Below are 56,677 nucleotides of genomic sequence, written 5' to 3'. Positions count from 1 at the left end.
TCACCAGGGCTCGCCGAGGGCACGACCCGGCCCCTCGCGACGTCCCGCGAGGCTCAGGCGTCGGGGTGGGCGTCGAACGCGGCCACGAGCAACGGCGCGACGATGTCCGCCTGCCAGCGCCTCACCCCCAGCGCGGCGAGCGCCGCGGTGAAGCCCTCGACGTCGCGCTGGGCCGGCGGGCTCCAGACGACGCGTCGCAGCGGGTCGGGCGAGCAGACGTTCTCGACCGGGATGCTGCGCTCCTGCGAGAAGCCGGTGAGCGCGGCCCGGGTGGCGGCCAAGCGCTCGGCGGCCACCGGGTCCTTGTCGGCCCACGAGCGCGGCGGCGGCGGACCGTCGGACGGCAGGCTGCGCGGGGGCAGCTCGGTCTCGGGCAGGGCCATGGCGCGCTGCACCGCCTCGACCCACTGGCGGCCGTAGCGCGCGATGGCGCGGTGCCCGGAGGGCAGGTCGGCCGGGGTGCGCGGGGTCGCCTTGGCGATGTCGACCAGCGCCGCGTCGGGCAGGACCCGGCCCACGCTGGTGTCCCGCTCACGGGCGATGGCGTCGCGGGCGTACCAGAGCTCGCGCACGATGCCCACGGCCTGGCGCGAACGCAGGGTGTTGATGCCGGAGGTGCGCCGCCACGGGTCGACCCGCTCGGCCGGTGACCAGGTCAGCAGGGCCGCGAACTCCTGGCGGGCCCACTCGTCCTTGCCCTGGGTGGCGAGGTCGACGCCCATCAGGTTGCGCAGCTCGCCGAGGACCTCGACGTCGAGGGCCGCGTAGCGCAGCCACGGGTCGGGCAGCGGCCGGGTGGACCAGTCGACGGCCGAGTGCTCCTTGGCCAGCCGCAGCCCCAGGTAGTGCTCGACCACGGCGGCCAGGCCGACGCGGGGCAGGCCCAGGATGCGGGCGGCGAGCTCGGTGTCGAACAGCTGGCGCGGGCGCAGCCCGACCTCGGCCAGGCAGACGAGGTCCTGGGTGGCGGCGTGCAGGATCCACTCGGCGCCGCCGATGGCCTCGGCCACCGGGGTCAGGTCGGGGACGCCGATGGGGTCGATGAGGAAGGTGCCGGAGCCCTCGCGGCGCAGCTGCACCAGGTAGGCGCGCTGCCCGTAGCGGTAGCCCGAGGCCCGCTCGGCGTCGATCGCGACGGGGCCCTGGCCGGCAGCCACCGCGCGGGCCACCTCGTCGAGCTCGCGCTCGGACTCGACGACGTCGGGGACGCCCTCGGCCGGCTCCTGGAGCAGCACCGGCTCCGGCGCCTCCGGCTCCTGCTGGTCCCCGGGGGCGGTCTCGGACGTCGTGCTCATCGGCGCGGGCCGGGGAGCGCGACGACGCCCTCGGGCAGGGGCGGCAGCCCGGCGATCGTGCAGAGGAGGTCGGACCACGCCAGCAGGTGGTCGCCGACCTCGGGCCCAAGGGGGGTCCACGAGGCGCGCAGCTCCATCTCGATGCTCGCGGGCCGGTCGGCCAGGCCACCGAAGCTCTCGGACACCACGCGCGTGACCGTGCCGGCCCCGGCGGCGAACTCGACGCCGCGGTTGACCAGGGCGTCGGTGAGCCAGCTCCAGCCGACCTCGCCCAGCAGGGGCTCAGTGGCGAACTCGGGCTCGAGCTCGGCCCGCGCGAAGGTGACGGCGCGCCACTGGCCGCCCCACGGCTCGGGGGCCGACGGGTCGTGCAGCAGCACGAAGCGGCCACTGGCCAGCTCGTCGTCGGGGTCGCGCGGGTCCATGACGTCGGCGGTGAGCGCGACGGCGTGGGGGGCGATCCGCTGGGGGGCCGGGACCTCGGTCAGGCGGACCTCGGGCCGCAGCCGGGCGCGGTGCAGCTCGTCGAGGGCCTGGGTGAACTCGGGGGACTCGCGTCCCGTGAGCGTCGTGCGTGCCACGAGGGGAAATGTAAGCCGCACCGCCCGCGTCGTGGGTGAGGCCACGCCGAACGGGGCCGAGCGGACTACGCTCCGCGCGTGCTCAGCATCCTGGCCTTCGGGTCCTCCCTGGCGTGGGGGACCTCCGACTTCTTCGCCGGCCTGGCCTCGCGCCGGCGGCACCCGGTGGCCGTCGTGGGGTGGACCCAGGGCCTGGCCCTGGCGGTCCTCACCGTGCTCGTCCTGGTGCGCCACGACCCGGTCGGCTGGACGGGCTGGGCGCCCTGGGCGGTGGCCGCGGGCGCGTCGGGCCTGGTCGGCCTGGTCTGCTTCTACACCGCCCTCTCCAGCGGCACCATGGGCGTCGTCGCCCCCATCGCGGGGCTGGGGGTCGTCGTTCCGGTGGCACTGGGCGTCATCGCGGGGGAGCGCCCGTCGGCCCTGGCCTGGGCCGGGATGACGGTGGCCGTCCTCGGGGTGGTGCTCGCCTCGGGCCCCGAGATCGCGGGGGGCCTGTCGGCACGCCCGGTGCTGCTGGCCGTCGTCGCGGCCGTCGGGTTCGGGCTCACCCTGTACCTGCTGGACCGGGGGGCCCGGGTCTCGACGCTGATGACGCTGTGGGGGATGCGCGTCACGTCGGTCACGGTGCTGCTCGTCGTGGCGCTGGCCGTGCGGTCGGTCGGCGGGGTCCGCGCCCGCGAGACCCCGGCGCTACTGGCCATCGGCTGCGGCGACCTCGGGGCCAACGCGCTGTTCGCGCTCGCGTCGTCGCGGGGCGCCGTGAGCATCGCCTCGGTCCTGGCCTCGCTCTACCCGGTGGTCACGGCGGTGCTGGCCAGGGTCGTCCTCGACGAACGGCTGCGCCGCATCCAGCAGCTAGGGGTGGTGCTGGCGGTGGGCGGCGCGGTCCTCATCGCCGTCTGACGGCGGGCCGGTGCGGGACGGGGTGCCCGCGGCCGGATGGAAGGATGGGCGCGTGACGACCTCGCCGACCCCGGCCGCCCCTATTACGCCGGCCGCCGACTCCCCGCTGGTGCGCGCCACCCGCGGACTTCCCGTGCCGCACACGCCGGTGTGGTTCATGCGCCAGGCCGGGCGCTCGCTGCCCGAGTACCGGAAGGTCCGCGAGGGCGTGGGGATGCTCGAGTCCTGCCGCCGCCCCGACCTCGTCACCGAGATCACCCTCCAGCCGGTACGCCGTCATGGCGTCGACGCCGCGATCTTCTTCTCCGACATCGTGGTCCCGCTGGCCGCGGTCGGCGTCGACCTCGACATCGTGCCGGGCGTCGGCCCCGTCGTGGCCCACCCCGTGCGCACCCGGGCCGACGTCGAGCGCCTCCGCGCCCTCGACCCCTCCGACGTCCCTGACATCACCGAGTCGGTGCGGATGCTGGTGGCCGAACTGGGCCCGACCCCGCTCATCGGCTTCGCCGGCGCGCCCTTCACGCTCGCGTCCTACCTCGTCGAGGGCGGTCCGTCGAAGAACCACGAGCACACCAAGGCCCTCCTGCACGGCGACCCCGAGCTGTGGCACGAGCTGTGCCGACGTCTCGCGCAGATCTCGGGGGCGTTCCTGCGGGTGCAGGCGGAGGCCGGCGCGTCGGTGGTGCAGCTGTTCGACTCCTGGGCCGGGGTCCTCAGCCGCCGCGACTACGTGCGGTTCGTGCAGGAGCACTCGGCGACCGCCCTCGGCGCGGTCGCCGACCTCGCCGTGCCCCGCATCCACTTCGGGGTCGGCACCGGCGAGCTGCTGACCCTGATGGGCGAGGCCGGCGCCGACGTCGTCGGCGTCGACTACCGGGTCTCGCTGACCGACGCCCTCGAGCGCACCGGCGGCCGCTGGCCGCTGCAGGGCAACCTCGACCCGGCGCTGCTGTTCGCGCCGTGGCCGGCGCTGGAGCGCCGCGTCCGCGAGATCGTCGAGGAGGGCCGGGCGGCGCCCGGGCACGTCTTCAACCTCGGCCACGGCGTCCTGCCCGACACCGACCCCGACGTCGTCACGCGGGTCGTCGAGCTCGTCCACGAGGTCTCCCAGCGGTGACCGACACGCGCGCCCGCGCGGCGCGCCGTCATCCCGCGGGGGTCGTGGGGGGAACGGCCACGGGGACGACGGCCGGCCGCCGGCGGCGCCACCAGTAGCCGACGGGCACCAGGACCAGGGCGGCGGCCACCGCGAACGGGAGCAGGGCGCCGAGCAGGGTCAGCAGCACGCGCACCGAGGTCGTGAAGGCCGACCAGCCGGCGGCCAGTCCCGCGAGGAAGCCGGTGGTGTCCTCGGTCGTCACCGGCGTGGTGGCGGTGCTGAGCGACACCGAGATCGGGGCGAGGGCGACCTGGTCGTCGAGCGCCGCCAGCTGCTGCTCCATCGCCTCGAGGTCGGCCTGGCGGCGCGAGAGCTCGGCCTCGAGGGTCACGACGTCCGCCAGCTTGTCGGCGCGGCTCATCAGCGCCCGGACCCGCTCGACGCTGGCCTTCATCGACGCGACGCGGCTGGTGGTGTCGACGTAGCGGGCGGTGACGTCGTCGGTGCTGGTGCGGCGCGAGAGCACGGTGCCCACGCGGGCCACCTCGTCGAGGGTCGCGTCGAGCCGCTCTGCCGGGACGGAGATCGTGACGGTGCCGTTGCCCCCGGCCGGCGCAGCGGTGGCGCTGCCCTTCGGGAGGTCGGTGGGGGCCGGGTCGACGGGCACCGGTGGCTCGGTGGGACCCTGCGGGTCGCTCGAGACCTGCTCGGCGACCACGAGCCCGCCGGCCGCCACGGCCACGGCGCGCAGTCGGGCGGCCGCGGCGGAGACGTCGGTGACGCGCAGGGCGATCTCGGCGCGCCGGGCCAGCTTGCGGTCGGCGACGGCGGGGACGACGGTCGTGCCGGCGGTGGTGGTGCCGTTCGCGGTGCCGGCGGCCTTGGCGGCATCCGGCGCGGGCGCGGTCCCGGCCTCGGCCAGGTCGGCGCGGGACTGTGCCGGCGGCGCCACCTCGCTCGCGCCCGAGCTGGCCCCGGAGTCACCGCCGGCACCGCAGCCGGTGGCGGTCACGAGGGCCAGCGAACCGGCGAGCGCGACGCCCAGGAGCCGGGAGGGGCGGGACGGGTGGCGGGTGAGCGGTCGCACGGTGACTCCTTCGTCGGTGGCTGGACGCCGATGTGAGGCCGCCCGTACGCGAAAGGTTCCCGGTCGGCGGTCTCGATCGGGTCACGGGTCGGCGCCGTGGCGGTCACGGTGCGGCACCGATCCGGTCACGCTCGGCGGCGGCCGTCCCGGCGTCGGGCGCGCGGGGGGCGCGTGAGACGCTGGAGGCATGTCCGATGCCCCCGTCGCGACGCGACCGCACGTCGTCGTCGTCGGTGGCGGCCTGGCCGGCCTGGTGGCCGCACTCGAGGTGCTCGACACCCGGCCCGACACCCACGTGACCGTCCTCGAGGCGGGTGACCGCTTCGGTGGCAAGCTCCGTCTGGAGCCCGTGGCGGGGCTGCGGATCGACGTCGGGGCCGAGTCGATGCTGGCCACCCGGCCCGAGGCCGTCGACCTGGTGCACCGCCTCGGCCTGGGCGAGGACCTGGTCACCCCCGCGACGACGTCCGCCCGGGTGTGGACCCGCGGTGCCCTCCACCCTCTGCCGACCGCGACCCTGATGGGCGTGCCGTCCGACCCCGAGCGGGCCCGCGGCGTCCTCACCGACGACGAGGTGGCCCGCGCGGCCGACGAGCAGCCCTGGCCCGGTGGGCCGCTGACCGCCGACGTGTCCGTGGGCGATTACGTGGCGGCCCGGCTCGGGCCGGCCGTGGTCGACCGGCTCGTCGAGCCGCTGCTCGGCGGGGTCTACGCCGGGCACGCCCACCGCCTGTCGCTGCGGGCGACGATGCCGGCGCTCTGGCAGCGGGCCGTCGACGGCACCTCGCTCCTGGCCGCGCCCCCAGCACGTGCGACCGGCCCCGACGGCGCCCCCCGGCCACCGTTCGCCGGTGTGCGGGGCGGCCTGGGGCGCATCCCCGAGGCTGCGGTCGAGGCGCTGCGGGCGCGGGGCGCCCTGCTGCGCACCGGCGCCGTGGTGCGGGGCGTAGAGCCGGTCGACGGCCGGTGGCGGGTCGTCGTCGGCTCCGCGGCCGACCCCGTGACCGTCGACGCCGACGCGGTCGTCGTGGCCGTCCCCCCGGCGCCCGCGGCCCGCCTGCTGGCCGGGGTCGCACCCGTGGCCGCGGCCGCGCTGGCCGGCGTCGAGACGGCCTCGATGGCCGTCGTGACGCTGGCCGTCCGGCGTGACGGGGCCGATGCCCTCGACGGACCCGCGGCGCCCGAGGCGGCGCGGGGCTCGGGCTTCCTCGTGCCGCCGGTCGACGGCCGCGCGGTCAAGGCCGCCACCTTCAGCTTCAGCAAGTGGGCCTGGGTGGGCGGCCTCTCGGGGGATGTCGTCCACCTGCGCGCCTCGCTCGGCCGGGCGGGAGAGGAGTCGGTGCTGCAGCGCGACGACGCCGACCTCGTGGCCCTGGCCGTCGCCGAGGTGGGCGAGGCCCTCGGGCGGCCGCTGCCGCCGGTGGCCGACCACCACGTGCAGCGCTGGGGCGGTGCGCTGCCGCAGTACGCCGTCGGGCACGTCGAGCGCGTGACCGGCATCCGCGACGACCTCGCCGGCGTGCCCGGCCTCGAGGTCGCCGGCGCCACCTACGACGGCGTCGGCATCCCGGCCGTCGTCGCCTCCGCCGCCCGCGCCGCCCGCTCCGTCACCGACCACCTGAGCCGTTCCACCGCACTCCGAGGAGAGAACCGATGACCACCCCCACCGAGCGCCCCGCCCCCACCAAGCCCGGAGCGGCCCGCATCCGCGAGATCAACGACACGATCCGCTACGCGATGTGGTCGGTGTTCGCGCTGGCCGAGCCGCTGGCCGACGGCGACCGCGAGGCGATGGCCGCCGAGGTCGAGGAGCTGTTCACGTCGCTGGGCGCTCAGGAGGTGGTGGTGCGCGGCACCTACGACGTCGCGGGGCTGCGGGCCGACGCCGACCTGATGGTGTGGTGGCACGCACCCACCATCGAGGCCCTGCAGGCGGGGTACCACGCCCTGCTGCGCACCGAGTTCGGCCAGCACCTCGACCCGGTCTGGTCGGTGGCCGCGCTGCACCGCCCGGCCGAGTTCAACAAGAGCCACATCCCGGCCTTCATGGCCTCCGAGGAGCCCGGCGCGTACGTGTGCGTCTACCCGTTCGTGCGCTCCTACGACTGGTACCTGCTCGACGACAAGGAGCGCCGCGACATGCTCGTCGAGCACGGGATGCAGGCGCGCGAGTACCCCGACGTGCGGGCCAACACGATCGCCTCGTTCGCGCTCGGCGACTACGAGTGGATCCTCGCCTTCGAGGCCGAGGAGCTGTACCGCATCGTCGACCTCATGCGCGAGCTGCGCGCCTCGCAGGCGCGCCGGCACGTGCGCGAGGAGGTGCCGTTCTACACCGGCCCGCGGGTGGCCGTCGCCGACCTGGTGGCGCGCCTGCGCTGAACGGCCCCGGCCCGCGCAGGTGTCAGGCGGTCAGGCGGTCGGGCCGCTCGCGGGCTCCAGGCGCAGGCTGATCGAGTTGATGCAGTAGCGCTGGTCGGTGGGCGTGTCGTAGCCCTCGCCCTCGAAGACGTGACCGAGGTGGCTGCCGCAGCTCGAGCACCGCACCTCGATGCGCTTCATGAACATCGAGCGGTCCTCGATGAGCTCGACGGCGTCACCGGCCAGCGGGCTGAAGAACGACGGCCACCCGCAGTGGCTCTCGAACTTGGTGTCGGAGCGGAACAGCTCGGCGCCGCACGCGCGGCACGAGTAGACGCCCTCGGTGGTCGTGTCGGTGTACTCGCCGACGAAGGGGCGCTCCGTGCCGGCCTGGCGCAGCACGTCGTACTCGGCGGGCGAGAGGGCCTCGCGCCACTCGGTCTCGGACTTGGTGACGGGGTACTCGCGGCTGGTCGGCTTCATCGTCATACCGGTGCCAACACCGTGGATGCGCGGATGGTTCCCGCCCTGGACCGGATGTCGCGCCCCCTCCGCCGGCGGTGTGCGGGACCGGGCCGAGGCCGCCTCGGGCCCGCCCGTCGGCGCGTCTGGCTACGCTCGGCGCCATGGCCGATGCGCAGATCGTCGAGGTCGAGGGTCCGGGCGGGGTCCGGGAGGTCCGCCTCAGCAGCCCCGACCGGCTGATGTGGCCCGACGCCGGCATCACCAAGGGCGACCTCGCGGGGTACGTGATGGCGGTCGGCGACGTGCTGGTGCGCCACATCGGCGACCGCCCGGTCACCCTGCAGCGCTTCCCCGACGGCATCGACGGTGAGGAGTTCTACCAGAAGAACCCGCCCCAGGGGATGCCCGACTGGGTCCGCACCACCCGCTGCCGGTACCCCAGTGGGCGCCGCCACGACCAGATCGTCGTCGACGAGGTCGCGACCGCCGTCTGGGCGGTGCAGATGAACACCGTCACCTTCCACCCCTGGCCGGTCCGCACGGGGGACAACGACAACCCCGACGAGCTGCGTATCGACCTCGACCCGCAGCCGGGCCGCACGTTCGCCGACGCCGTCGAGGCGGCGCAGGCGCTGCGCGAGCTGATGGCCGAGCTGGGCCTCACCGCCTGGGCCAAGACCAGCGGCAACCGCGGCGTGCACGTCTTCACCCGCATCGCGCCGACGCACGAGTTCCTCGACGTGCGGCACGGCGTCATCGGCATCGCCCGCGAGCTCGAGCGCCGCCTGCCCGACCTCGTCACCTCGTCGTGGTGGAAGGAGGAGCGCGGCGAACGGGTCTTCGTCGACTTCAACCAGGCCTGCCGCGACCGCACCATCGCGTCCGCCTACAGCCCGCGCCCGCTGCCCGGCGCCCCGGTGTCGATGCCCGTCACCTGGGCCGAGCTCGCCACCGTGGCGCCCGGCGACTTCACCGTCCTGACGGTCCCCGACGTGCTCGAGGACCGCGAGGACGCGTGGGCCGGCATCGACGACGCCGTGGGCGATGTGGCGACCGCCCTCGCGCTGTGGGACCGCGACGTGCAGGAGCGCGGGCTGGGCGAGCTGAGCTTCCCGCCCGACTACCCCAAGATGCCCGGCGAGCCGCCGCGCGTGCAGCCCTCGAAGCGCCGCCAGGACAAGGGCGACGACGAGTACATGGCGCCCAAGGCGGAGCGTGACGCCGCCGCGCGTGACGAGTGGGGGATGCCGGTGGTGCCGCCCGTGGCCCCGATGCTGGCGAAGCCGGTCAAGGGCCTCGACGCCAAGGCCCTCACCGACGTCGAGGTCGTCTACGAGCCGAAGTGGGACGGGTTCCGCTCCATCGTGTTCCGCTCGGGCGAGCGGGTCGAGATCGGCAGCCGCAACGAGAAGCCGATGACGCGCTACTTCCCCGAGGTCGTCGAGGCGGCCCTGGCGAGCCTGCCCGAGCGCTGCGTGGTGGACGGCGAGATCATCGTCGTGCGCCCCGGCGAGGACCGGCTCGACTTCGACCTGCTCAGCCAGCGCATCCATCCCGCGGCCAGCCGGGTCGCGAAGCTCTCGGCCGAGACCCCGGCCCGGTTCGTGGCGTTCGACCTGCTGGCCCTGGGCGACGACGACCTGATGGGCCGCCCGTTCGCCGAGCGACGCCGGCTGCTCGAGGAGGCGCTGGCCGACGCGCGGGCTCCGATCCACCTGACCCCCGCCACCGCCGACCCGGCGGTCGCCGCGGAGTGGTTCACCGAGTTCGAGGGCGCCGGGCTCGACGGGCTGGTGGCCAAGCCGGTCGACGGCACCTACGAGCCCGACAAGCGCACGATGCTGAAGATCAAGCACGAGCGCACCGCCGACTGCGTGGTCGCGGGCTACCGCACCCACAAGAGCGGCCCCGACGCCATCGGCAGCCTGCTGCTCGGCATCCACGACCGCGACGGGACGCTGGTGTCGGTCGGGGTCATCGGCGCCTTCCCGATGGCGCGGCGCCGCGAGCTCTTCGAGGAGCTGCAGCCGCTGGTCGCCGAGTTCGACCACCACCCGTGGGCCTGGGCGAAGCAGGAGGAGGGCAACCGCACCCCCCAGAACGCCGCGGGCAGCCGGTGGGCGGCCGGCAAGGACCTGTCGTTCACGCCGCTGCGGCCCGAGCGGGTGGTCGAGGTGCGCTACGACCACCTCGAGGGCGTGCGGTTCCGGCACACCGCGCAGTTCGTGCGGTGGCGCCCCGACAAGGACCCCGCCGACTGCACCTACGAGCAGCTCGACGAGCCGGTGGGGTACGACCTGTCGGCCGTGCTCGACGACCGCCGTGGCTGACGGGCGCGGCGGCGTGAGCGACGGGAGGGCGCGCAGCCGGGCGCGGGTGGCCGCGGTGGCGGGTGCCTCGGTCGGCGCCACCACCCTGGTCGGCACGGCCGCGGGCTCGCTCGCCGGGGCTGCGTACTTCGCGCGCAAGGTGCTCACCCCCGACCGCCGCCGCCCCGACGACGTCGTCATCCGGGCCGCCGACGGGCGCTCGGTCACGCTCGAGACCAACGCCGAGACGGTCGTGCCCGGGCGCTACGGGCTCTGGACCGACGAGGGCCACGGCCACTGCCGAATCGGCGAGGTGCTCGAGCTCGACGCCGCGGCCGGGCTGGTGCGCCGGGAGCTGCTCGGCGTCGACGCCGGCTCGCTCGGCCCCGGGCCGGCCCGCTGGAACGGCTACTACTACGGCGCGGCGCCCGATGTCAGCCTCGGGCTGCCGATGAAGTACGTGACGTACGAGGGCGAGCTGGGCGCGATGCCGGCCTGGGTTGTCGCGCCCGAGGGTGGCCCTGGCGAGCGCTGGGCGGTGCTGGTGCACGGCCGCGGGGCCCGGCGCGAGGAGGCGGTGCGCGCGCTGCCACCCCTGCTGGCCCAGGGTTGGACCTGCCTGGTGCCCAGCTACCGCAACGACGAGGGCGTGCCCGGCGGCGACGACGGCCGCTACGCCCTGGGGCTCTCGGAGTGGCGCGACATCGACGCCGCCATCGCCTACGCGGTCGGGCGCGGAGCCCGTGACGTGCTGCTGGGAGGGTGGTCGATGGGTGGGGCGATCGCCCTGCAGCTCCTCGACCGATCGGAGCGGGCCGGTCTGGTGAGCCGGGTGGTGCTCGACGGCCCGGTGGTCGACTGGGGCGACGTGCTGGCCCACCACGCCCGTCAGCACCACGTGCCGCGGCCGGTCGGCTCGCTGGCCCGCACCATGATGCGTCAGCGGTGGGGGCACCGGCTGGTGGGGGTGCACGAGGGGGTCGACCTCGCGCTCACCGACTGGGTGCGCCGGGCCGACGAGCTGAGGCACCGGGTGCTGCTCATCCACAGTGCCGACGACGAGTTCGTGCCGTTCGGCCCCTCCCTCGCGCTCGCCCATGCGCGGCCTGACCTCGTGACCTTCGAGGAGTGGCGGGTGGCCCGGCACTGCAAGGAGTGGAACACCGACCCGCAGCGCTGGGAGCGCCTGGTCGGCGACTTCGCCGCCGGCTGAGGGGGTCGCGCCCGCACGTCCGGATGCTCCGGGATCCGGGCCGCGGGCGCGCCTCTCGGATGCTCCCGGATGTGGAGCGGTCGCGGCAGGCGGGTGTCGGCCGCGGCTCTCGGTTGCTCCCGGATGTGGAGCGGTCGCGGCAGGCGGGTGTCGGCCGCGGCTCTCGGTTGCTCCCGGATGTGGAGCGGTCGCGGCAGGCGGGTGTCGGCCGCGGCTCTCGGTTGCTCCCGGATGTGGAGCAGGCCCGTCCCGTCGGCCCAGCTCACGATCTCGGAGCACCCGTCCAGGTGCTCCGAGATCGGGTTGGGGAGGGAGCGGCAGGTCCGGTGTGCGGGAGCGGGAGCGCCCGTTCAGGTGCACCGAGATCAGGGCTGGGAGGAGCACCTCGTCGTGTGCTCGGGATCGGGAGCATCTGGACGTCCGGCGTAAGGGGGGGTGACCCGGCGCTCGGCCCGAGCCTGGCCTCAGTGCTCGATGCGCCAGAGGCCGAGCAGCGTCCCCGCCTCGGTGAGGAGCAGCCGTGGGGTGGCCGTCACCCCCTCGGGCGCCGCCAGCGGGGCGCCCCCGACGATGCGCGGGCCGTCGCCGCCGACGACGAGGGGCGCGATCGTCACGGCCATCTCGTCGACGACCCCGGCCGCCAGGGCGCTGCCCAGCAGGGAGGGGCCGCCTTCGACCAGCACGTGCCGCAGCCCGCGCTCGGCGAGCCGGTCGACCGCCGCCGCCAGGTCGACCTCGTCGTCACCGCAGACCAGCACCGACTCCTCGCCCAGCACCGACCGCGCCCGCGCGAGCGCCTGCTCGCCGGCGGCGGCGCACGTGACGAGCACCCCGGGCCCGCGCCCCTCCGCAGGGGTGCGCAGCCCCTCGGGCACCCGCCCACTCCGGGTGACGGCCACCAGCGTGGCCGGCACCGGGGAGCGCCGCGTGGGTGCCACCCGGCGGTAGCCCTCGTTGCGCATGGTGCCCGCCCCGGCCAGGACGGCGTCGGCGTGGTCGCGCAGGATCCCGAAGACCCGGTGGTCGGCGCGCGTGTTGACCGACCCGCTGCGGCCGTCGGCCCCCGTCGCCGAGCCGTCGACCGTGCTCACCATGTTGGCGCGCACCCAGCGCCCCCGCGGCGGGGGCGCGTAGAGGTCGACCAGCTCGGTGGCCGAGACGGTGGCGCCGGGGGAGGCCGGGCGGCGGGGGTCGAGGAGGATGCGCACCCGGGCATCCTCGCAGTGCGTCTCTGACAGGATGCCGACATGGGCAAGGGTGCGAAGAAGACGACGAAGTCCGGCGACACCAAGGGCAAGGGCGGGGGCAAGGACGCGCCCACCGCCCGGGGCAAGGGCACCGTGAAGGCGGCGCCCCTCCGGGGCAAGGCCGCCGACAAGGCCCGCGCCGCCAAGGCCGAGGCCCGCAAGGCCCGACACGACGACGCCGTCGAGGTGGCCTCGTGGTCGGGGCTGCTGCGCGTCCACCCCGGGTTCAGCCTGGCCGAGATCGACACCGCGTCGACGCCCGGCTTCGACGGCAAGAAGGCCGAGGCCGCCGAGGTGATGGGCGAGCTCCAGCAGCGGCTCGGCGACCTCCAGGAGCGGCTGTTCGCCGAGTCCAAGGGCGGCGGGCGCCGCTCGGTCCTGCTCGTCATCCAGGGCATGGACACCTCCGGCAAGGGCGGCATCATGCGCCACGTCGTCGGAGCCGTCGACCCCCAGGGGGTGCACATCACCTCGTTCAAGGCCCCCAGCCCCGAGGAGCGCCGGCACCCGTTCCTGTGGCGCATCCGCAACGCGCTGCCGGCGGCGGGGCAGATCGGCGTGTTCGACCGCTCGCACTACGAGGACGTGCTCATCGTGCGGGTCCACGACCTCGTGCCGCCCGCGACGTGGGGGCGGCGCTACAGCCAGATCAACCGCTTCGAGCAGGGCGTCGTCGACGCCGGCACCACGGTGGTGAAGGTGATGCTGCACGTGTCGAGCGACGAGCAGAAGTCGCGCCTCACCGAGCGGCTCGAGCGCGGCGACAAGTACTGGAAGTACAACCCCAGCGACGTCGACGAGCGCAGCCACTGGGCCGACTACATGGAGGCCTACCAGGTGGCGCTGGAGCGGTGCTCGACCGACGCCGCGCCGTGGCACGTCGTGCCCGCGGACCGCAAGTGGTACGCCCGGCTGGCCGTCACCAACCTGCTGCTCGAGGCCCTCGAGCGGATGGACCCGCAGTGGCCCGCGGCCGACTTCGACGTGGAGGCCGAGCGCGAGCGCCTCGCCCTGACCCCGTGACCCCATGACCCCCTGACCCGCCGGGACGACCGGGCTCAGGCGGGCACGACCTGCGCGAGCACCGGCACCGCCGCTGCGGGGGCCAGGGAGCCCCCGAGCGTGCCGAAGGTGACGCCGTGGTCGCCGCCGAGCCGGGAGGCCACGAAGGCGTCGGCCACCGGGCCGGGGGAGTGGCGCACCAGCAGTGCCGCCTGGAACGTGACCGCGAGCTGCTCGACCATCCGGCGCGCTGCCCACGGGGCATCGTCGGAGCGGGCGGCCACCCCCACCGCGGCGCACGCCTCGACGGCCGCGTCGAAGGCGGCGGAGTGCCCACGCGCCGGCTCGAGCTCGGCCAGCAGGGCATCGAGGGAGGCGGGCTCCCGGGCGACGGCGCGCAGGACGTCGAGGGCGGCGACGTTGCCCGAGCCCTCCCACACCGAGTTCAGCGGCGCCTCGCGGTAGAGCCGCGCCAGCCCGTTCTCCTCGACGTAGCCGTTGCCGCCCAGGCACTCCAGCGCCTCGGCCACCATCGGTGCCGTGCGCTTGCAGACCCAGAACTTGCCGACCGCCACCCCGAGCCGCACGAGGTCGCGCTCGCCCGCGTCGACGGCGTGGGCGAGCCGCATCCCGAGCAGCGTGGCCGCCTCGGACTCCAGCGCCAGGTCGGTGAGGACGTTGCGCATCAGCGGCTGGTCGACCAGGAGCGCCCCGAAGGCGTGCCGGTGCCGCGCGTGGTGCACGGCCCGCACGAGGGCCGCGCGCATCGTGGCCGCCGAGCCCAGGACGCAGTCGAGCCGGGTGGCGGTGACCATGTCGAGGATGGTGCGCACGCCGCGCCCCTCGTCGCCCACGCGCACGGCCCAGGCGCCGTCGAGCTCGATCTCGGACGAGGCGTTCGCGCGGTTGCCGAGCTTGTCCTTGAGCCGCTGCAGCCGGATGTCGTTGCGCGCGCCGTCGTCGAGGACCCGGGGGAGCAGGAAGCAGGTGAGGCCGCCCTCCGCCCGGGCCAGGACGAGGAAGCCGTCGCTCATCGGCGCCGAGCAGAACCACTTGTGGCCGGTCAGCCGGTGGGTGTCACCGGCGAGCGGGCCGCCGGGCACCCGCACGGCCCGGGTGGTGTTGGCGCGCACGTCGGAGCCGCCCTGCTTCTCGGTCATCCCCATCCCGAGCGTCAGGCCGGCCTTGCGGGCGGCCGGCCGCAGGCCGGGCTCGTAGGTGCGCGACGCCAGCCCGGGCACCCAGCGGGCCGCCACCTCGGGCTCGGCGGCCAGCGCCGGAGCGGCCGCGTAGGTCATCGACACCGGGCACAGGTGCCCCGCCTCCACCTGCGACCACAGCACGAAGCCGGCGGCCCGGCGCGCGTGGGCCCCGGTGCCCGCTGGGCGGGTCCAGGGCTCGGCGGTGAGACCGGCGCCCACGGCCACCTCCATCAGCCGGTGGTAGGCGGGGTGGTACTCGACCTCGTCGAGCCGCTCGCCGGTGGGGGCGTGGGTGCGGAGCACGGGGGGCGCGCCGTCGACCTGGTCGGCCCACTGCCGGCTCTCGGCGCGCCCGGCCCGGGTGCCGAGGCCGGCCAGGGCGGCGGCCTCGGTGGCGTCCTGCGGCGTGACCCAGCGCTCGACGGCCGCGACCAGGCCCGGGTCGGACGCGAGGAGGTCGCGCTCACCCAGCGGCGGAACCTGGTTCGTCACGTCGTGGGTGCGCATCGGCCCAGGCTACGGCGGATACCGTGGGGCGCATGACGGACGCGAAACGGCGGGTGCGCCGGGTCGTCGCGAAGGTTCCGGGGGCGATCACCGTCGCCCGCCTGACCGTCGTGACCACCCGGATCTGCCTGCGCTACCGCGTCACCGGGCTCGCGTCCGAGGCGGGGTTCTTCGCGCTGCTCTCGCTGCCCCCGCTGGTCCTGGGGCTGTTCGGCGGCCTCGGCTATCTCGGCAACATGGTCGGGCGCGAGAACGTCGTCGACGTGCGCGACGCCATCCTCGAGTACGCCTCGCGGTTCCTGACCTCGCAGGTCATCGAGACCGTCCTCGGCCCCACCGTCGACGACGTCTTCCGGGGCGGGCGCGCCGACCTGCTCTCGATCGGCTTCCTGCTCTCGCTGTGGTCGGGCTCGCGGGCGCTGAACGTCGTGGTCGACACCATCTCGATCATGTACGGCCAGTCGGGGGTGCGCGGCATCGTGCAGACCCGTGCCCTGTCGTTCTCGCTCTACGTGCTGGCGCTGCTGCTCGGGATCGTCACCATCCCCCTGGTGCTGCTCGGGCCCACCCTCATCCGCGGCTTCCTCCCCGGTCCGTGGGAGTGGCTGGTCGCGCTGTACTGGCCGCTGGTCACCCTGCTGAGCGTCGGCGGCCTCACCAGCCTCTACCACGTGTCGACGCCACGCCGCTCGCCCTGGACCCGCGACGTCCCGGGCGCGGTCCTGACCCTGGTCATCTGGGCGCTGGCCTCGTTCTTCGTCCGTGGCAGCATCGCGGCCTCGCTCGGCGGGACGTCGATCTACGGCCCGCTGTCGGCGCCCATCGTGCTGATGATCTGGCTGTACGCCCTGGCCATCGCCGTGCTCATCGGGGCCGCTCTCAACGCCGCCGTGCGCGAGATGTGGCCGCACGAGGAGCGCCGGGCGCTGCACACCCGCTTCGCCGCCTGGGCCCGTGACGTACGCGAGCGGCGCGCCGGCGTGGTGCCGGAACCCGGCTGGCAGGACCCGTTCGAGGGCTACGCCCAGTCCGAGACCCTGCGCGACGAGCTCGACCTGCGCTCCCTGCGCGATGCCGCCAGCCGCCCGCTGACCCCCTTGGCGAACGCCGGAGCGACCCGCCGGCCGGGCCCGGAGCGCGAGGCCGTCGGGAGCGGCGAGTCCGACCGCTGAGCGGTGGCCCCGGCGAGGGTGTGCCGGTTTGGAGTTCCCCGCGCGGATCGGATACTGTCTCGGAGCACGCGAAGCGGGGTTCTCGGATGGGAAATCCCCGCTCCACGCGCGCGGATGTAGCTCAGTTGGTAGAGCGCAACCTTGCCAAGGTTGAGGTCGCCGGTTCGAACCCGGTCATCCGCTCGGAGGGTTAGCCGCCCCCCAACGGTGGAGTGGCCGAGAGGCGAGGCAGCGGCCTGCAAAGCCGCGTACACGGGTTCAAATCCCGTCTCCACCTCGAGTAGTACCCCTCACGGGCGATTGGCGCAGCGGTAGCGCGCTTCCCTGACACGGAAGAGGTCACTGGTTCGATCCCAGTATCGCCCACCAGCACGACTCGGCCCCCGGCCCGCACCTGCGGCAGGGGGCCGTTCGCATGCCGCGCCTCGGCCGTGCGCACAGGTCCGGCACAGGTCCGTGTCACAGAGTGGTGCGTCACCCCCCACGGACGGAGCCGCCCCACCATGCCCACCCCCGCCCCCGACGAGAGCGCCTACCGCGCCGTCCAGGAGCTCGCCCGTGCCACCCCGTGGCTGCACGGCGCGGGCGTCGCCGTCGCCGTGTACGGCGTCGTCGTGTTCGCGGCCCTGGCCCTGTGGGCGCTGGTCGCCGCCCGGCGGGGCTCGGACCGGGCCCTGGCGGCCGCGGGATGGGCGGCGCTCGGCACCGTCGTCGCGGTCGCGGTGAACCAGCCGCTGGGGGCGCTGGCGGGTGAGCCGCGGCCGTACCTGACCCACCCCGGCGCCCTGCTCCTCGTGCCGCGCACCAGCGACGTGTCGTTCCCCTCGGACCACGCCACCATGGCCGGCGCGATGGCGGTCGGCCTCCTGCTCGCGGCGCCGCGGATCGGCCGCTGGGCGGTCGGGGCCGCGCTGGTGCTCGCCTTCGCCCGCGTCTACGTCGGGGCGCACTACCCGCAGGACGTCGTCGCGGGCCTCGTCCTCGGCGCGGCGGTGTCGGGTGTCGGCTGGCTGCTGCTGCGCGAGCCCCTGACCGCGCTCGCCGGCTGGCTGCGTGACCGGCCCGGCGTCCGGCGGGTGTTCACCGGCGGCCTCGAGGGCCGCACGCCGGTGGCCGGCTGAGGGAGGGACGCGGAGGGACGCACCGAGCGAACCGGGGCCTCAGCGGGACGTGGGACCCTCCTGGGCCGGCGGATGGGTGGCGGCGAACACCGCCGCCTGGGTGCGGCTCTCCATCCCGAGCTTGCCCAGCACCGCCGTGACGTAGTTCTTGACCGTCTTCTCGGCCAGCGACAGGGCCAGGCCGATCTCGCGGTTGGTCATGCCCCGGGCGATGTGGTCCAGGACGCGACGCTCCTGCGGCGAGAGGCGTTCCAGGCGCGGGTCGGTGCGGGTCTCGCGAGCCCAGCTGCGGCGCGCGCGCTCGACGTCGGCCGGGCTGAGCAGCTGCCGACCCGCCGCGACGGCCCGGATCGCCTCGATGAGGCCGTTGCCCTTGATGTCCTTGAGCAGGTAGCCGGCCGCCCCTGCGAGGACTGCGCTCGAGAGGGCGCGCTCGTCGTCGAAGGACGTGAGGATGAGGGCCTTCGTGGACGGAAACCGTGACCGGATCTCGCGGCACACGTCGATCCCCGACCCGTCGGGCAGGCGGGCGTCGAAGATCGCGACGTCCGGGCGGGTCGCGGGGATGCGGGCCAGGGCCTCCGCCGCGGTACCGGCCTCCCCGACCACCTCGAGCTCCGGCACGGTCTCGAGCAGCTCGCGCAGTCCCCGCCGGACGATCTCGTGGTCGTCGACCAGGAACACGCGGATCGTGGCGCTGTCGTCGGGCTGCATGGGCTCGCTTCCTCGGTGGCGTGGGCTTCCAGGATGATGTGGACGGCGGCCGCCCACCAGTGTCGTTGGTCCTGGTCGGCGGCGGGCAGGCCGGCCTCAGCCCGCCCCGGGGGGAGGGAGCCCGGCCGTCCAGGTGAGCACGGTCCCGTGCGGCGAGCGCGCACCCAGCGCCAGCGTGCCGCCGTGCCGTTCGGCGCGGGCGCGCAGGTTCGCCAACCCGCTGACCGGGGCCTGCGGGTCCACGCCGACCCCGTCATCGGCGACCGTGACGGTGACCGTGTCCCCGGTGGTGACCGACACCTGCACCGCGGTGGCCTGCGCGTGCCGGGAGACGTTCGCGAGCGCCTCGCGCACGACCGCGACCAGGTCGGCCTCGAGCTCCACCGGGAGGGAGGACAGCCCGTCGTCGACGGTGAGACCGGGGGAGAAGCCCAGGCTGTCCTGGGCGGCGTGGACGAGGTCCTCGACCTCGCGGCGCAGGTCGGAGGGGGCGTTCTGGCGGTGCAGCTCGAAGATGGTGTGCCGGATGTCCTTGATCGCCTCGTCCAGCGCCTCGACCGCGTCGTCGAGGCGGGTCCGTACGGTGGCCGAGCCCGCCACCCGCGAGGTGGCCTGCAGCGACAGCCCGGTGGCGAACAGCCGCTGGATGACGTGGTCGTGCATGTCGCGGGCGATCCGCTCGCGCTCCTCGAGGAGGGCCAGCTGGCCCCGCGCGTGCTGGTTGCGAGCGGCGACCAGGGCCAGGGCCACCTGGTGGGCCAGGGGAGACAGGAGCTCGACCAGGTGACCGACGACCGGCTCGGCGTCGGGGGGCCATGCGACGCCCAGCACCCCGATGACGTCCGGGCCCAGGTGGACGGGCACCAGCGCGGTGGGCCCGTGGTCGCCCACCGGGCCGAGTGCGCGCACGCCGGCTGCCAGCGTGGCGTCGGCGGGGTCCCCGACCCGGGTGAGGAGCAGCAGCGGCGCGCCGGCGTCGAGCAGGTGTGGCCAGCGCGGGTCGTCGAGCGTCGGCCCCGTCCCGCGGGGCAGGCCGTCGACGGCGCTCCCGGCCGACGCCTCGGTGTCGATGGCCTGCACCACCAGGCGACCGTCGCCGTCCTGGAGGGCGACCACCACGAGGTCGGCCCGTGACAGCACCCGGGTCCGGCCCGCCAGGTAGCCCATGGCGGCCGCCTCGTCGTGGCCCTCCAGCAGCATCTGGCTGACCTCGCCCGTGGCCTCCATCCACTGCCGCTGGCGGATGGTGCGCTCGTACAGCCGGGCGTTGTCGATGGCGATGCCGGCGGCGGCCGCGAGCGCCTCCAGGATCGACTCGTCCTCGTCGGTGAAGGGCGCCCCGCCGACCTTCTCGGTCAGGTAGAGGTTGCCGAAGACCTGCTCGCGGATGCGGACCGGCGTGCCCATGAAGCTGGCCATCGGCGGGTGGTTCGCCGGGAACCCGTACGACGCGGGGTGGTCGGCCAGGGTGTCCAGGCGCAGGGGATGCGGCTCGCGGATCAGCAGGCCGAGGATGCCGTGCCCGCGGGGCAGGTCGCCGATGGCGTCGCGCTGGGCCGCGGTCAACCCATGGGTCACGAACTCCACGAGGTGCTCGCCGTCGGGGCCGAGCACCCCGAGCGCTCCGTAGGTGGCGTCGACCAGGTCGCACGCGCAGGCGACGATCCGGGTGAGCACGTCGGACAGGTCCAGGCCGGCCGTGATGGCCATGACGGCGTCGAGAAGGGCGCCGAGCCGCTGCTGGGACCGGCTCGACGCCTGCGCGCGGCTCCGGAGCTCGTCCAGGAGGTCGTCCAGGTCGAGCGCGGTGGTGCTGAGCCAGCCCGGATGGGGCGGGGTCGGCTCGTCCGGGCCTGTCACCCCCTGAGCCTAGGCCCTCACGGCGACCTGCGAACGGCCCGACCCGGCGTCGGTCACGACCAGGACCTCGCAGACGCAGTGGGCCCGGCAGTGGTCGGCGACCCGTACCGCGGCCTCGGGGTCGTCGGCTCCGAGGACGAGGAGGTCGGCGCGCCGGGTCTCCTCGACCAGGGTCTCGGCGGGGGTGCCCACGACGGACTCGAAGGTGCAGGCCAGGTGGGGCGCGGCGCGCAGGGCGTCGACGGCGATCCGGAACAGGGCGGTCTCGACGTTGGCGTGCGCCTCCTCGCTGAGGCCGCGGGGCAGCACCTGGAGGAAGCGGACCCGGCTGCCGCGGCGAGCCGCCTCGCGCACGGCGGCCTCGGCGACCGCCGTCGTGTGGCCGTCGTGCACGAGACCGGCCACGACGTCGGAGCCGCGGTCCGGCGCCGACTGGCCCGGGGAGCGCGGTACGGGATGGATGGGCATGGCGGGGTCAGCGGAGGAACGCGTGGCGGCGGACGAGGGGGAGACGCTCCCAGGCGCGGCCCAGACCGAGCGGGTGTCCCGCCCCGAGGAGGGCCAGCGCGACGAGGGTGACCGCGTAGATCAGGTGGTCGTCCAGGAACGGGTTGTTGGCCGGGGGCAGGACCGCGCTCCACATCAGGACCAGCAGGAGGCTGCCCGAGGCGGCCGCGAGCCGCATGGCCACCCCGGCCATGAGGGCGACTCCGATGCCCGCCAGCCCGACCATGAACAGCGAGTCGGCCCAGGGCGCCCCGGCGATGCTGCGGTAGGTGTCGGCGAAGGGGCCCTCCGTGGCGTTCTTCAGGAACCCCAGGGTCGGGTGGCCGCCCGAGACCCACGCCCCCTTCGACGGGGTGTCGTGGCCGAGGCCGAGCAGCTTGTCGAGGAAGGCCCACAGGAAGATCCAGCCGAGCCCGAGGCGCAGCACGCCGAGCACCCAGCGGTGGGCCGTGCCGTACTCGTCGGTCTCGTCGGGGATGCGGGTGGCGTGGCCGGCGGCGGCGGCGGCCGGGGGGCGGGTGAGGGTCATGGTGTTCTCCTGGTCTCGAAGGGTCGTCGGGGTCGCGGGCGCGGGTGCGGCCCGCGCGGTGGGTGGCTCAGGCGGAGTCGTGCGCCGGGCTGGCAGGCACGGCGGGCTCGATGCTGCCGGGCGGGTCGCCACCGACGTGGTCGTCCTCGTCGGGCGCGGGATGCACGACGGCGACCGGGCAGGGCGCGGCGCGCAGCACCGCCTGGGAGACCGAGCCCCGCAGCCATCCGGAGACCGTGCCCCGCCCGTGGGTGCCCACCACCAGGAGGCAGGCGTCGCGGCTCAGGCGCTCGAGCGCGTCGGCGGTGTAGTCGCTCACGACCTCGCGGTGGACCACGACGTCCGGGAACTGCTCGCCGAGCCCGGCGACGGCCTCGGCCAGGACGGCCTCCTCCTCCTCCGGGAGGCGGCCCCAGCCGGTGGACCAGCCGAGGCTCGACCCGTCGCCCTCGGTCCCGTCGACCCTCCAGGTGTGCACCACGGTGAGGCCGACGCGACGCGAGGACGCCTGCGCCGCGGCGAAGGCCAGCGCGGCCCGCGAGGTCCCGGAGCCGTCGACGCCGACGACCACCGGCGCGTCGGGGGCGGCGTGGGGGCTGTAGCGCACGACCACGACGGGGGCGACCGACCGGGCGCACACCGGCGTCGACACCGAGCCGAGGACGATGCCGGCCACGGTGCTGAGCCCGCGGGACCCGAGCACGACGGTCTCGGCGTGCCGGGAGGCCTCGAGGAGGGTCGCGGCCGCCGGGCCGCAGTGCGTGAAGGTCTGCACCTCCAGGTCGGGGTGGGCGACGCGGACCCGGACGGCGCAGTCGGCGACCTCGGCCACGGCAGCTTTCCGCAGCTCCTCGCCCAGGGTGACCACGGTCCCGCCGGGGAGGAGCCCCGCACCGGTGGAGGGGTACGTGGGCGGCGGGTAGGCGTGCAGGATGCGCAGGGGTCGGCCGCGCCGCGCGGCCTCGGCGGCGGCCCACTCCAGGGCCGGCTCGCTGGAACCGGCGAGGTCGACGCCGACGACGATGGGTCGGAGGGTGCTGTTCATGGCGGACTCCTGGGGTGGGCTTCGCCTCGAGCCTGCGCCCGGACCGGCCGGTGACACAGGGCCATTGGTCCCGCCCGCGGTGGGGCCGCCGCGCCCGGCCCGGCGCGAGCCCGCCGCCCCGCCCCGAGGCCGCGAGGCCGCACGCGGATATCGGCCGCCCCTCGGGGTAGTGGAGGGATGGCCCCGCCGGACGGGAGGGTGACCGTCGGAGACCGAGGGGGACGCGCCGTGGCAGACCTCGACGACGTGAGGACGCGGATGAGGCGCAGCGCGGCCCACGGGGCGGACCGTGGGGTGCCGCTCCCGATCCGGCTCTGCCGGGCCGCGACCCAGGTCCTGCACGGCGACGGAGGGGCCGTGACCCTGGCCTACACCGAGCCCGAGCGGGTCACCCTGTGTACGACCGACGCGGCCGCCCTGGCCATCGAGCAGGTGCAGGACGTCGTCGGCCAGGGGCCGGGAGCGGAGGCCTTCCGCAGCGGGCACTACACCCGGCTCGACCTGCCGGGACCCGGCACCGGGCTCGACCCGCGGTGGCCCATGCTCGACGGGGAGGGCCTGACCGACCTGGCCCCGGTGACGGTCCATGCCGTCCCGCTCGTGCACGGTGACGTCGTGCTGGGCGTCCTGACCGTGTACCGCCGGGGCGCCGAGACCGAGATCGACCTCGGGGAGGCCGAGGCCGTGGCCCGCCTGCTGATCGCGGCCCTGGTCGCCGAGGGCCCCGCCGAGCCCGACCCGCGCAACGGACCGTGGTCCGAGCGTGCCGAGGTCCACCGCGCCACCGGCATGGTGGTCTTCCAGCTGCACGTCCCCGAGGACGAGGCCCTCGCCCTCATCCGGGCCCACGCCTACGCGCACGAGCAGAGCGTCGAGCGCACCGCCCGTCAGGTGCTCTCGCGAGGTCTCACCTTCACGTCGTCCCGTGACCGCGGCATCGAGAGCACCTGAGGTTGCTGCGCGGCCCGGAGGGGTAGCAGAGGGTATGGACGCCTTCGACCCCGACACCGCCAGCGCACCGGTCGCCATCGTCGCGGGTGCCTCCCGGGGGCTGGGCCTCGAGATCGCGCGTCAGCTGGTGGGTCGGGGCTGGCGGGTGCACGTCCTCGCGCGTGACGCCGACACCCTGCGGCGCGCCGCGTTCGGCTCCGGCCCGGGCCGGGCGCTCACCCATGTGGCCGACGTCTCCGACGCCGACGCCGTGTCCCGGGTGGTCGACCTGGTGCTGGCCGACGAGGGCCGGCTGGACGCCGCCTTCCACGTGGCCGGGACCATCCAGGTCGGCGCCCTCGACGGTGTCACCCTGGGCCACCTGCACGAGGCGGTCGACACCATGCTCTGGGGGCCGGTCCACCTGAGCCTGGCGGTGCTGCCCGCCATGCGGGCCCAGGGGCACGGCCGCATCGGGGTGGTCTCCTCCGTCGGTGGCCTCGTGGCCGTGCCGCGCCTGCTGCCCTACTCGGTGGCGAAGTTCGCCGCCGTCGGGCTCGCGGAGGGGCTGGCCGCCGAGCTCTCGGGCACGGGCGTCACCGTGACGGCCGTGACCCCGTGGCTGATGCGGACGGGAGGCCACCGGGCGGCGCGGTTCAGCGGGGCCGAGCAGGCCGACCACGCGTGGTTCTCGCTGGCCGCCTCGCTCCCGGTGCTGACCGTGCCCGTGGAGCGCGCCGCCCGCCGCATCATCGACGGGGTGCTCGCCGGGCGGGTCACCGTGACGGCCTCGCCGGTGGTGGGCGTCGTGCGCCGCGTCCACGGCCTGGCGCCGGCCACCACGGTGCGGGCCCTGGGGCTGGGTGCGCGGCTCCTCCCGGGCACGAGCCCCCGGCGGGACTGGTGGCGCCGCGACGCCCCGGCCACCGACGGCGCCGCTCTCGAGCGCACCGCCCCGAGGGCGGTGACGGCCCTGGCCACCCTCGGGCGCCGTGCGGCCCGGCGCCAGAACGAGCCCGACCCGGTTGGGGCCCACGAGCCGGGGTAACACACAGGTCCACGTCCCCGACCGCAGGAGCCGACCATGACCGACATCCCCCGACAGCAGCAGGAGTGGCCGGGGCGGACCGACGCGCTGCACCCGGCGCCCGACCACGGGGAGACCTCGTGGACCGGGCGGAGCCGCCTGGCCGGCCGGCGCGCGCTGGTCACCGGCGGCGACTCGGGCATCGGCCGGGCGGTGGCCCTGACGTTCGCGCAGGAGGGGGCGCGGGTCGTCATCACCCACCTGGCCGAGGAGGCCGACGACGCCCGCCAGACGGTCGAGGCCGTGCGTGCGGCCGGGGGGAGCGCCGACGCCGTCGTCGCCGACCTGCGCACCCACGACGCCGTGCACGCGCTGGCGGACGAGGTGCGCGAGCGCCTGGGCGGCCTGGACGTGCTGGTCTGCAACGCGGCCTACCAGATGACCCACGACCGCCTCGAGGACTTCCCGCCCGAGCAGGTCGAGCGGACCTTCGCCACCAACGTCTTCTCGACCTTCTGGCTGGTCAGCGAGCTCGCCGGCGACCTCGAGGAGTCAGGGGGCAACGTCGTGGTCACGACCTCCGTGCAGGCCTACCAGCCGAGCGAGCACCTGCTCGACTACGCCGCCTCGAAGGCGGCGCTCACGAACCTGGTGGTGAACCTGGCGCAGGACCTCGGGCCGCGCGGCGTGCGGGTCAACGCGGTGGCTCCCGGGCCGGTGTGGACCCCGCTGATCCCGGCGACGATGAGCCCCGACAAGGTCGAGGGCTTCGGGTCCGACACACCCCTGGGCCGGGTCGGCCAGCCGGTCGAGGTCGCCGCGGCCTTCGTCTTCCTGGCCTCCGAGGAGGCGAGCTACGTCTCCGGCAGCGTCCTGGGCGTGACCGGCGGCAAGCCGGTGTTCTGAGCCGCCCGCCGGGTGTGCGTCGGGACCGCTGGGGGTAGGGGTCCCTCACCGAAAGGACCCACCAGGAGGTAGACCGTGCGAGCAGTGACGTGGCAAGGGACCAAGGACGTGCGGGTCGAGGACGTCCCCGACCCCCGCATCGAGCAGCCCACCGACGCGGTCATCCGGGTCACGAGCACCAACATCTGCGGCTCCGACCTGCATCTCTACGAGCCCCTGGGCGCCTTCATGCGGCCCGGTGACGTGCTCGGGCACGAGGCGATGGGGGTCGTCGAGGAGGTCGGTACCGACGTGGGCGACCTCGCGGTCGGCGACCGCGTCGTCATCCCGTTCCAGGTGTGCTGCGGCCGCTGCTGGATGTGCGAACGCGGGCTGCAGAGCCAGTGTGAGGCGACCCAGGTCCGCGAGCAGGGCACCGGCGCAGCGCTGTTCGGCTACTCCGAGCTCTACGGCTCGGTGCCGGGCGGGCAGGCCGAGTACCTGCGGGTGCCCCACGCCGGCTACACCCACGTGAAGGTCCCCGACGGGCCCCCCGACGAGCGCTTCGTCTACCTGTCGGACGTGCTGCCCACGGCCTGGCAGGGCGTGGCGTACGCCGACCCCGGGCCCGACGGCACGCTCCTGGTGCTCGGCCTCGGCCCCATCGGCGACATGGCGTGCCGCATCGCGCAGCAGCGCGGCGTGCGCCGGGTCATCGGCGTCGACCTGGTCGACGCGCGGCTGGCCCGCGCCCGGGCGCGCGGCGTCGAGACGCTCGACCTGCGCGAGGTCGACGACGTCGGTGACGCGGTCCGCGAGCTCACGTCCGGCCGCGGGGCCGACGCCGTGGTCGACGCCGTCGGGATGGAGGCGCACGGCTCGGGGGCGGCGAAGCTGTCGCACAAGATCATCGAGGCCCTGCCTTCGGCGCTGACCCGGCCGATCATGACCCGGGTCGGCATCGACCGCCTCGCTGCGCTGTACTCGGCGATCGACGCGGTGCGGCGCGGTGGCACGGTCTCGCTCAGCGGGGTCTACGGTGGGATGACCGACCCGATGCCCATGATGACGCTGTTCGACAAGCAGGTGCAGATCCGGATGGGACAGGCCAACGTCAAGCGCTGGGTGCCCGACATCCTGCCGCTGCTCACCGACGACGACCCGCTGGGCGTCGACGGCTTCGCCACCCACCGCATGAGTCTCGAGGACGCGCCCGAGGCCTATGCCACCTTCCGGGCCAAGGAGGACGGCATGGTCAAGGTCGTGCTGAAGCCCGGCGGGATCCGGCCCGCGTGAGCGCCCACGCCGGCGCCGGTCGCCACCCCGGCCGGGACGCCTCATGACGTTGACCTGCGACGCCGTCGTCGTCGGAGCCGGCCCCAACGGTCTGGTCGCCGCCATCGCCCTCGCCGACGCCGGCTGGGACGTGGTGCTGGTGGAGGAGCAGGACGAGGTGGGCGGCGCCGTGCGCAGCGCCGAGGTCACCGCGCCCGGGTTCGTCACCGACCTGTTCAGCGCGTTCTACCCCCTCGCCGCCGCGAGCCCCGTCATCCGCGACCTCGACCTCGGGGCGCACGGCCTGACCTGGGTCCGGGCCCCCGACCCCGTCGCGCACGCCCTTCCCGACGGCCGCGGTGCCGTGCTGCGCTCCCGGGCCGAGGACACGGCGGCCGGGCTGGAGGCCCACGCGGCCGGTGACGGCGACGCGTGGCTGCGCCTGGTGCAGCAGTGGCAGCGCATCCGCGACCCCCTGCTGGACGCCCTCTTCACGCCCCTCCCGCCGGTGCGCCCCGCCCTGCGGCTGGCCCGCACCGCGCACGTCGCCGGCACCCTCGACCTGGCCCGCCTGGCCCTGAGCTCGGTGCGCCGGTTCGGGCACGAGGAGTTCCGCAGCGAGGAGGCGCGGGTCCTGTTCACCGGCAACGCCATGCACAGCGACCTCCCGCCCGACGGGGCGGGGAGCGCGCTGTTCGGGTGGCTCCTGGTGATGCTGGGCCAGGACGTCGGTTTCCCCGTGCCGCAGGGCGGCGCCGGGCGGCTCGCGGAGGCGCTGCGGCGCCGGGCCGAGTCCTGCGGGGTCCAGGTGCTCTGCGGGGTGCGCGCCGAAGCGGTCGAGGTCGTCAGCGGGCAGGCCCGCGGGGTCCGCCTCGCCGACGGGCGGCGGGTCCGTGCCCGTCGCGCGGTGGTGGCCGACGTGTCGGCGCCCGCACTCTACGAGCGGCTCCTGGCCGACGAGGTCCTGCCCGACCGCTTCCGTGCGGACCTGCGGCGCTTCCAGTGGGACCCGGCGACCATCAAGGTCGACTGGGCCCTGGAGCGACCGGTCCCGTGGGTGTCGCCCGAGGTCCGTGGCGCGGGCACCGTCCACCTGGGCGCCGACGACGACGGGCTGGTCGGGGTGGCGGCCGACCTGGCCGTCGACCGCGTGCCCGAGCGGCCCTTCGTGCTGTTCGGCCAGATGACGACGGCCGACCCCACGCGCTCACCCGTCGGGACCGAGTCGGCCTGGGCCTACAGCCACCTACCGCGCGAGGGCGCCCGCGACCCCGAGGTCGTGGCCCGCCAGGTCGAGCGGATGGAGCAGGAGGTGGAGCGGGTGGCGCCGGGCTTCGGCTCGAGCGTGCTGGCGCGCCACGTCCAGTCCCCGGCCTCGCTGGAGGCCGACGACACGAACCTCAGCCGGGGCGCGCTCAACGGCGGGACGGCCGGCCTGCACCAGCAGCTGGTGTTCCGCCCCACGCGGGGCCTGGGCCGCCCGGAGACACCCGTCCCGGGGTTGTTCCTGGCCAGTGCCTCCGCCCACCCCGGGGGCGGCGTCCACGGAGCCTGCGGATGGAACGCCGCCGTGGTCGCCCTGGCCCAGCACGGGCCCCTCGGGCCGGCCCGCCGGGCGCTGGCCCGCACTGCCTGGGCGCGGGTGCTGCGGCCGGACCGCTGACCCCGCCGCCGCCCGCGCGCGGGCGGCGTCACGGGAGCGGCGTCACGGAAGCAGTGTCACGCGAGCAGGGTCATGCGGGCTGGGTGCCCTCCCCGCGGGACAGCCGGTAGCGGCCCTCGGCCACCAGGGCGAGCCGCAGCAACGTCTCGCGGTTGCGCGGCAGGATCACCGCCTGCCGCAGCGGCATCGGGACCAGGCGCCCGGGCCCGTTGGAGGCGTCCTCGGCGATCGAGACCGTGCAGGTCTCCGGCCCGTCCGCGACCACCTCGATCTCGACCCGGGCCTCCCCGGCGGGCCACCCGCGGGCGGTGAGGAGGATGCGCCGCGGGGGATCGGCCTCCTCGACGACGGTGGTGTCGGAGAGCGTGGCCGGCCACAGACCGACGCTGTGGTGCAGCCGGGTGCCGGGCTGGGGCCACCCCTGGTCGACGTCGCGCACCCGGCTGGCGCCCACGACCCACGTCGCGTACTGCCAGCCGTCGCGGACCACGTCCCACACGGCCTCGGCGGGAGCGGCCACCGAGCGGGACACGCGGGGGCGGTGCAGGCGTCGTTCGTCGGTCATCGGGTCATCCTCGTCGGTGGCGGGGTCGTCGCGCGGGTCGGCACGGACGGGGGAGGGGTGCGGGAGGAGGCCATCGAGGGCTCCTTTCGTCGATGGCCTGCGAGTACCCGGCGGCCGGCCGCGCCAACCCTCGGCGCGCCCGTGGTTGCGTTCCACCGGCCTCAGCCCGTCGCGGCGGCTCCCGCGGGCAGCAGGACGCGCTCGAGGAACGCGCCGAGCTCGTCCGCGGCGTCGAGAGGCAGGACGTGGGCCACGTACTGGTCCGGCCGGACGAGCACCAGGCACCCGGCCTCGCGGTCGATGCCCCGCACCGTGAAGACGTCCTCGTCCGGGTCGGGGGTGAACACCTTCTCGTAGTCCACCAGGCCGAAGCGGCCCTTGCGGGGGAGGAGCGCGAGGGGAAGGTCGGCCGTGGTGACCCGCACATGGTCCTGCTGGAGGACGGCGCGGACGTCGACCACGGCGTCGGGGTCCTCGCCCGGGCGGGTGAACCGGGCGACCGGCGAGCGCCGCGGGTCGCCCAGGACCCCGCAGAACGCGCGCAGGCGTGACTCCGGCGACCGGGGGTCGGCCCGGTCCCCGAAGGCGTAGACCCGCCAGCGCCCGTCGGCCTCGTGGATGTGCCCCAGGTGCATCCGCCGCGCATCGGCGAGGCGGACCACCGGGGCGGAGTGGAACCGCTCACCGACGCCGAACCCCCGGGCGAGGTGCTGCCCGGCCTCGTCGCCGGTCAGCATCCCGGCGGGGTACCGCGTCGCGACCCCGGCCGTGTACCGCCCCTGCCGGGCGAAGTGCTCCTGGAACCCCCCGGGGGCGGGACCGGGCCCGGCCGCGCCGGCGGTGAGCATGGTCGCGAACTCACGGTCGAAGTCGATGAGCCGCTGCGCCACGGCCTGTCGCTCCGCCGAGTAGGTACGGAGCAGGTCGGGGCGGGCCCGGCCCCGCACCACGGCGGCCAGCTTCCAGCCGAGGTTGAAGGCGTCCTGCATCGAGACGTTCATGCCCTGGCCGGCCTTCGGGCTGTGGGTGTGACACGCGTCGCCGGCGAGGAAGACCCGGGGGAGGGCGGCGTCCCGGCCGTCGCCTCCGTCGTCGAAGCGGTCCGTCAGGCGCTGCCCGATCTCGTAGACCGACCACCACGCGACCTCCTTCACCTCGAGGGTGTGCGGGTGCAGGATCCGCCGCGCCGCCGCGATGACGTCGTCGGCCGTGACCGCGCGGGCGCCGACGCGCTCCCCGGGGGCCAGCCGGTCCATCTCGACGTACATCCGGACGAGGTAGCCGCCCTCGCGGGGGATCACGAGCATGCTGCCGCCGCCCGCGGACCGGACGACGTTCTTGAACCGGATGTCCGGGAAGTCGGTCACGGCCAGGACGTCCATGACTCCCCACGCCTGGTTGGCCGAGTCCCCGTGGAGGCCACGGCCGATGGCGCCGCGCACCGCGCTCCGGGCGCCGTCGCACCCCACGACGTAGCGGGCACGCACCGTGGTCGTCCCCGCGTCGGGTCCGCCGTCGGTGGGGCGCAACGTCACGGTCACCGGATGGGTGCCCTCGTCGCCGACGTCGAGCGAGACCATCTCGAGGCCGTACTCCGGCTCCAGGCGCGCGGGCGCCGTCCGCATCGCGTCGAGCAGGAAGTCACCGATCCGCGCCTGGTTCAGGATCAGGTGGGGGAACTCCGACAGCCCGTCCTCGACGTCCTGGACGCGGCCGCTGCGGACGATGTGCTCGGGTCGCTCGGGATCGGGGCTCCAGAACACGGTCTCGGTGACCGCGCAGGCCTCGTGCAGCACACGATGGGCGAAGCCGAAGGCCTCGAACATCTCCATCGAGCGGCACGCCACCCCGTCGGCATGGCCCCGGTCGAGCGGACCTGCGCGGCGCTCGACCACCCGGGTCGTCACGTCGGGGAAGCGGGCGAGCTGGGCGGCCAGGACGAGCCCGGCGGGCCCGGTCCCCACGACCAGGACGTCCACCTCGTCCGGCGCGGGCGACGGCGCGGCGGCCGGGGTCGGGGTGAGCGCGGGGTCGCCGGGGTGGAAACCGTCGAGGTAGGCCTGCATGGGGTCTCCTTCCGCGGACGACGCCCGCACAATTCGTCAGTGTACTGAATGAAATGGTCGCAGAGGCCGAGGGGGAGCCGGTGTCGGCTCAGGCGTCGGGCAGGCGGGCGACGCGGGCCAGCCGCGCGCGGAACGAGGGGCGGGCCCGGGCGGGGAGGGGAGCCAGGACGACGTCCTGGAGCGCGAGGACCCGGGGTTCGTGCTCGTCCAGCGCGCGGCGGCCCTCGCCGGTCAGGGAGAGGCGCCGACGGCGAGCGTCGTCGGGGTCGCGCTCGCGGGTGACCCAGCCGCGCCGTTCGAGACGTGCCCCCACATCGGCGGTGGTGGAGCGGTCCAGGCCGGTCCGGGCGCCGAGCTCCCCCTGGTCGACGCCGGGCCGACCGTCGAGCACGTGGAGGACGGCGTACTGGGGCCCCGTGAGGGCACCGCCGAGCATCTCGGCGAAGATCGCCGTGTGCACCTGCTGGGCCCGGCGCAGCAGGTGCCCCGGGATCCGCCACGGGGCGTCGGGCCCGTGCCCCGCGCCGGGGACGTCCTCGACCCGGGCCACCGCCGCGAGGTCCCGCACGAACGCGCTCCGCTCACGCGCGGACAGGGGCGCCAGCAGCCGGTCCTGGACGATGCTGGCCCGCGGGTGCAGAGCCCGCAGCTGCGCCGCACCCGACGAGGTGAGGCCGAGGAGGTCGCGGCGGCGGTCGGCGGGGTCGGTCACGCGGGTCAGCCAGCCGCGGGTCTCGAGCCGCCGGACGACCTGCGCGGTGGTGCTCCGGTCGAGCGAGGCGAGGGCACCGACCGTGCGCTGGTCGACGCCCGGGCGGGCCTCGACGGCCGAGAGGACGGCGTACTGGGGGCCGGTCGCGTCGGGCCCGACGACGCCCGCCCACACCTCCGTGTGGTGCTGCTGGGCCCGGCGCAGCAGGTGCCCGCACAGCGCGCCGAGCGGCACATGCCCGGCCGCCGCGACCCGGGCGGGCTGCTCCTCGAAGGGCACGGGGACTCCTGGGTCGGGCGACGGGTCAGCCCTCAGGGTAGGAGGCCGAGGTCCGCTCCGCCGGAGGGGGTGACGGTGGGCCGGGTCAGCCGCTCAGGCCGGGACGCTGCCCATCCCGTGCGAGCGCACCGTCTCCTCCATCCCGGGCGAGCCCAGGAGGCCCAGGGCCGCCGCGGCGCGCTCCGCCTGGTGCGAGGCGCGCAGCACGGCACCACTGAAGACGGTGGTCACCGCCGCGGCGCCGGGGAGGGGCCCGACCACGCGCACGCCGGGCATCCCCGCGAGCTCGCTGTACTGCTGGATGCCGACGTCGGCCTGCCTGTCGAGCAGCATCCGGGCGACCGGCACCCCCGCGGGCGCCTGGACCAGACGCTCCCCGAGCTCACGAGCCAGACCCCACTGCTCGAGCCGCGCGGTGAGGGCCCGGCCGCTCGGGCCGGTCGAGTAGCCGATCGTCCGCGCCGCTCGCAGGACGGCGACCAGGTCCTCCTCGGTGTCCAGCACGGGCACCGGGGCGGAGGACGGGACCGCGAGGACGACCTGCGAGGTGAACAGGGGCCGCAGCGTCCCGGGGACCAGCCGGCCGGCGCTCTCCAGGCCGGTCATGGCGTCCTCGGCCAGCACCAGGAGGTCGGCGGTCTCCCCTTCGCGCACGCGCCGGGCCACCTCGACGCCGCCGGCGGAGGCGAACGTCAGGGAGACGTCGTGGTCGCGGTGGAGCGCCTGGCTCAGCGAGCGCAGCAGGGTCTCCGTGGCCCGGGACGAGAGCCCCTCGAGCGCCCCTGCGTCCGCCGGGCTCACCGGCCGGCCCTCACGCGGCACGGCGAGTGGGGGTCAGGGGGCATCGAGCAGCGCATCGATGACGCTCGCGATGTGGCCCCGCATCGCCGCCTCCGCCGCGGCCGGGTCACGCGCGATGACCGCCTCGATGATCTGCTCGTGCTGGCGGAGGGACACGGCGGAGCGGCCCGGGCGGAGGGACAGCTGGAACTGGTGGCGGACCATCTGTCCGCGCAGCTCCTCGATGATGCGCTGCGCCGTACCGTGCCCGGCCATCTCGCGGACCTTGCGGTGCAGGCGGGCGTTGAGCTCGCTGTAGAGCAGCGGCTCACCGGCCGAGACCGCCTCGCGCATGTCGCCGCCGATGCGGCGCAGCTCGGCGGCGTCCTCGTCGGTGGCGAGCTCGGCGGCCCGCGCCGCGACGAGGCCCTCGACGACCATCCGCACCTGGGTGATCTCGATGGCCTCGTCGAGGGTGATCTCGCGGATCCGGGCGCCGCGGTTGCGCTGGAGCTCGACCAGCCCCTGGGCCGCGAGGTCGCGCAGGGCCGAGCGCACCGTGAACCGGCTCGCGTCGAACTGCTCGCACAGCTCGGCCTCGACCAGGCGCTGGTTGGGCGCGAAGTCGCCCCGCAGGATGGCGGCCCGCAGACCGTCCGCGACGGTGGTGTCCGTGCTCAACGCGGTCGCTCCTCGAGGCGCTCGACGGGGGTGGGGATGCTGGGGTGGAGGCTAGCCGCTCGGGCCGCGGGGGACCGAGCCGTCCGAGGGGCGCCTCCGTCCCGTGGGCCGCCGATGGCGCTCATGAGACCGGACCCGGCTCGTCCTGCGGGCGGTGGCCCTGCTTCGCCTGCTGGATGAGCTCGTAGACGTGGGCCCGCAGCTCCGCGAACCGGGGGGTGGAACGGGTCCCGAGCTGGTCGCGGTCACCGGGCAGGTCGACGACGACGTCCTCGAGGATGACGGTCGGGCGGTTGGACAGCACGAGGATGCGTTCCCCCAGGTACACCGACTCGTCGATGTCGTGGGTGACGAAGAGCACGGTGACGCCGAGGCGCTGCCAGAGCGCCCGCACGAGGTCCTCGAGGTCGGCCCGCGTCTGCGCGTCGACCGCGGCGAACGGCTCGTCCATGATGAGCACCTTGGGCTCGTAGGCGACGGCGCGGGCGATGGCCACCCGCTGCTGCATACCGCCGGAGAGCTGCCACGGGTGGGCGTCGCCGGAGTCGGCGAGGCCCACGGCCTCGAGGGCCTCGCTGACGATGCGCCGCCGCTCGGCCGCGGCGACCTTGCGCTCGATGAGCGGGCGCTCGACGTTCTGGCGCACCGTCATCCACGGGAAGAGGCTGCGGCCGTACTCCTGGAAGACCACGGCCATGCCGCGCGGAGGTTCGGTCACCGTCTCGCCGTCCAGCACGATCTCGCCGGCGGTGGTGTCGAGCAGGCCGGCGATGCAGCGCAACAGGGTGGTCTTGCCCGCGCCGGACGGCCCGACGATGCACACGAGCTGGCCCCGCGGGACCGAGAAGGTGAGGTCGCGGATGGCCTCGACGGAGCGTCCCTGGCCGGTGTAGGTCTTCTGCAGCCCCCGGACGTCGAGGACGGCGTCGGCCGCCCCTGCCGGGGAGGTGGGGTCGGTGGTGTCGGTCGTGCTCATGTCAGGCTCCTCGGTTGGCGTCGCGCAGGCCCCGGTACCACGCCAGGGCCCGGTGTTCGACGAGTCGGAAGACGAGGGAGAGGACGAAGCCGAGCAGGCCGAGCATGATGATGCCCGTCCACATCTCGGGGATCGCGAACCCTCGTTGGAACTGCACGATCGAGGCCCCGAGCCCGCGGTTGGCCCCGAACAGCTCGGAGATCACCATCAGGATGACGCCGATGGACAGCGCCTGGCGGGCGCCGGCCGCGATCTGCGGGCTCGCGCCCCGCAGGACGACGTGCACCAGGCGCGACCGCCGGCTCAGGTGGTAGCAGCGCGCGGTGTCGAGCAGGACCTCGTCGACGCCGCGCACCCCCTCGACCGTGTTGAGCAGGACCGGCCACACGCAGCCGAGCGCGATGGTGATGACCTTCGAGGTCGACCCCGTGTAGCCGAGGAAGAGCGCGATGAGCGGGACCAGGACCGGCGGCGGCACCGCCCGGAAGAACTCCAGGGTCGGCTCGGTGAAGGCGCGCACCCGGCGGGACAGGCCCACCAGCATCCCGACGGCGACGCCCGCCACGACGGCCAGGGCGTACCCGACGAGCAGGCGCACGACGCTGGGCAGCACGTCCTCGGTCATCCGCCCGGAGAACCAGGTGCCCGGGAACTTCGCGACGATGGTGCTCAACGGCGGCCAGAACGGGCTGGTGCTGCCGGCCGAGGCGAACCACCAGACGGCGACCAGGACCAGCGGGAGGCCCAGGGCGTACCCGAGCCGCCGCAGCACGGTGAGGGGGGTCATGCCGCGTCCCTCCGCACCGACGGGTGCCACCGCAGGACGCGCTTCTCGATGGCCCGGGCCAGCAGGTTGACCGCCACCCCGAGCAGGCCGACGGCGATGACGAGCGCGTAGGTCTCGGGCACCGCCCCGGAGGACTGGGCGACGCCGATGGTCTGGCCCAGCCCGGGGACGCCGATGACCAGCTCGGCGGTGATCTCGAGGATCAGCGCGACCGCGGCCGCGAGCCGGAACCCGGTGACCACGTAGGGGAGGGCGGTCGGCCACACGACGTGGCGGCCGGTGGAGAACACCGAGAACCGGTAGGAGCGGGCGGTGTCGCGGGCGACGGGGTCGACGTCGGCCACGCCGTAGAGGACCTGGACGAGGACCTGCCAGGTGGCGGCGTACACGACCAGGACCAGGGCCGAGGGCAGCCGGCTGCCGAAGAGCAGGACCACGAGGGGGATGAGCGCGACCGACGGGATGGGCCGGAGGAACTCGATCGTGGAGGACGTCGCGTCGCGCAGGAACGGGACGCTGCCGATGACCAGCCCCAGACCGACACCGAGCACCATCGCGAGGGCGAGCCCGAGCGCCCAGCCGCGGACGGTCAGCCCGAGCAGGGTCCAGAAGTCGGGGTCGACCACGATCTGCGCGAGCCGCGCGAGGATCTGGCTGGTCGGCGGCAGGTAGTGGGGGTTGACCAGGCCGGAGCGGGGCAGGACCTCGCCCACGACTCCGACGGTGACCAGCCCCAGCACCCCGAGCAGCGCGTCGCTGCCCGGGAGGGGAAGGCGGCGGCTCCGGGACGGGCCGATGGACGCGGTGCTCACGGTGTCGGGGCTCCTCGGGGGTGGTGGTCGGTGGGCCCGGTCACCGCGCCGCCGGAGGGCGGCGCGGTGACCGTGGACCTCACGGGAGGAGCGTGCTGACGTCGACCTTCTTGGTGAAGAGGCCGTCCTGGGTACCGAGGTCCGCCAGGAGCTGCACCGAGTCGGTGTTGATCTCGGACGTCCACTTGGGCAGCGTGACGGCCTGCTGGGCCTTCGCATCGAGCTTGGTGTACTTCGGGAGGATGGCGCGGGTCTCGTCCTGGTGCGCCTGGGCGTAGTCCAGCGACTTGTTCATCGCCGCGGTGAACTTCTTGACGATGTCGCCGTGCTCCTGGACGTAGGAGGCCGAGGTGAAGTAGAGCGCGATCTGCATGCCCGGCTCGACGCCGGCGAGGTTGGACCCGAGGTAGCGCTCACCCTGGCTCTTGGCGATGGTCAGGAACGGCTCGACCACCTGGCCGGCGTCGATGTCGCCCTTGGCGACCGCGGCCGCCATGTCCGGGAAGGGGAGCTCGGTGTACTGGATGGTCGACGGGTCGCCGCCGTCGTCGCGCACCCACTTGTTGATGGTCGTCGTCATGATGTTGTTCAGGTTGTTGACGCCGACCTTCTTGCCCGCGAGGTCCTTGGGGCTCTTGATCGGGCTGTCCTGCTTGACCACCACGCCGCCGAAGTCCTTGGCCGGGTCGTCGGTCGCCTGGTTACCGGAGGCCACGGCCTTCAGCGGCAGACCCTTGGCGGTCGCCAGCAGCAGGGAGGTCGTGTTGCTGAACCCGAACTGGTACTGGCCGCTGACGACGGCGGGGACGATGGCCGCGCCGCCCTGGGCGAGCTCGAGCTTGACGTCGAGGCCCTCGTCCTTGAAGAAGCCCTGGTCGACGCCGAGGTAGATGGGCGCCACGTCGATGATCGGGATGACCCCGACCGTCAGCGGGGTCATCGCTCCGCTGCCGCTGCCGCCGCCGGCCGCCGACGAGGACGCCGAGGACGACGTGCCCAGGCTCCCGTCGCCGGAACCGCACGCGGCGAGGAGCAGCGCGGAGGTGGCACCGAGGGCGATCAGTCCCACCCGACGGGACACTCGTCGGGGGGCGGTGGTGGACAGGTGCATGGGGGCTCCTCCTTGAGTCCGGCGACGCTCGCCGTCGAGCGCGTGCGCCAGAGTCAACAGTATTGTCAACAATCTCGTCAACCACTCCGGCGACATTTTGAGACGGGCCCCCACCCCGGGGCCGGCCGGACCGCGGGCTCAGACGACGACGCCCTCGAGGGTCTCGGGCGCGAACAGCTCCCGCGGCGACCACGCACGGTCGGCCAGCCCCTGGTCGAAGGAGTAGCGCAGGAAGGTCTCGAGGGTGCCCTCGTTGCCGGGGAGGCCGTAGGTCCAGTAGTCCGCACCCATCACGGCCCGGGTGGCCGCGACCTCGTCCGGCAGCCACGGCAGCGTGTAGCGCAGCGAGGCCGTCTCGTCGATGCCCACCATCGTCAGGGCCCGGGAACGCTCGAAGGCCGTGGTGAGGCTGCGCGCGAGCCAGCGGTGGGCCTCGTACACGTCGCGACGGATGACCACGACGTGCATGATCGGGAAGATGCCGGTCCGGGCGAAGTAGTCCTGCTCGGTGGCGCGCGAGTCGGGGAAGAGGCGCCGGACCCGTGGGTCGCCGGCCGTGAACGGGGCGGGTGTCCGCGGCGTGTAGAGCGCGTCGACCTCGCCCTCCGCGAGCATCTCGGCCAGCGTCGCACCCGCTGGGATCGGTGCGATCTCCACCCCGTCGGGGACGGAGAAGGAGAGCTTCTCGGTGCGGCCCGGCGTGTGCAGCCCGCCGGTGCGGTACCGCACCGCGTCGACCGGGACGCCGTGGTGCTCGGCCAGGATCCCCCGGATCCACACCGCGGCCGTCACCTGGTACTCGGGCACCCCGACGACGCGGCCGACGAGATCCTCCGGTCGCTCGATCCCCGAGTCCGCGTTCACGTAGATCCCGCTGTGCCGGAACATCCGCGACGGGTAGACCGGGATGGCCACGAACGGCGACGGGTCCTGCGCGAGGGTCATCACGTACGTCGACAGCGAGAGCTCCGCGACATCGAACTCGCGGTAGCGCACCATCCGGAAGAAGGTCTCCTCGACGGGGAGCGTGAGGTAGGTCAGGTCGGCCCCCTCCACGGTCACCTGGCCGGTGCGCAGGGCCGCCGTCCGGTCGTAGTCGGCGCAGGCCAGGCTGAGCTGAACGGTGCTGGTTCCCATGGGTTCTCCTCGGGTGTGTGTGGGCGTGGGTGTGGGAGGTCAGAGGATGACGGACACGGCCTTGGTCTGGGTGAAGCCCAGCAGCTCCTCGAGCGACTCCTCGCGCCCGAGGCCGGAGGCCTTGGTGCCTCCGTACGGCACGCCCGGGAAGTGGCGGGAGGTCCCGTTCACCCAGACGAACCCCGCGTCGAGGGCCGCGGCCATCCGGTGGGCCCGCGAGACGTCACGGGTCCAGACCGCCGCCGTCAGGCCGTACTCGACCCCGTTGGCGACCGCGACGGCCTCGTCCTCGGTGCGGAAGGTGAGCACGGACAGGACCGGCCCGAAGACCTCCTCCCGCGCCAGGGCCATCTCGGGCTGCACGTCCACCACCAGGGTCGGCTCGACGTAGTGCCCCCCGGCGAGCGATGCCGGTGCCCGGCCGCCGACGACGACCCGGGCGCCCTCGGCCTCGGCCGTCGCGACGTGGCGCAGCACGCGGTCGGCCTGCTCCGTGGAGACGAGGGGGCCCACGTCGGTGGCGGGGTCGGTGGCGGGGCCGACCCGCAGCGTGCGCAGGCGCTGCGCGACCCGCTCGACGAAGGCCTCGGCGACGTCCTCGTGGACGAGCAGACGCGAGGTGGAGCCGCAGGACTGCCCGGTGCTGGCGACGAGGTTCATGCCGTCGACGGCGCCGTCGGCCGCGCGGTCCAGGTCGGTGTCCGGGAAGACGACCATGGCGTTCTTGCCGCCGAGCTCGAGGGTCACCTGCTTGACCCCGACCGCCGCCGCCGCGCCCTGGATGGCCCGGCCGGTCCGCTCGCTCCCGATGAACGCGATCCGCCGGACCGTGGGATGGCGCACGAGCGCCTCTCCCGTCTCCGGGCCCCGCCCGGTGACCACCCCGAGGACCCCGGGTGGCAGGACGCCACGGAACAGCTCCCCGAGGCGCAGCGCCGAGAGCGGGGTCTGGTGGGCCGGTTTGAGGACGACGGTGTTCCCGGCGACGGGGGGGGCGGCGATCTTGCCGGCGGCGAACATCAGCGGATGGTTGAAGGGCAGGATGCGGGCCACCACCCCCCACGGCTCCCGGACGGTGTAGTGCAGGTTGTCGGCGGAGGCGGGGATCGTCTCCCCGCGCAGGTCCAGGGCCCATCCCGCGAACAGGCGCAGCGACTCCGCCGCGCGGCGCACGTCGGCGAGCATGCTGCGGACGGGGCTCCCCAGGCCGCGGGCATCCAGCTCGGCCAGCTCGTCCTCATGGTCCAGCAGGACGGCCGCGAGCCGGCCGACGACCTCCCCCCGCTCGGGAGCCGATGTCGCCCGCCAGGCCGGGAAGGCGGCCGCGGCGGCACGGACCGCGGCGTCCACGTCGCCGGCGGTGGCGTCGGGGGCGTCGGCGAGGTGCTCGCCGGTGCTGGGGTCGCTGACGGGGTAGGTGCGGCCGCCCTCGGCGGCGCGCAGCTCGCCGCCGACGAGCAGGCGCCAGTCGCGGTCCACGGGAGACGGCATGGCAGCTCCTGCTCGCTGGGGGTGCCGGACGGTGTTCCGGACGGTGTGCCGGACGGTGTTCCGGACGGCACAATATGTCACTCTTTACGTAAAGTACGACCATCTGACCGGCTCGTCGTCCGACGGGCCCCGCGAAGAGACCCGAGGAGGGCGTCCGTGTCGCTGCGCTCCGCCCTGCTGGCCCTGCTCGAGGTGCGGCCGATGACCGGCTACGAGCTGGCCAAGCAGTTCGACCAGAGCGTGGGCTTCGTCTGGCACGCGAGCCACTCCCAGATCTACCCCGAGCTACGCCGCCTCGAGGAGGCCGGGCTCGTGCGCGCGCAGGCCAGCGCCCGCGGGACGCATGCCACGAAGCGCACCTACTCGGTCACCGACGCGGGCTGCGCGGCGCTCGCGGACTGGGTCCAGCGGGTCGACCCCCCGGTCCGGGAGCGGTCGGCGGAGTACCTCAAGGCCACCTACCTCGAGCTCGGCTCCTACGACGACGCCCGCCGCCAGTACGCGGCGCACCGGGCCTTCCACGAGGACCAGCGCCGGCGCTGGGCCGCACACGCGGACGCGCTGGAGGCGCACGACACCGAGCTGCTGCGGCTGCGGCTGGCCCGTGCCCCGCAGGCCGCCCACGCGGCCGTCGTCGCCTACAAGGTCCACGTCTACCGGGGGCTGGTGGAGCGGGCGGCCCTCGAGGTCGCCTGGGCCGAGAGGGGCCTCGAGCTCGTGGACCGGCTGCAGGCCGCGGCGGGCGCGCCCGGCGACGCACCGCCGGCCCCACCGCGTCCCGCCTGACCGGCCGGCGTCCGAGCCTTGGCCATCGGGACCGGCGAGCACCTAAGGTCGTGCGCATGGCACCGCCGCCCGAAGGTCGCACCGGGGACGCCGGCGGGCCGGTCCGCACCGCCGCGGGCAAGGTCCTGGCCGTGCTCGCCACCTTCACCCGCGACCAGCAGAGCCAGTCGCTCTCGCAGATCGCCCGGCACGCGCGCATCCCGCTGAGCACCGCCCACCGCATCGTCGCGGAGCTGGCCGACTGGGGTGCTCTCGAACGCGGGGAGGACGGCACATGGCACGTCGGGCTCCGGCTGTGGGAGGTCGGCTCGGCCGCGCCGCGGACGCAGATCCTGCGGGACGCGGCGCTGCCGTTCATGCAGGACCTGTACGAGGGGACCCACGAGAACGTCCAGCTCGCCGTCCGCGAGGGCACCGAGCTGGTCTTCGTCGAGCGGATCGCCGGGCACCGGTCGGTCGAGCTCATCACCATGGTCGGTGCCCGGTTCCCCCTGGCGGCCACGGGCATGGGCCGCGTCCTCCTGGCCCACGCGCCCGCCGAGATCCGGGAGGTGGTCCTCGAGCACCCGCTCCAGGCGTTCACCCCCTTCACCATCACCGACCCGGAGGTGCTGCGCGCCCAGCTCAACGGCATCCGGCGCGAGCAGGTCGTCGTCAGTGACCGGCAGCTGTCCGAGAGCACGCTGGCGGTGGCCGCCCCGGTCCGGATCGGGGCCACGGGCCCGGTGCACGCCGCCCTCGGGGTCGTGGTCGCCGCCGAGCGCACCACGGACCGGGTCCGCGCCCTGCGCCGCCCGGTGCTGCTGGCCGCCCAGGGCATCTCGGACGCCCTCGGGCGTCGGGTGGGCGCGACCGGGGTGTGAGTCGGGGCGGTCCTGTCTTCCGCCAGGCGGAAAGGCCGCTGCGCCGGGGGCGAGCGCGATGGGACGTTCGGGATCACGCACCCACGGAATCGAGGAGCAGCCATGACGGACCAGGAAGTGGCCGAGACCACCGAGGTCCCGGTGGCCATCGTCGGTGCCGGACCCTCCGGGCTCATGCTCGCCCACCTGCTCGCCCGCGCCGGTGTCGACGCCGTGGCGGTCGAGAGCCGGACGCGCGCCGAGATCGAGTCCACCCACCGCGCGGGGATCCTCGAAGCCGACAACGCCCGGGCCCTGGTCGAGACGGGGGTGTCGGACCGCATCCTGCGCGACGGCCACGAGCACGAGGGCATCGAGCTCCGCTTCGACGGGCGGGGCCACCGGATCGACTTCGCCGAGCTGGTCGGTGCCTCCGCGTGGCTGTACCCCCAGACCGACGTCTTCACCGACCTCGCCGACGCCCGCGCCCGCGACGGGGGGGTCGTGCACTACGGCGTGCGCGACACCGAGGTGCTCGACGTCGAGGGGGATGCGCCCCGGGTGCGGTTCACCGACTCCTCCGGCATCCGGCACGAGCTCCGGGCGCGCTACGTCATCGGTGCCGACGGGTCGCGCAGCACCTGCCGCGCCCTCGTGCCTCAGGACCGGAGCACCCAGTTCTTCAAGGAGTACCCCTTCGCCTGGTTCGGCATCCTGACCCACGCCCCGGTCAGCGCCCCGGAGCTGGTCTACGCCCAGTCCGAGCACGGCTTCGCCCTCATCAGCCAGCGCACCGACGCCGTCCAGCGGATGTACTTCCAGTGCGACCCCGACGAGGACGTCGACGCCTGGGACGACGCGCGGATCTGGGAGACCTTGCAGCAGAGGGTCGCCGGTCGCGACGGCTTCTCGCTGCGCGAGGGCCCCGTCTTCGAGAAGACCGTCCTGCGCTTCCGCTCCTTCGTCCAGCAACCGATGCGGTGGGGCTCGCTCGTGCTGGCCGGCGACGCCGCCCACACCGTCCCGCCGACCGGCGCCAAGGGGCTCAACCTCGCCCTGCACGACGTGCAGATCCTCGCCGACGTGCTGGCCCGCACCGTGCACAGCGGCGACGACGCCGTCCTCGACGAGTTCGAGCCCCGGGCCCTCCAGCGGGTGTGGCGGGCCCAGAACTTCTCGTACTGGATGACCCAGCTGCTCCACACGACGCCGGGGAGCACGGCGTTCGACCACCGGCGCCAGGTCGGCGAGCTCGACAACGTCGTGGGCACCCGGGCCGGTCGTACCTACCTCGCGGAGCAGTACACCGGCTGGCCCACCCGCGACACCTGACAGGCCGACCGAACCGACCGACCCGACCGACCCGACCGACCCCTCGAAGGAGACTGCGCCGCGTGATCATCGACTGCCACGGCCACTTCACCACGGCTCCGCCCCAGCTCGCCCGGTGGCGGGACCGGCAGGTCGCCGCCGTCGGCGACCCCGCGAACGCCCCGGACCCGGCCGACCTCGTCATCTCCGACGACGACCTGCGCGAGGCCGTCGAGGGCAACCAGCTGCGGCTCATGGACGAGCGGGGGAGCGACCTGACGATCTTCTCGCCGCGGGCCAGCTTCATGGCGCACCACATCGGGGACCTCGCGGTCTCCTCCACCTGGGCCCGCATCTGCAACGACCTGGTGCACCGGGTCAGCACGCTCTACCCGGAGCGGTTCGCGATGGGGGCGATGCTGCCGCAGTCACCGGGGGTCGACCCCGCCACGTCGCTGCCCGAGCTGCGCCGCGCGGTCGAGGAGCTGGGGGCCGTGACGGTCAACCTCAACCCGGACCCGTCGGGAGGCCGCTGGACGGCGCCGCCGCTCACGGACCGCGCCTGGTACCCGATCTACGAGGCCCTGGTCGAGTACGAGGTCCCCGCGATGGTCCACGTCAGCACCTCCTGCAACCCGGCCTTCCACACCACCGGGGCCCACTACCTCAACGCCGACACCACGGCCTTCATGCAGCTGCTGCAGGGTGACCTGTTCGCGGACTTCCCGACCCTGCGCCTGGTCATCCCGCACGGCGGGGGTGCGGTGCCGTACCACTGGGGCCGCTTCCGGGGCCTGGCCATGGCCCTCGGCCGGCCCGACCCCGAGGCCCTCCTCGACAACGTGCTGTTCGACACCTGCGTGTACCACCAGCCGGGCATCGACCTGCTCACCGACGTCATCCCCAGCCGCTCCGTGCTGTTCGCGAGCGAGATGATCGGCGCCGTCCGCGACATCGACGCCCGCACCGGCCACCACTTCGACGACACCCGTCGGTACGTCGACGCCACCCCCCACCTCACCGACGACGAGCGCACCGCCGTGTACTCCGGCAACGCGCTGCGCGTCTACCCCCGCCTCGCCGCCCGCCTCGGCGCGGCCGGCCACTGACGAGAGGACACCAGATGGAGCACACCGAGATCGGCGTCGTCCACACCGCGGTGACCCGCGCCGAGCCCGCGGTGGTCGCGCGCCTGGCGGCGTTCGGGGTCGCCACGGTGCACGAGGCGATGGGCCGGGTCGGCCTGATGCGCCCCTACATCCGGCCCGTGTACCGCGGAGCCCGCCTGTGCGGCACCGCGATCACGGTGCTCCTGCAACCGGGGGACAACTGGATGCTGCACGTGGCGGCCGAACAGGTCCGCGAGGGCGACGTGCTCGTGGCCGCCTGCACGACCGAGAGCGAGGACGGCTACTTCGGTGACCTCCTGGCGACCTCGCTGCGCGCGCGGGGCTGCGCCGGCCTGGTCATCGACGGCGGGGTCCGCGACGTCGCCGACCTCGAGGCGATGGACTTCCCCGTGTTCGCGCGGGCCATCAACGCCAAGGGCACGGTCAAGGCCACCCTCGGGTCGGTCAACGTCCCCGTCGTGTGCGCCAACGCCCTCGTGCGCCCCGGCGACGTCGTCGTGGCCGACGTCGACGGCGTCGTGGTCGTGCCCCGGGAACGGGCGGCCGAGGTCGCGCAGGCGGCCGCCCAGCGCGAGGCGAACGAGGAGGGCAAGCGGGAGCGCTTCCGGGCCGGCGAGCTCGGCCTGGACATGTACGGGATGCGTGAGCCGCTGGCCGCGCTCGGGCTGCGGTACGAGGACTGACGATGACCACGACGTTCGAGAAGACCCCCGGCTGGCTCGACTGGTACCCCGACCCGAGCACCCCGCACTTCCGGCTGCCCGACGGCGCCGTCGACGCCCACTGCCACGTCTTCGGGCCCGGTGCCGAGTTCCCCTTCGCCCCCGAGCGCAAGTACACCCCCTGCGACGCCTCCAAGGACCAGCTGTTCGCGCTGCGTGACCGGCTGGGGTTCTCGCGCAACGTGGTCGTCCAGGCGACGTGTCACGGAGCCGACAACAGCGCCATGGTCGATGCCCTCCGTGCCTCCGGGGGCCGGGCCCGTGGCGTCGCCACGGTGCGGCCCGACGTGACGGACGACGAGCTCGCCGACCTGCACGATGCGGGCGTCCGTGGCGTCCGCTTCAACTTCGTCCGGCGCCTCGTCGACGTGGTGCCCCAGGACGCGCTGCGCGCGGTCGTCGAGCGCATCGCCCCCCTCGGGTGGCACGTCGTCATCTACTTCGAGGCGGCCGACCTCGCGGACCTGCGTGACTTCTTCCTCTCCATCCCGGTGCCCCTCGTCGTCGACCACATGGGCCGGCCCGACGTGACCAAGGACCCGACCGGCCCCGAGTTCGAGGCGTTCCTCGACCTGATGCGGGCCAAGCCCGACATCTGGTGCAAGGTCACCTGCCCGGAGCGCCTGTCGGTGGACGGCCCGCCGGCCCTCGACGGGGAGCGACACTCCTACCGCGACGTGGTCCCGTTCGCCCGACGCGTCGTGGAGGAGTTCCCGGACCGGGTCCTGTGGGGGACCGACTGGCCGCACCCCAACCTCACCGACCACATGCCCGACGACGGTCTCCTGGTCGACGGCATCCCGCACATCGCCCCGACGGCGGCGCTGCAGCAGGCGCTGCTCGTCGACAACCCGGCCGGCCTCTACTGGTCGGACACCCCGTGAACCACGTCTCCCGATAGGAGAACCCATGTCCCTCGACAAGACCTACCGACAGGTCCCCGGCACGACCATCTTCGACGCCGAGCAGTCGGCCAAGGGCTACCACCTGAACCAGTTCTGCATGTCGCTCATGACGGCCACCAACCGTGAGCGGTACCTCGCCGACGAGCGGGCCTACCTCGACGAGTGGCCGCTCACCGAGGTACAGAAGCAGGCCCTCCTGGACCGCGACCTCAACACCGCCATCGAGCACGGCGGGAACATCTACTTCCTGTCGAAGTGGGGGGCCACCCTCGGCCTGTCCTTCCAGCAGATGGCGGGGTCGATGACCGGGATGAGCGAGGCCGAGTACCGCGACATGATGCTGCACGGCGGCCGGGCCATCGAGGGCAACCGCATCGCGGACCAGGTGCGCGAGGCGCACCACGCCTCCGCCGTTCTGCCCGCGCCGACCGAGCACGCCCACATCAGCGGCGCCGTCTTCACCTCGCACGTGCCCGCCATCGGGGTGGCCTGGGACCAGCACAAGACGGAGGAGCCCTACTGGAAGCAGGTCTTCGACGGCTACGAGTACTCGAAGCAGTGGGAGCGCGAGAACCTCCCCGACGTGGTCTTCCTGGTCTACAACGACCACGCCACGGCCTTCGACCAGAGGGTCATCCCCACGTTCGTCCTCGGGACCGGCGCGAGCTACCCGGCCGCCGACGAGGGCTACGGGCCGCGGCCGGTGCCGGGCGTCGAGGGCGACCCGGAGCTGGCCGCCCACATCGCGCACAGCCTGATCCGCGAGGACTTCGACCTGACGCTGGTCAACGAGATGACCGTCGACCACGGCCTCACCGTCCCGCTCACCCTGATGTTCGGCGACGTCGAGAAGTGGCCCTGCAAGGTCATCCCGTTCCACGTCAACGTGGTCCAGTACCCCGTGCCGTCCGGGGCGCGCTGCTTCGCCCTGGGCCAGGCCCTGCGCCGGGCGATCGAGTCCTACGACCGCCCCGTCAACGTCCAGGTGTGGGGGACCGGCGGCATGAGCCACCAGCTGCAGGGGCCCCGGGCCGGCCTGATCAACCGCGAGTGGGACAACCGCTTCCTGGACGCCCTGGTCGACGACCCGGCGACGCTGTCCCAGGTGCCCCACCTCGAGTACGTCGAGGAGGCCGGCTCCGAAGGCATCGAGCTCGTCATGTGGTTCATCGCCAGGGGGGCGCTGGCCGACGTCGACGACAGCGGGACCATCGAGGTCAAGCACCGCTTCTACCACGTCCCCGCGTCGAACACCGCTGTGGGACATCTGATCCTCGAGAACCACCCGCGGGCCACGTCGCCCGCGGGGAAGGAGTGACAGTGCCGGCGAACCAGCCCGTCCGGATCGCCCTCGCGGGGGGCGGTGCCTTCGGCGCCAAGCACGCGGCCGCGCTCGGCCGTATCGACGGTGTCGAGCTCACTGCCGTCGTCAGCAGCTCCCTCGAGAGGGCCGAGGCCTTCGCCCGGGAGCACGGCGCCCGGCGAGCGGTGGCGACGCTCGAGGAGGTCCTCGCCGCGGACGACGTCGATGCCGTCATCCTCGCGACCCCCACGCAGATGCACGCCGACCAGACCCGCGCCGCCCTGGCCGCGGGCAAGCACGTGCAGGTCGAGATCCCGCTGGCCGACTCCCTCGCCGACGCCGAGGCATGCCTCGAGGCCCAGGAGGGGACGGGGCTCGTCGCGATGGTCGGGCACACCCGCCGCTTCAACCCCAGCCACCAGTGGGTCCACCGCCGGGTCGTGGCGGGGGAGCTGCACCTGCAGCAGATGGACGTGCAGACCTACTTCTTCCGCCGCCAGAACCTCAACGCCCTGGGCCAGCCCCGGTCCTGGACCGACCACCTGCTGTGGCACCACGCCGCACACACCGTCGACCTGTTCCAGTACCAGACCGGCTCCCCGGTCGTGCGCGCCAACGCCGTGCAGGGACCCCTGCACCCCGAGCTCGGTATCGCGATGGACATGTCGATCCAGCTGCTCGCCGAGAACGGCGCCGTGTGCACCCTCTCGCTCTCCTTCAACAACGACGGGCCGCTCGGCACGTTCTTTCGGTACATCGGCGACACCGGCACCTACCTGGCGCGCTACGACGACCTGTTCACCGGGAAGGACGAGCCTGTCGACGTCAGCGGGGTCGACGTGTCGATGGACGGCATCGAGCTGCAGGACCGCGAGTTCGTGGCCGCCATCCGCGAGGGCCGGGAGCCGAACGCCTCCATCCGCCAGGTGATGCCGTGCTACCGCGTCCTGGCCGCGTTGGAGGAGCAGCTCGACGCGCAGGGCCGCGCGTGAGCCACCTCGGCGGCCTCCGCCGGATCGGCCCGTTCGAGGTCCCGGCGCTCGGGCTCGGCTGCATGAACCTCAGCCACGCCTACGGCACGCCGCCGTCCGCGGCGACGGCCGAGCGGCTGCTGCTCGCCGCCCTCGATGCGGGCGTGCGGCTCTTCGACACCGCGGCCCTGTACGGGTTCGGCGCCAACGAGGAGCTGGTCGGCCGGGTGCTGGCCCCGTACCGCGACGACGTCGTCCTGGCGAGCAAGTGCGGGATGACCGGCGTCGACGGGAAGCGGGTGATCGACGGCCGCCCGGAGACCATCCGCCGGACCTGTGAGGAGGCCCTGTCGCGCCTCGGCACCGACGTCATCGACCTGTACTACCTGCACCGGGTGGACCGGGAAGTGCCCGTCGAGGAGAGCGTCGGCGCCCTCGCCGGGCTCGTGCAGGAGGGGAAGGTCCGCGCGATCGGGCTCTCCGAGGCGTCGGCCGACACCCTGCGGCGGGCCCATGCGGTCCACCCCGTGGCGGCGCTCCAGAACGAGTACAGCCTCTGGTCGCGCAACCCCGAGCTCGGCACCCTCGACGCGACCCGTGAGCTCGGGGTCGCGCTCGTGGCCTTCAGCCCGCTGGCACGCGGCGTCCTCACCTCGACACCGCCGCGGATGGCTGACCTCCGCCCGCGCGACATCCGGCACGCCATGCCCCGGTTCGCCGCGGCGAACTACCCGGACAACCTCGTGCTGCGGGGTCAGGTGGAGGCGCTGGCCCTGGGCGCCGGATGCTCGGTGGCGCAGCTCGCCCTCGCCTGGGTCCTGTCGCGAGGTCCGCACGTCCTGGCCATCCCGGGGACCCGGTCGGTCGAGCACCTCCTCGAGGACCTCGGCGCCCTGGGGCTCGCGCTCCCGGCGGCCGTGCTCGACGCGGCCGGCCGCGTGCTCGGGGCCGACACCGTGCGCGGGCCGCGCTACGCCGCGACCACGCAGGCCGAGATCGACACCGAGGCGTTCCCCGACGCGGGCTGACCGGCGCTCCCGCACGGGGTTTCCGCCGCCTCGGCGTCGGGTAGGAGAGGCGCGGACGGTCACGGGTGACCGCCGCCCCGAACCCACCCCCAGGAGCCCCCCGTGTCCCACGACGCCATCGTCATGCTCAAGCAGGACCACAAGGAGGTCCGCGGTCTCTTCCGCGAGTTCCAGAAGTCCTCGACGACCCCCGCCCGCCGCGAGAAGCTCGTCGAGCAGATCATCGAGGCGCTGACGGTGCACACCTACCTCGAGAACGAGATCATGTACCCGCAGGTGCGCGCCCTGCTGCCCGAGCTCGAGGACGACATCCTCGAGTCCTACGAGGAGCACCACGTCGCCGACGTCCTGGTCGTCGAGCTGGCCGCGATGGACGCCTCCGACGAGCGGTTCGTCGCCAAGACCACCGTCCTCATCGAGAACGTGACCCACCACGTCGAGGAGGAGGAGCAGGACTGGTTCCCGAAGGTCCGTGAGGGGCTCACGCGCACCCAGCTGCGCGACATCGGCGAGCAGATGGAGAAGGCCCGCAAGACCGCGCCCCGCCGGCCCGAGCAGCCGAGCGCCCTCAAGAAGACCATCGACGCGGTCATCGGTTGAGCGCCGCGACCAGCGCCGGGGCGCCGGCGCCGCAGGGCCGCACGCGCCACGCCGGGAGCCGAGTGCCCGCGCGGGAGGTCCGCGTGGCCTCGGTGCCCACCGGCCACGTCTACGTCCGCCACCTCGAGGCCGTGACGCCCTCGGGGTCGGTCCGGCGCCTGCCCGACCCGCGGCCCGACCGCGCCGTCACCGGCGCCGCCTGGTGGCCGCCGCGCATCCTGGAGCCCGGGTGGGTCCGCGAGCACGCCGACGAGCTCGACGTCGTGCACGTGCACTTCGGCTTCGACGCGGTGAGCCCAGAGAGCCTTGCTGCGTGGGCCGACACCCTGCACCACCTCGGCAAGCCCTTGGTCGTCACGGTGCACGACCTGCGCAACCCCCACCACGACGACCCCGCGCTGCACCACGCCCAGCTCGGCGCCCTGCTGGCCCGGGCCGACGCGGTCATCACCCTGACGCCGGGCGCCGCGCTCGAGATCCGCGAGCGCTTCGGCCGCACTGCGCGCGTGCTGCCGCATCCGCACGTCGTCGACCTCGACCGGCTGCGCCGCCCGCGCGCCCCGCACGAGGGGTTCGTCGTCGGCGTCCACTGCAAGAGCCTGCGCGCCGGGATGGACCCGCTGCCCGTGGTCGAGACCCTCGCTCGCGTGCTCGGCGGGATGCCGGACGCCACCCTGCGGGTCGACGCGCACACCGACGTCATGAGCGCCGACAACCCGCGCCACGCGCCCGCCCTGGCCGACCGACTACGCGCGCTCGAGCGCGCCGGCGCGGTCGACCTGCGGGTGCACGACTACTTCACCGACGACGAGCTGTTCGACTACCTCGGCTCGCTCGACGTGTCGGTGCTGCCCTACCGCTTCGGCACCCACTCGGGGTGGCTGGAGGCGTGCCACGACCTGGGCACGACCGTGGTCGCGCCCGACTGCGGGTACTACGCCGAGCAGCGGCCGGTGCTGTCGTACACCGCCGGCGACGACGTCTCACTGGCGGCCGCCGTCACCCGCGCGCACGCTGCACGCCCGCAGTGGCGCGCCGACCTGGCCGACCGCGTCGCCGAGCGCGATGCGCTCGATCGGGCCCACGAGGAGATCTACCGCGCGGTGCTCGCGCAGCGGCCGCTCACCCTGGTGCCCTGACGCGGTCAGCTCGACGGCACCGGTGCGGCCGGGGGAGCGGCGCCGTTGGCGACTGGCGCGGCCGGGGCGGGGGTGCCGGCCGCCGCCGCCCCCTTCTCGCGGGCCAGGAACGAGCCGAGCTCGGCGATCGTGGTCATGAGGGGCGCCGGGAAGACGACGGTGCTGTTCTTGTCGACGCCGATCTCGACCAGGCTCTGGAGGTTGCGGAGCTGGAGCGCCAGCGGGTGGGCCATCATCGTGTCGGAGGCGTCGCCCAGGGCCGCGGCGGCCAGCGACTCGCCCTCGGCGTTGATGATCTTGGCGCGCTTCTCGCGCTCGGCCTCCGCCTGGCGGGCCATGGCCCGCTTCATGCTGTCGGGGAGCTGGATGTCCTTGAGCTCGACGAGGGTGACCTCGACCCCCCAGTCGACCGTGCTGACGTCGAGGATCTCGCGGATGTCGAGGTTGATCCGGTCGGTCTCCGAGAGCGTCTCGTCGAGGGTGTGCTGGCCGACGACCTTGCGCAGCGTGGTCTGGGCGATCTGGTCGATGGCGGCGTAGACGTTCTCGATGGCGATGACCGCCTTCACGGGCTCCACGACCTTGAAATAGGCCACGGCCGAGACGTCGACGCTGACATTGTCGCGGGTGATGATCCCCTGCGACTGGATGGGCATCGTGACGATGCGCAGCGACACCCGGTGCAGGACGTCGACGACCGGGACGATGAGCCGCAGCCCGGGCTCACGGGTGCCCACGAGGCGGCCGAAGCGGAAGAGGACCCCCCGTTCGTACTGCTTGACGATCCGCACCGCCATCAGCAGGAGGACTACGGCCAGCACGACCACGGCGATGAGGACGGACAGCAGGACGGTCATGACGGGCTCCCGGTGGGGTGGATGGCTCCAGCCAGCCTGGGCGGCGCCGGCGCGGGGCGACAGGGGCGAAGGTCCCGGCTCGCCGTCAGGCCGGGGGCGCCACCAGCCGCCGGTGCAGCTCGGTGGTGAGGACGTGGATCTGCCGGGTGAGCTCGGTGTTGGTCTTCAGCTCCAGCTCGGACTCGACGAAGTCGTGCTCGGCCTTGGCTCTCTGGAAGGCCGACTGCCGGTTCTGCCCGATCATCACGAAGGTCGACAGGAAGATGGCCTCCAGCGAGACCACGAGGGTCAGGGTCGGCCATGGGCTGCGCTCCATGAACAGCATCCAGAGCGCGAAGAGCACGGCGTGGGCATAGACGAACGGCATCGAACCGGCGAAGGCGGTGATGGCGTCGGCGACCCGCAGCTGGGCGCTGCCGGCGCGCTGCTCGAGCTGGGCCACGACGGCAGGATGACGGGGGGCGGGTACGGTCTCCGATGCGCTCATGCCCCAGTGTGGGGGGCGCCGGAGGCCCGTGCGACAGGGTCGCCGGCGTCCTCCCCGCTGGAGCGCGGTCAGGGCCCGGGGGTGAGCACCACCAGCCGCTGGGTCGCCCGGGTCATGGCCACGTAGCGGTCGACCACGCCCTCGACCCCACCGCCGAACCCGTCGGGGTCGACCAGCACGACGAGGTCGAACTCGAGGCCCTTGGCGAGCTCGGGGGACAGCACCTGCACCCGGTCGCGCGCCGGCACCGACGCGCGAGTCACGACGCAGGCGGTGCCCTCGGCGTGCCCGCCCAGCCACTCGCCGAGCAGGTCGTCGAGCTCGGCGACCCGCCCGTACCGCACCGGCACCCCGGTGGCCCGGACCGACCTCGGCACGTTGGCGTCGGGGAGCATGGCGCGGATGCCCGGCTCGGCCGCCGCCATCACCTCCTGCGGCGTGCGGTAGCTGATCGTCAGACCGGCCACCTCGACGCGGTCGAGTCCAGGGCGGGTCCTCGCGGCGGCCAGGTCTCCCGGGTGTCGTCAAACCCCGACGCGCTCGGGCTCGTCGACGGCTGCCTCGGACGGCGCGACCCGGCGAGTCACCGCGGACGCTCGACGTCGGGCAGAGGCCCTGCGCGCGAGCGCGCAGCCACCCAGGACCAGCGCGAGCAGGACCGCCAGGGCGGTGAGGAGGCCGCCGACCGGCGCGCGGGAGACGACGGTGGCAGGCGTGGGAGCGGCGCCACCGACCACCCAGGGCACCACCGACACGGCCTCCGGCAGCCCGGGGCGGACCACCACGACGCGGAGCATGCTGATGCCGGGTGAGACGAACCGCAGCGGGATGCTCCACCCGGTCCCCGGCAGCGGCTGGCCCTCGGTCACCGTGACCCGGCCCGAACCGTCGCGGGCCTCGACCCGGACGGCCGTGGGGCGGGGCGGGGCGGGCCGGCGGCTGTCGAGGACGTCGATCACGGCGATGTTGGGCCCGGGCCGGTTGGGCTGCACGACGGTGTGCTCGGTGAGGTCGGCGGCGGTGGTGTCCACCGCCAGCGAGGGGGTCACGTCGCCGGCACTCGACAGCTCCGGCGTGGTGGCGGGCTGGCCGCCGGAGAGCAGCGCGGCCAGCCCCAGGGTCGCGACCAGGACGACGGCCTCGACCGCGGTGCTGCGGGGGAGCGGGCGCACGCCGTCCCGCCGCGACCAGCGCAGGTGGCGCAGCCCGAGCAGCCCTGCCACGCCGACCAGCCCCACCTTCAGCAGCAGCGTGCGGCCGTAGGTGGTCGTCAGCGCGGCGTCGGCCGACGCGATCACGTCGCCGGCGAGCAGCAGCCCGGTGACTGCCGTCACCGACACGCCGACGGCGGCCGGCGTGGCGAAGCGCCGGGCGACGGTGCGGAGCTCGAGGCCGTCGACCCGGCCGCGGCGGGTGGCGACCGCGAGCAGCGCCACCATCACGACGCCCCCGAGCCAGGTGGTGGTCGCCACCACGTGGACGACGTCGGCCGTGAGACGGAGGGCGCCCACGGGCGCCACGCCGGCGTGCCCCAGCAGGGCCGTCCCCGCGGAGGCGGCGGTCGCGCCGACGGTGGCGAGGACTGTGGCCGTGCGGCGGTCCCGGACGCCGGGACGACCCGCGCGCGTGACCCCACCGCCGAGGAGGACCAGCCCGGCCACGCGCAGCGCCACGCGGAGCCCGTACGAGCTCGTCAGCACCCGGCCGAGCGCCACCTGGGAGCCCAGGGCCTGGACCACCGGCAGCGCCGCCGCCGCCACCGCGGCGACGAGCACGACGGCCACGACCGCGGGCGTGCCGGCGCGCAGGACCGCCCGGGCCCGGGGCCCCTCCCGCGTGATCCGCAGCATGAGCAGGTGTCCGAGCGCCGCGGAGAGCCCGAGCAGCGTGAGCCAACGGAGGAGGGCCTGGCCCCACGCCGTCGGGGGCTCGCCGCGACCGGCGGGCGTCACCCGCTGGCCCACACCGAAGACGATGGTCGCGACCGTCCGGTGCATGTCGTCGGCCGAGAGGGTGTCGAGGGTGAGGCGGTAGCTCCCCACGGGAAGGGTGGCGCGTACGGGCACCACCACCGTCTGGGCGGGCTCCTGCTCGACCGTCGGCGCCGGGACGAGGGCACCGACCCCCACCCCCGGTGCGGCCGTGGGCGCTTCGGGGACGGGCGCCGCGTCCTCCACGGTCGGTGCACCCAGGGCGACTGGGGTCCCGTCGTGTCCCACGAGGCTGACGCGCGTCGCCTCCAGGACGACCGCCTCGCTCACCTGCAGCCGGATGACACCGGGTCCCCGGGCCAGCACGCTGCCGTCGGCCGGGTCGCTCGAGACGAGGTAGGCGTGCGCCTGGGCCACGCCGCCGCCGGCCAGGGCGACCAGCCCCGCCGCGACGAGCGCCGCTGCGACTCCCCGGACGGTGAGCCGCCGACCCCCCACGGCCATCACAGCACCGGGATGTGGGCCAGGGTCCGGCCCCCGTACGTCAACGACGCGAACTCGTCCCGCTGCACGACGCCACTATTGCGGTAGACGAAGTAGTACGTCTGGCCGGCGGTCATGGCGTGCCCCTTCTTCATGAGCGCCACCACGGCCGTCCGGGCGGCCCGGGACTCGCTGGCGAGCACCGGGGGGTGCGCGGTGTCGGACTGGAACTCCGAGGCCTTGCTGGGGTCGAGGCAGAGGTAGTTCACCTGCACGAGACCACCGTCGGCGACCACGGCCACCCGCGTGAAGCGCACCCCGAAGGCCTGCTCCATCGCCGCGTTCGACGGCATGGGCGCGCCCGCGCTCGAGGGATGCCGCGTGAGGACGACGAGGGCACCGACCGCCACGACGATCACGACCGCGAGGGCCACCAGCCACCGGAGGCGCCCCGACGGGGCCGCGGACGGGTCGCCGCCGGTGCCCGGCTCGGCCGGAGGGGTCGCCGAGCCGTCCGAGCCCTCCGACGTCGGATGGGACGCCAGTGCGATGGTCACGGCGTCACCACCGCTGCAGCTGGTCGAGGGACACGTACCCGCTCGGCTTCAGGCCGGTCGACTGGTCGACCAGGCCGAGCCACACCTTGCTGATGGGTGCGGCGGCCGACCCGTTGCTCAGCTGCTGGACCCCGAGGAGGGAGCCGGCGGCGTTGTACACGGCGAACGTCAGCTGCCCGGCCGTGGTGTCCATCATCAGCCGGACGGTGGCGATGACGGTGTTCCCGATGACGATCGGGGTGCCGGTCGCCGTCGTCTGACCCGCCAGGACGGGGGTGAGGGCCAGCGCGGCCCCCGATCCCGAGGCGACCACCGCGAACGTCGTCGGCTGGCTGCTCGAACCGCCCCGGTAGACGGTCACCGCCTGGCCGGCCTTCACCGCCAGGGTGCTGCCGCGGACGAGGAACTGGGCGTTGGCGTAGGGCGTCAGGGTGGTGTTGGTGACCGTGGCCGGCGCCTTCCCGCCGGTGGCCTGGAGGTAGCCGCTCCCGACCATCAGGGGGGCGGTGGTGCTGCGCTTGGCCGCCCCCGCGGCGCTCCACCCGGTACCCGGGAAGGACGTGCTGTCGAAGGTGAGGGCGGACGTGGTCGCGCTGACCGTGTAGGTCGTCCTGGCGGCCGCGCTCCAGTTGCCGGCCTTGTCCTGCAGCCGGACGTTGATGGTCGTCACGCCGAGCGGGAGCTGGGCGAGGGGGATGGTGAAGGCCGCCTGGGTGCCGGTGTAGCTCACCGTCACCTTGTTGGCGCGGCCCACGCCCGGGTCCACGGTGCCGTACCAGACCTCCCCGTAGGTGATGTCGCTGGTCTGGGTGCCCGAGAGGTTCGCGGTGACGGTGACGGTCGCCGGCGTGGCCCCGCTGGTGGCCGCCGCGGTCAGCGTCGCGATCACCGGCCTGACGGTGTCGACGACGAACGTGGCCACCGTGGTGGTGCCCCAGTTGCCGGCGGCGTCCTGGCCGTAGACGTACACCTGGTGCTCACCCTGGCTCCAGCTCTTCACCTGCGAGAGCGGGACCAGGCCGTAGACGTCCTCGACGCTGGTGTCGAACGCGCCGTCGGTGGCCTGGAGGGTCAGGCCCTTGTGGGTGGCCGACGGAGCGGCGGCGTCGTCGAAGAAGGCGACGGCCTGCACGACGGTGCTCGTGACGGAGCTGCCGTTCTGCTCGTCCTGCACCCGCGCGGTCACCGTGGCGAAGCCGGGGTTCGACGGGTCGCTCACCGCGCCGTTGAGGGCGCTCGGGCTCATCGCGGAGGCGATGGTCACCGGGCCGACGAGGTCGACCGTGAACGGCACGTCACGCAGCGGTCCCCAGAGGTTCTGGCTGTCCAGGCTGTGGACCCAGACGTGGTGCGTCCCCTCGCCGAGGGCCGAGGTCACCGGGATGGACGCGGTCTCGGAGGTGATCGTCCGGTCCTTCACGTACGACATCGCGGTGCCGGTGCCGCCGGCCGGGACGGTGGTGACGTTGCCGGTCGCGTCGGTGGCGAGGTCGAGGAAGTACTCGGCCCCGGTGATGTGCCCACCGAAGGACGAGTCGTTGCCGGTGGCGGTGAGCTTCAGCACCGAGCTGCCGTTGGCCGGGTCGGGCGTGATCACCGCGCCGGTGGTCTGCGGGCCGAGCTTGGGGACGTTCACGGCGACCGAGCCGACCGCGCCCCAGTTGCCGGCACCGTCGAGCGCTCGCACGTAGACGACATGTCGCCCGGCGGCGAAGCCCGGAGCGGCCAGGACGGCCGCCGGGATGGTCGCGGTCGCCCCGGAGACCGTGGTGGTCCCGAAGCTCCCGGTGAAGGCGATGCCGGCCCCGGGACCGACCGTGCGGACGTCGTCGATGACGACCTCGGCGCGGGTCACGGTGGAGCCGCCGGTCGCGGCCTCGGAGAAGTCGGCCGTGACGGTCATGTCCTGGGTCGCGTCGGAGGGGTTCGGGGTGGCCGTCACGTTGGAGACCGCGGGCCCGATCCTGTCGGCCGACGGCTTCGGCGCGTTGGTGTCGATGAAGGTCAGCATCCCGCCCGTCGCGGTCTGCGTCGGGTCGGCGGTCGTCATGCTGTCGTTGTCCAGGTGGGTCCCCGACTCGATGAGCGCGAGCTCGGAGTCGGCCCCCGAGGGCACGGTCACGATGGTGTCGGCCGTCTGGCCCGGGACGAGGGGCTCGACGACCTCGCCCTGGGGGTAGGTGAGGGGGTGGCCGTCGCGGGCGACCGCCACCTGGTCGGCGCCGAGGA

At 74.4% G+C, this 56,677-nt stretch carries 53 protein-coding genes and 3 tRNA genes (1 of these 56 only partly in view); 28 read left to right on the top strand and 28 right to left on the bottom strand.

The window, feature by feature from the left end:
- Nucleotides 1–53: 53 nt before the first annotated feature.
- Together ATL31_RS01605 and ATL31_RS01600 are read right to left on the bottom strand one after the other, a co-directional pair.
- The gene (locus tag ATL31_RS01605) at nucleotides 54–1,295 is read right to left on the bottom strand and encodes an HRDC domain-containing protein (protein WP_101394229.1); all 1,242 of its coding nucleotides are present in this window, start codon (nucleotides 1,293–1,295) and stop codon (nucleotides 54–56) included.
- A complete protein-coding gene (locus ATL31_RS01600; protein ID WP_101394228.1) occupies nucleotides 1,292–1,876 on the bottom strand; it encodes a DUF3000 domain-containing protein in 585 nt (194 codons plus the stop codon). The genes ATL31_RS01605 and ATL31_RS01600 overlap by 4 nt, the downstream gene beginning before the upstream one ends.
- Nucleotides 1,877–1,954: 78 nt before the next feature.
- Between ATL31_RS01600 and ATL31_RS01595 the strand changes: the two genes are divergently transcribed.
- Nucleotides 1,955–2,779 (top strand): DMT family transporter, encoded by an 825-nt coding sequence (locus ATL31_RS01595; RefSeq protein WP_101394227.1) that lies wholly within the window; start codon nucleotides 1,955–1,957, stop codon nucleotides 2,777–2,779.
- Between the two features lie 52 nt (nucleotides 2,780–2,831).
- Nucleotides 2,832–3,896 carry a uroporphyrinogen decarboxylase gene (hemE, locus tag ATL31_RS01590; protein WP_211283944.1) on the top strand — a complete coding sequence of 355 codons (1,065 nt, stop codon included), beginning with the start codon at nucleotides 2,832–2,834 and terminating at the stop codon, nucleotides 3,894–3,896.
- Between the two features lie 28 nt (nucleotides 3,897–3,924).
- Here hemE and ATL31_RS01585 read toward each other — a convergent pair whose 3' ends face one another.
- On the bottom strand, nucleotides 3,925–4,965 hold the full coding sequence (locus ATL31_RS01585; protein ID WP_101394226.1) for a DUF4349 domain-containing protein: 1,041 nt from the start codon (nucleotides 4,963–4,965) through the stop codon (nucleotides 3,925–3,927).
- A gap of 187 nt (nucleotides 4,966–5,152) precedes the next feature.
- On the opposite strand from ATL31_RS01585, the gene hemG reads away from it, so the two are divergent.
- Both hemG and hemQ read left to right on the top strand, forming a co-directional pair.
- Nucleotides 5,153–6,622: a protoporphyrinogen oxidase gene (hemG, locus tag ATL31_RS01580; protein ID WP_101394225.1), complete on the top strand. Its 1,470-nt coding sequence runs from the start codon at nucleotides 5,153–5,155 to the stop codon at nucleotides 6,620–6,622.
- Entirely contained in the window at nucleotides 6,619–7,347 is a 729-nt protein-coding gene (gene hemQ / locus ATL31_RS01575) for a hydrogen peroxide-dependent heme synthase (protein WP_101394224.1), read from the top strand. The genes hemG and hemQ overlap by 4 nt, the downstream gene beginning before the upstream one ends.
- Before the next feature lie 30 nt (nucleotides 7,348–7,377).
- Here the strand turns inward: hemQ and msrB are convergent, their stop codons facing one another.
- A complete protein-coding gene (gene msrB / locus ATL31_RS01570; RefSeq protein WP_425440317.1) occupies nucleotides 7,378–7,809 on the bottom strand; it encodes a peptide-methionine (R)-S-oxide reductase MsrB in 432 nt (143 codons plus the stop codon).
- Between the two features lie 143 nt (nucleotides 7,810–7,952).
- Here msrB and ATL31_RS01565 point away from each other — a divergent pair, with 143 nt between their 5' ends.
- Nucleotides 7,953–10,121 carry an ATP-dependent DNA ligase gene (locus tag ATL31_RS01565; RefSeq protein ID WP_101394222.1) on the top strand — a complete coding sequence of 723 codons (2,169 nt, stop codon included), beginning with the start codon at nucleotides 7,953–7,955 and terminating at the stop codon, nucleotides 10,119–10,121.
- 13 nt (nucleotides 10,122–10,134) lie between these two features.
- Nucleotides 10,135–11,313, top strand: coding sequence for an alpha/beta hydrolase family protein (locus ATL31_RS01560; protein ID WP_101397124.1), 1,179 nt, complete (start codon nucleotides 10,135–10,137; stop codon nucleotides 11,311–11,313).
- 464 nt (nucleotides 11,314–11,777) lie between these two features.
- Here the strand turns inward: ATL31_RS01560 and ATL31_RS01555 are convergent, their stop codons facing one another.
- Entirely contained in the window at nucleotides 11,778–12,521 is a 744-nt protein-coding gene (locus ATL31_RS01555) for a dihydrofolate reductase family protein (RefSeq protein ID WP_101394221.1), read from the bottom strand.
- Between the two features lie 39 nt (nucleotides 12,522–12,560).
- On the opposite strand from ATL31_RS01555, the gene ATL31_RS01550 reads away from it, so the two are divergent.
- Nucleotides 12,561–13,583, top strand: coding sequence for a polyphosphate kinase 2 family protein (locus ATL31_RS01550; protein ID WP_101394220.1), 1,023 nt, complete (start codon nucleotides 12,561–12,563; stop codon nucleotides 13,581–13,583).
- 35 nt (nucleotides 13,584–13,618) lie between these two features.
- Here ATL31_RS01550 and ATL31_RS01545 read toward each other — a convergent pair whose 3' ends face one another.
- Entirely contained in the window at nucleotides 13,619–15,271 is a 1,653-nt protein-coding gene (locus ATL31_RS01545) for an acyl-CoA dehydrogenase family protein (protein ID WP_101394219.1), read from the bottom strand.
- Nucleotides 15,272–15,303: 32 nt separating this feature from the next.
- On the opposite strand from ATL31_RS01545, the gene ATL31_RS01540 reads away from it, so the two are divergent.
- From ATL31_RS01540 to ATL31_RS01520, 5 genes are all read left to right on the top strand, one after another.
- Nucleotides 15,304–16,443, top strand: coding sequence for a YihY/virulence factor BrkB family protein (locus tag ATL31_RS01540; protein ID WP_101394218.1), 1,140 nt, complete (start codon nucleotides 15,304–15,306; stop codon nucleotides 16,441–16,443).
- Nucleotides 16,444–16,553: 110 nt separating this feature from the next.
- Nucleotides 16,554–16,626 (top strand) — tRNA-Gly (locus tag ATL31_RS01535).
- A gap of 23 nt (nucleotides 16,627–16,649) precedes the next feature.
- Nucleotides 16,650–16,720: transfer RNA gene (locus tag ATL31_RS01530), tRNA-Cys, on the top strand.
- Nucleotides 16,721–16,737: 17 nt separating this feature from the next.
- Nucleotides 16,738–16,812: transfer RNA gene (locus tag ATL31_RS01525), tRNA-Val, on the top strand.
- A gap of 134 nt (nucleotides 16,813–16,946) precedes the next feature.
- Nucleotides 16,947–17,564, top strand: coding sequence for a phosphatase PAP2 family protein (locus tag ATL31_RS01520; protein WP_101394217.1), 618 nt, complete (start codon nucleotides 16,947–16,949; stop codon nucleotides 17,562–17,564).
- A 39-nt stretch (nucleotides 17,565–17,603) separates the two neighbouring features.
- On the opposite strand, the gene ATL31_RS01515 is transcribed toward ATL31_RS01520, so the two are convergent.
- The 5 genes from ATL31_RS01515 to ATL31_RS01495 all read right to left on the bottom strand — a co-directional run bounded on the left by ATL31_RS01515 (nucleotide 17,604) and on the right by ATL31_RS01495 (nucleotide 22,219).
- Nucleotides 17,604–18,278 (bottom strand): response regulator, encoded by a 675-nt coding sequence (locus ATL31_RS01515; RefSeq protein ID WP_101394216.1) that lies wholly within the window; start codon nucleotides 18,276–18,278, stop codon nucleotides 17,604–17,606.
- 96 nt (nucleotides 18,279–18,374) lie between these two features.
- Entirely contained in the window at nucleotides 18,375–20,138 is a 1,764-nt protein-coding gene (locus tag ATL31_RS01510; protein WP_101394215.1) for a GAF domain-containing sensor histidine kinase, read from the bottom strand.
- Nucleotides 20,139–20,147: 9 nt separating this feature from the next.
- A complete protein-coding gene (locus tag ATL31_RS01505) occupies nucleotides 20,148–20,606 on the bottom strand; it encodes a universal stress protein (protein WP_101394214.1) in 459 nt (152 codons plus the stop codon).
- Between the two features lie 7 nt (nucleotides 20,607–20,613).
- Nucleotides 20,614–21,174, bottom strand: a complete 561-nt coding sequence (locus ATL31_RS01500; protein WP_101394213.1) for a hypothetical protein — start codon at nucleotides 21,172–21,174, stop codon at nucleotides 20,614–20,616.
- A 67-nt stretch (nucleotides 21,175–21,241) separates the two neighbouring features.
- Complete coding sequence (locus tag ATL31_RS01495; protein WP_101394212.1) at nucleotides 21,242–22,219, bottom strand: universal stress protein; 978 nt, start codon at nucleotides 22,217–22,219, stop codon at nucleotides 21,242–21,244.
- Between the two features lie 228 nt (nucleotides 22,220–22,447).
- Here ATL31_RS01495 and ATL31_RS01490 point away from each other — a divergent pair, with 228 nt between their 5' ends.
- The 5 genes from ATL31_RS01490 to ATL31_RS01470 all read left to right on the top strand — a co-directional run bounded on the left by ATL31_RS01490 (nucleotide 22,448) and on the right by ATL31_RS01470 (nucleotide 27,999).
- Nucleotides 22,448–23,170 carry a GAF and ANTAR domain-containing protein gene (locus ATL31_RS01490; protein ID WP_143598270.1) on the top strand — a complete coding sequence of 241 codons (723 nt, stop codon included), beginning with the start codon at nucleotides 22,448–22,450 and terminating at the stop codon, nucleotides 23,168–23,170.
- Nucleotides 23,171–23,204: 34 nt separating this feature from the next.
- On the top strand, nucleotides 23,205–24,197 hold the full coding sequence (locus ATL31_RS01485) for an SDR family NAD(P)-dependent oxidoreductase (RefSeq protein WP_101394210.1): 993 nt from the start codon (nucleotides 23,205–23,207) through the stop codon (nucleotides 24,195–24,197).
- 36 nt (nucleotides 24,198–24,233) lie between these two features.
- Complete coding sequence (locus ATL31_RS01480; RefSeq protein WP_101394209.1) at nucleotides 24,234–25,082, top strand: glucose 1-dehydrogenase; 849 nt, start codon at nucleotides 24,234–24,236, stop codon at nucleotides 25,080–25,082.
- 75 nt (nucleotides 25,083–25,157) lie between these two features.
- A complete protein-coding gene (locus ATL31_RS01475; RefSeq protein ID WP_101394208.1) occupies nucleotides 25,158–26,357 on the top strand; it encodes a zinc-dependent alcohol dehydrogenase in 1,200 nt (399 codons plus the stop codon).
- Nucleotides 26,358–26,400: 43 nt separating this feature from the next.
- The gene (locus tag ATL31_RS01470; RefSeq protein ID WP_101394207.1) at nucleotides 26,401–27,999 is read left to right on the top strand and encodes a phytoene desaturase family protein; all 1,599 of its coding nucleotides are present in this window, start codon (nucleotides 26,401–26,403) and stop codon (nucleotides 27,997–27,999) included.
- Nucleotides 28,000–28,069: 70 nt separating this feature from the next.
- Here the strand turns inward: ATL31_RS01470 and ATL31_RS01465 are convergent, their stop codons facing one another.
- From ATL31_RS01465 to ATL31_RS01415, 11 genes are all read right to left on the bottom strand, one after another.
- Complete coding sequence (locus ATL31_RS01465; protein WP_101394206.1) at nucleotides 28,070–28,564, bottom strand: SRPBCC family protein; 495 nt, start codon at nucleotides 28,562–28,564, stop codon at nucleotides 28,070–28,072.
- A 161-nt stretch (nucleotides 28,565–28,725) separates the two neighbouring features.
- Entirely contained in the window at nucleotides 28,726–30,630 is a 1,905-nt protein-coding gene (locus tag ATL31_RS01460; protein WP_101394205.1) for an FAD-dependent monooxygenase, read from the bottom strand.
- An 88-nt stretch (nucleotides 30,631–30,718) separates the two neighbouring features.
- Nucleotides 30,719–31,621 carry a MarR family winged helix-turn-helix transcriptional regulator gene (locus ATL31_RS01455; RefSeq protein ID WP_101394204.1) on the bottom strand — a complete coding sequence of 301 codons (903 nt, stop codon included), beginning with the start codon at nucleotides 31,619–31,621 and terminating at the stop codon, nucleotides 30,719–30,721.
- Between the two features lie 93 nt (nucleotides 31,622–31,714).
- Nucleotides 31,715–32,422, bottom strand: coding sequence for a molybdate ABC transporter substrate-binding protein (locus tag ATL31_RS01450; protein ID WP_101394203.1), 708 nt, complete (start codon nucleotides 32,420–32,422; stop codon nucleotides 31,715–31,717).
- Nucleotides 32,423–32,455: 33 nt separating this feature from the next.
- Nucleotides 32,456–33,082: a GntR family transcriptional regulator gene (locus ATL31_RS01445; RefSeq protein ID WP_101394202.1), complete on the bottom strand. Its 627-nt coding sequence runs from the start codon at nucleotides 33,080–33,082 to the stop codon at nucleotides 32,456–32,458.
- Nucleotides 33,083–33,203: 121 nt separating this feature from the next.
- Nucleotides 33,204–34,058, bottom strand: a complete 855-nt coding sequence (locus tag ATL31_RS01440) for an ABC transporter ATP-binding protein (protein WP_101394201.1) — start codon at nucleotides 34,056–34,058, stop codon at nucleotides 33,204–33,206.
- A gap of 1 nt (nucleotide 34,059) precedes the next feature.
- Nucleotides 34,060–34,845 (bottom strand): ABC transporter permease, encoded by a 786-nt coding sequence (locus ATL31_RS01435; RefSeq protein WP_101394200.1) that lies wholly within the window; start codon nucleotides 34,843–34,845, stop codon nucleotides 34,060–34,062.
- A complete protein-coding gene (locus ATL31_RS01430) occupies nucleotides 34,842–35,657 on the bottom strand; it encodes an ABC transporter permease (RefSeq protein ID WP_101394199.1) in 816 nt (271 codons plus the stop codon). The genes ATL31_RS01435 and ATL31_RS01430 overlap by 4 nt, the downstream gene beginning before the upstream one ends.
- Nucleotides 35,658–35,736: 79 nt before the next feature.
- Nucleotides 35,737–36,726, bottom strand: coding sequence for an ABC transporter substrate-binding protein (locus tag ATL31_RS01425; protein WP_245861823.1), 990 nt, complete (start codon nucleotides 36,724–36,726; stop codon nucleotides 35,737–35,739).
- Nucleotides 36,727–36,906: 180 nt separating this feature from the next.
- The gene (locus ATL31_RS01420) at nucleotides 36,907–37,905 is read right to left on the bottom strand and encodes a substrate-binding domain-containing protein (protein WP_101394197.1); all 999 of its coding nucleotides are present in this window, start codon (nucleotides 37,903–37,905) and stop codon (nucleotides 36,907–36,909) included.
- 39 nt (nucleotides 37,906–37,944) lie between these two features.
- Complete coding sequence (locus tag ATL31_RS01415; protein ID WP_101394196.1) at nucleotides 37,945–39,396, bottom strand: aldehyde dehydrogenase family protein; 1,452 nt, start codon at nucleotides 39,394–39,396, stop codon at nucleotides 37,945–37,947.
- A 156-nt stretch (nucleotides 39,397–39,552) separates the two neighbouring features.
- Between ATL31_RS01415 and ATL31_RS01410 the strand changes: the two genes are divergently transcribed.
- The 11 genes from ATL31_RS01410 to ATL31_RS01360 all read left to right on the top strand — a co-directional run bounded on the left by ATL31_RS01410 (nucleotide 39,553) and on the right by ATL31_RS01360 (nucleotide 50,133).
- Nucleotides 39,553–40,182, top strand: coding sequence for a PadR family transcriptional regulator (locus tag ATL31_RS01410; protein ID WP_101394195.1), 630 nt, complete (start codon nucleotides 39,553–39,555; stop codon nucleotides 40,180–40,182).
- Nucleotides 40,183–40,238: 56 nt separating this feature from the next.
- Nucleotides 40,239–41,045 carry an IclR family transcriptional regulator gene (locus tag ATL31_RS01405; protein ID WP_101397122.1) on the top strand — a complete coding sequence of 269 codons (807 nt, stop codon included), beginning with the start codon at nucleotides 40,239–40,241 and terminating at the stop codon, nucleotides 41,043–41,045.
- 102 nt (nucleotides 41,046–41,147) lie between these two features.
- The gene (locus ATL31_RS01400) at nucleotides 41,148–42,356 is read left to right on the top strand and encodes a 4-hydroxybenzoate 3-monooxygenase (RefSeq protein ID WP_101394194.1); all 1,209 of its coding nucleotides are present in this window, start codon (nucleotides 41,148–41,150) and stop codon (nucleotides 42,354–42,356) included.
- Nucleotides 42,357–42,418: 62 nt separating this feature from the next.
- Entirely contained in the window at nucleotides 42,419–43,444 is a 1,026-nt protein-coding gene (locus ATL31_RS01395; RefSeq protein WP_101394193.1) for an amidohydrolase family protein, read from the top strand.
- Between the two features lie 14 nt (nucleotides 43,445–43,458).
- On the top strand, nucleotides 43,459–44,148 hold the full coding sequence (gene ligK / locus ATL31_RS01390; RefSeq protein ID WP_101394192.1) for a 4-carboxy-4-hydroxy-2-oxoadipate aldolase/oxaloacetate decarboxylase: 690 nt from the start codon (nucleotides 43,459–43,461) through the stop codon (nucleotides 44,146–44,148).
- Between the two features lie 2 nt (nucleotides 44,149–44,150).
- Nucleotides 44,151–45,071 carry an amidohydrolase family protein gene (locus ATL31_RS01385; protein WP_101394191.1) on the top strand — a complete coding sequence of 307 codons (921 nt, stop codon included), beginning with the start codon at nucleotides 44,151–44,153 and terminating at the stop codon, nucleotides 45,069–45,071.
- Between the two features lie 25 nt (nucleotides 45,072–45,096).
- Nucleotides 45,097–46,410 (top strand): protocatechuate 4,5-dioxygenase subunit alpha, encoded by a 1,314-nt coding sequence (ligA, locus tag ATL31_RS01380; protein WP_101394190.1) that lies wholly within the window; start codon nucleotides 45,097–45,099, stop codon nucleotides 46,408–46,410.
- Nucleotides 46,411–46,412: 2 nt separating this feature from the next.
- Entirely contained in the window at nucleotides 46,413–47,387 is a 975-nt protein-coding gene (locus ATL31_RS01375) for a Gfo/Idh/MocA family oxidoreductase (RefSeq protein WP_101394189.1), read from the top strand.
- Entirely contained in the window at nucleotides 47,384–48,394 is a 1,011-nt protein-coding gene (locus tag ATL31_RS01370; protein WP_245861822.1) for an aldo/keto reductase, read from the top strand. The genes ATL31_RS01375 and ATL31_RS01370 overlap by 4 nt, the downstream gene beginning before the upstream one ends.
- 102 nt (nucleotides 48,395–48,496) lie before the next feature.
- Nucleotides 48,497–48,994: a hemerythrin domain-containing protein gene (locus ATL31_RS01365; protein WP_101394188.1), complete on the top strand. Its 498-nt coding sequence runs from the start codon at nucleotides 48,497–48,499 to the stop codon at nucleotides 48,992–48,994.
- An 83-nt stretch (nucleotides 48,995–49,077) separates the two neighbouring features.
- The gene (locus ATL31_RS01360) at nucleotides 49,078–50,133 is read left to right on the top strand and encodes a glycosyltransferase (RefSeq protein ID WP_245861821.1); all 1,056 of its coding nucleotides are present in this window, start codon (nucleotides 49,078–49,080) and stop codon (nucleotides 50,131–50,133) included.
- A gap of 5 nt (nucleotides 50,134–50,138) precedes the next feature.
- Here the strand turns inward: ATL31_RS01360 and ATL31_RS01355 are convergent, their stop codons facing one another.
- From ATL31_RS01355 to ATL31_RS01330, 6 genes are all read right to left on the bottom strand, one after another.
- On the bottom strand, nucleotides 50,139–50,990 hold the full coding sequence (locus ATL31_RS01355; RefSeq protein WP_211283943.1) for a slipin family protein: 852 nt from the start codon (nucleotides 50,988–50,990) through the stop codon (nucleotides 50,139–50,141).
- A gap of 85 nt (nucleotides 50,991–51,075) precedes the next feature.
- A complete protein-coding gene (locus tag ATL31_RS01350) occupies nucleotides 51,076–51,432 on the bottom strand; it encodes a DUF1003 domain-containing protein (RefSeq protein ID WP_245861820.1) in 357 nt (118 codons plus the stop codon).
- A gap of 113 nt (nucleotides 51,433–51,545) precedes the next feature.
- Entirely contained in the window at nucleotides 51,546–51,944 is a 399-nt protein-coding gene (locus tag ATL31_RS16485) for a hypothetical protein (protein ID WP_342749451.1), read from the bottom strand.
- A gap of 57 nt (nucleotides 51,945–52,001) precedes the next feature.
- A complete protein-coding gene (locus tag ATL31_RS01340; protein ID WP_101394185.1) occupies nucleotides 52,002–53,912 on the bottom strand; it encodes a copper resistance CopC/CopD family protein in 1,911 nt (636 codons plus the stop codon).
- A complete protein-coding gene (locus tag ATL31_RS01335) occupies nucleotides 53,912–54,448 on the bottom strand; it encodes a hypothetical protein (protein ID WP_101394184.1) in 537 nt (178 codons plus the stop codon). Before ATL31_RS01335 ends, ATL31_RS01340 begins: the two co-directional genes overlap by 1 nt.
- A gap of 4 nt (nucleotides 54,449–54,452) precedes the next feature.
- A protein-coding gene (locus ATL31_RS01330) for a multicopper oxidase domain-containing protein (protein ID WP_158239769.1) crosses the window boundary here: on the bottom strand, nucleotides 54,453–56,677 show its 3' portion. Its footprint extends 844 nt past the window's final position; the window shows 2,225 of its 3,069 coding nt (coding positions 845–3,069); the start codon falls outside the window, past its right edge; its stop codon occupies nucleotides 54,453–54,455.

Source organism: Phycicoccus duodecadis, assembly GCF_002846495.1.
Lineage (GTDB): Bacteria > Actinomycetota > Actinomycetes > Actinomycetales > Dermatophilaceae > Phycicoccus > Phycicoccus duodecadis.
This window is presented reverse-complemented; position numbering and strand designations above follow the sequence as displayed.

Coding starts and splice junctions, on each gene's coding strand:
- ATL31_RS01340 (WP_101394185.1), bottom strand. CDS start 53,912: ATGGCCGTGGGGGGTCGGCGGCTCACCGTCCGGGGAGTCGCAGCGGCG.
- ATL31_RS01355 (WP_211283943.1), bottom strand. CDS start 50,990: ATGACCGTCCTGCTGTCCGTCCTCATCGCCGTGGTCGTGCTGGCCGTA.
- ligK (WP_101394192.1), top strand. CDS start 43,459: ATGGAGCACACCGAGATCGGCGTCGTCCACACCGCGGTGACCCGCGCC.
- hemG (WP_101394225.1), top strand. CDS start 5,153: ATGTCCGATGCCCCCGTCGCGACGCGACCGCACGTCGTCGTCGTCGGT.
- ATL31_RS01435 (WP_101394200.1), bottom strand. CDS start 34,845: ATGACCCCCCTCACCGTGCTGCGGCGGCTCGGGTACGCCCTGGGCCTC.
- ATL31_RS01400 (WP_101394194.1), top strand. CDS start 41,148: ATGACGGACCAGGAAGTGGCCGAGACCACCGAGGTCCCGGTGGCCATC.
- ATL31_RS01415 (WP_101394196.1), bottom strand. CDS start 39,396: ATGCCGTCTCCCGTGGACCGCGACTGGCGCCTGCTCGTCGGCGGCGAG.
- ATL31_RS01550 (WP_101394220.1), top strand. CDS start 12,561: ATGGGCAAGGGTGCGAAGAAGACGACGAAGTCCGGCGACACCAAGGGC.
- ATL31_RS01420 (WP_101394197.1), bottom strand. CDS start 37,905: ATGGGAACCAGCACCGTTCAGCTCAGCCTGGCCTGCGCCGACTACGAC.
- ligA (WP_101394190.1), top strand. CDS start 45,097: ATGTCCCTCGACAAGACCTACCGACAGGTCCCCGGCACGACCATCTTC.
- ATL31_RS01405 (WP_101397122.1), top strand. CDS start 40,239: ATGGCACCGCCGCCCGAAGGTCGCACCGGGGACGCCGGCGGGCCGGTC.
- ATL31_RS01485 (WP_101394210.1), top strand. CDS start 23,205: ATGGACGCCTTCGACCCCGACACCGCCAGCGCACCGGTCGCCATCGTC.
- ATL31_RS01495 (WP_101394212.1), bottom strand. CDS start 22,219: ATGAACAGCACCCTCCGACCCATCGTCGTCGGCGTCGACCTCGCCGGT.
- ATL31_RS01440 (WP_101394201.1), bottom strand. CDS start 34,058: ATGAGCACGACCGACACCACCGACCCCACCTCCCCGGCAGGGGCGGCC.
- ATL31_RS01505 (WP_101394214.1), bottom strand. CDS start 20,606: ATGCCCATCCATCCCGTACCGCGCTCCCCGGGCCAGTCGGCGCCGGAC.
- ATL31_RS01545 (WP_101394219.1), bottom strand. CDS start 15,271: ATGCGCACCCACGACGTGACGAACCAGGTTCCGCCGCTGGGTGAGCGC.
- ATL31_RS01470 (WP_101394207.1), top strand. CDS start 26,401: ATGACGTTGACCTGCGACGCCGTCGTCGTCGGAGCCGGCCCCAACGGT.
- ATL31_RS01460 (WP_101394205.1), bottom strand. CDS start 30,630: ATGCAGGCCTACCTCGACGGTTTCCACCCCGGCGACCCCGCGCTCACC.
- ATL31_RS01540 (WP_101394218.1), top strand. CDS start 15,304: ATGACGGACGCGAAACGGCGGGTGCGCCGGGTCGTCGCGAAGGTTCCG.
- ATL31_RS01605 (WP_101394229.1), bottom strand. CDS start 1,295: ATGAGCACGACGTCCGAGACCGCCCCCGGGGACCAGCAGGAGCCGGAG.
- ATL31_RS01385 (WP_101394191.1), top strand. CDS start 44,151: ATGACCACGACGTTCGAGAAGACCCCCGGCTGGCTCGACTGGTACCCC.
- ATL31_RS01465 (WP_101394206.1), bottom strand. CDS start 28,564: ATGACCGACGAACGACGCCTGCACCGCCCCCGCGTGTCCCGCTCGGTG.
- ATL31_RS01480 (WP_101394209.1), top strand. CDS start 24,234: ATGACCGACATCCCCCGACAGCAGCAGGAGTGGCCGGGGCGGACCGAC.
- hemQ (WP_101394224.1), top strand. CDS start 6,619: ATGACCACCCCCACCGAGCGCCCCGCCCCCACCAAGCCCGGAGCGGCC.
- msrB (WP_425440317.1), bottom strand. CDS start 7,809: ATGAAGCCGACCAGCCGCGAGTACCCCGTCACCAAGTCCGAGACCGAG.
- ATL31_RS01500 (WP_101394213.1), bottom strand. CDS start 21,174: ATGACCCTCACCCGCCCCCCGGCCGCCGCCGCCGCCGGCCACGCCACC.
- ATL31_RS01520 (WP_101394217.1), top strand. CDS start 16,947: ATGCCCACCCCCGCCCCCGACGAGAGCGCCTACCGCGCCGTCCAGGAG.
- ATL31_RS01565 (WP_101394222.1), top strand. CDS start 7,953: ATGGCCGATGCGCAGATCGTCGAGGTCGAGGGTCCGGGCGGGGTCCGG.
- ATL31_RS01515 (WP_101394216.1), bottom strand. CDS start 18,278: ATGCAGCCCGACGACAGCGCCACGATCCGCGTGTTCCTGGTCGACGAC.